This is a genomic window from Acidovorax sp. FW305-C-20-28 (assembly GCF_058783375.1).
The window spans coordinates 1-57,397 of the sequence record NZ_JBYSYM010000039.1 but is presented as its reverse complement, the minus strand read 5'-3'; the positions used below and the strand labels follow the sequence as shown (position 1 = coordinate 57,397).

The window sequence follows — 57,397 nt, the reverse complement described above, 5'->3', positions numbered from 1 at the left end:
CGCGCAGGTCGGCCAGGTCGAAGGTGACCACGGCTCCATCCAGGCGCGATGCCAGCCATTTCAGGTGCGACAGCACTTCGGACACGCCGGCGATGTGCTTCAAGGTCTTGTCGGCTTCGGCCAGCACCGATTCGTCGCCATAGAGCTGCAGCAGCGCCAGCAGGCCCTCGCGCGAAGCGGCGGGGAAATCGCGGGTGAGCGAGGCCAGCTCGCTCGCATCCTTGGCCGCCAGTGCCGCATGGATGCGGCTGAGCAGCGGCGCGTCCACCGCCACGCCGGCCAACAGGCGGCGCACGATGCGCACGTCGGCCAGGTCGATGGTGGTGTCGCGCACCTCGGCCACGCGCAGGCATTCACGCGCCAGCTGCAGGGCTTCGAGGTCGGCCTCCAGCCCGGCATGGCCATAGATCTCGGCGCCGAACTGCAGCGGCTCGCGCGTGGCATGGGGGCGGTCGGGGCGGGTGTGCAGCACCGGGCCGCAGTAGCACAGGCGCGTAACCCCCTTGCGGTTGAGCAGGTGGGCGTCGATGCGCGCCACCTGGGGCGTGGTGTCGGCACGCAGGCCCATGGAGCGGCCCGACAGCTGGTCCACCAGCTTGAAGGTCTGGAGGTCCAGCGCCTCCCCGGTACCGGTCAGCAGGGATTCGAGGTGCTCCAGCAACGGCGGCATGACCAGCTCATAGCCATAGCAGCGCGCCGTGTCGAGCAGCCCGCGACGCAATTCTTCGATGTGCCGCGCTTCGGACGGCAAGACATCGGCAATGTGATCCGGCAGGACCCAAGCAGACATGGAGAAAAGGGGAGGCTGTTAAAACCGTGATTCTACCGGCACCGGCCAAGCAGCCCAAATCGGGGCCTGCCGCCAGGGAGACTGGGGCGAAAAATCCGAGGGGCCTGCCATGTCCCATGGGACGGGAGCAGCCCCCACAAAAAAGCGGCAATCCCGCTGTGCAGGATTGCCGCCATGTGCCTTGCCAGGCCGGGCGCAAGAGACTTACTTGCGCGCTGCGGGCGGCGCTGTCGGGGCTGGCGCGTTGCCGCGGAAGGCCTTGAAGAAGTCGGACGAGGACGGATCGACCACCACCACATCGCTCTTCTTGTTGAAGCTCGACTTGTAGGCCTCCAGGCTGCGGTAGAACTGCGCGAACTGCGGGTCGCGGCCAAAGGCGTCGGCATAGATGCGTGCGGCTTCCGCATCGCCCTCGCCCTTGATCTTCTGGGCATCGCGGTAGGCATTGGCAATGGCGATTTCACGCTGGCGGTCGGCATCGGCGCGGATCTTTTCGCCCTCGGCGGCTCCGGTGGAGCGCAGCTCGTTGGCCACGCGCTTGCGCTCGGCCTCCATGCGGCGGTACACCGACTCCGTGATGGCCTCGACGTAGTCGACGCGTGTGATGCGCACGTCCACCACGTCCACGCCCCAGGGCTTGGCACCGCGCACGGCCTCCAGCACCTCGCGCTTGACGTCGGCCATGAGCGCCTCGCGCTTGAGCGACAGCAGCTCCTTCACGGTGCGCTTGTTGATCTCTTCCTGGAAGGCATTGCGCACCACGCGGTTGAGCTGCATGGCGCCGGCGCTTTCGTCCAGACCCACGTTGCGGATGTACTGGGTGGGCTCGGAGATGCGCCAGCGCACGTACCAGTCGATCACCACGCGCTGCTTCTCGGCCGTCAGCATGGGTTCGGTATCGGGGCTGTCCAGCGTGAGCAGGCGCTTGTCGATGTAGGTCACGTTCTGGAACGGTGGCGGCAGCTTGAAGTTCAGGCCCGGCTCGGTGATCACTTCCTTGATCTGTCCGAGCGCGTAGAGCACGCCGAACTGGCGCTGGTCCACCACGAAGAGCATGGAGCTCATGAGTGCAAGCACCACCAGGAGGGTGGATGCGATAAATCCGACTCTGTTCACGAGCTGCTCCTAGCGGGATTCACGTTCGCGGGTGCGACTGCTGTCACGCGCCCGGGGGTCATTCGAAAAAGTGGAGGTCGGTGGCAAGGTCGGTGCCACGGTCGATGCGGCGTTGGCCGGCGGCGACTCCAGCGAGGCAGGCGTGTTGCTGCTCACGCTCTGCATGATCTTGTCCAGCGGCAGGTACAGCAGGTTGGAGCCCTGGCGCGAATCGACCAGCACCTTGGTCACGTTGCCGTAGATCTGCTGCATGCTCTCCAGGTACATGCGGTCGCGCGTGACCTGGGGCGCCTTCTGGTACTCGGCCAGCACGGACGAGAAGCGCTGCGCATCACCCTGCGCCTGCGCCACGATGCGGGCCTTGTAGGCCGCAGCCTCTTCGTTCAGGCGCGATGCCGAGCCCGCGGCACGCGGGACCACATCGTTGGCATAGGCCTGGGCATCGTTCTTGGCGCGCTCGCGCTCCTGACCGGCCTTGAGCACGTCGTCGAACGAGGCCTGCACCTGCTCGGGCGGGCGCACGCCGCCCTGCTGCAGGTTGATGCCCACGACCTCGACCCCGACCTTGTAGCGGTCCAGGATGGTCTGCATCAGCGTGCGCACGCGCGGGGCGATCTGGTCGCGCTCCTCGGCCAGGGCCGTGTCCATGCGCATCTTGCCCACCACCTCGCGCACCGCCGTCTCGGCGGCCTGCACCACGGCGTCCGAGGGGTTCTTGCTCTCGAACAGCCAGGCACGCGCATCGCTCAGGCGGTACTGCACGGCGAACTTGATCTCGACGATGTTCTCGTCTTCGGTCAGCATGGCCGACTCGCGCAGGCCCGTGCTCTTGATGATGTTGTCACGGCCCACATCGGCCGAGCGGATCTGCGTCACGAACACCAGCTCATGGCGCTCGATCGGGTACGGCAGGCGCCAGTTGAAGCCCGCGCCCACCGTGCTCTTGTACTTGCCGAACTGGGTGATCACGGCCTGCTGGCCTTCCTGCACGATGAAGAAGCCCGTGCCCATCCAGATCACGAAGACGATGCCGGCGATCAGGCCCACGCCCACGCCTGCGCTCTTCATGTCGGGTGGCTGGAAGCTGCCGTTGCCGGAGCCACCGGCCCCACGTCCGCCGCCGCCCTTGCCACCAAACAGGCCGCCAAGCTTGCGGTTGAGATCGCGCCACAGTTCATCCAGATCCGGCGGCTGGCCATTGCCCTGGCCCTTGTTGTTGGTCTCGCGCCCGCGGTTGCCTGCGGGGGGCTGCGCCGGCTGGCGGTCGTCCGGGCGGGCGCCATCGTCCGACTTGTCCTCGCCACGGCCCCAGCGGGGGTCGTTCAGGTTGAACATGCCCCGGATACGTTCTGGCAGCGAAGCCCAGCGTAGGGTGCGATTTTGGAAATTCATGCGCAAAGTCTCTGGTTCTCTGGTGGCATCGATCAAAACGGCATTGTGCCCAATCAGTCCTCTTGGGCCTGCAATGGGGCAGCTTCAGCTGGGGTCATGTCTTCCTGGGCTTCCAGCACCCGCGCGGACAGCGCGCGGCGCAGGTTGTCGAGCCCCTGTCCGGAGCGTGCGCTCACGAACAGGCGGGGCACCATCTGGCCCTCCACCTCGTACTGGTCCTCGAGCAGCGCGGGCTGCTGCCCGGCATCGAGCGCATCGAGCTTGTTGAACACCAGCAGTTGCGGGATGTCGGCCGCGCCGATCTCGTGCAGCACGCGCTGCACCTGGTCCATCTGCTCGGGGAAGTGGGGGTTGGAGGCATCGACCACATGCAGCAGCAGGTCGGCATCGACCGCCTCCTGCAGCGTGGCCTGGAAGGCATCGACCAGGCCGTGCGGCAGATCGCGGATGAAACCCACGGTATCGGACAGCGACACCGAGCGCCCCGCATCGCCCAGGTAGAGCTGGCGCGTGGTGGTGTCGAGCGTGGCGAACAGCTGGTCGGCCGCATAGGCGCGCGCCTTCACGAGCGCATTGAACAGCGTGGACTTGCCCGCGTTGGTGTAGCCCACCAGCGAGATGGTGAAGGTATCGCGCCGGTCGCGCTGGCGCCGCTGCGTGGAGCGCTGGCGCTTGACCTTGGACAGGCGCTCACGCGTGCGCTTGATGGCCTCGCCGATCATGCGGCGGTCGAGTTCGATCTGCTTTTCGCCCGGGCCGCCGCGCGCGCCGATGCCGCCGGTCTGGCGCTCCAGGTGCGACCAGCGGCGCACCAGGCGCGTGCTCAGGTACTGCAGCCGGGCGAGCTCGACCTGCAGCTTGCCCTCGTGGCTGCGGGCGCGCTGGGCGAAGATTTCGAGAATCAGGAAGGTGCGGTCGGAGACGGGCAACTCCAGGTGCCGCTCCAGATTGCGCTGCTGCGCGGGGCTGAGCGACTGGTCGAACAGCACTTCCACCGCGCCGTGCATCTGCGCCAGGGTGCGGATTTCATCGGCCTTGCCGCTGCCCACGAACAGGGCCGCATCGGGGGCCTTGCGCTTGCAGGTCAGGCGCGCAACGGGGTTGAGCCCCGCCGTCTGTGCGAGCAGGCCCAACTCTTCGAGTTCGCCGTCAAAATGGGGAAGACCGAAGTCCACCCCCACCAGCAGTACCGAAGCGCCCCCCGCGCCAGAAGATGCGGGGGTACTCAAAGCGGATGGCCTCCGCCCATGACCATCAAACCCAGGATTGAATGCTGAACCGGATGCCGCAACTCAGTTGCCGGCGCCGTCTGCATCAGGGGTTTCGGCCGTCGAGAAATTGACCGCGCGGCCCGGCACGATGGTGGAGATGGCATGCTTGTAGACCATCTGCGTGACGGTATTGCGCAGCAAGACCACATACTGGTCGAACGACTCGATCTGCCCTTGCAGCTTGATGCCGTTCACCAGGTAGATGGAAACGGGCACATGCTCCCTGCGCAGTGCGTTCAGGAAAGGATCTTGCAAAAGTTGGCCTTTATTGCTCACGATATTCTCCGTGTTCAAAAATGTTGTTGTAAACCACCACCTTACCACAGCAAAGTCGGAGTTTTGCCGCCTGGTGGCATGGCCTTTCGCCAACCCGGCCTTTCTTCACGCCGGGCCATGCTTATTCGCAGGGAATGCCCCGGGAGCGGGCCCCACAGAGGAAACAGTTGGTTACCTTAAACCACCCGCGGGGCATGCGCCGCCACCCCTGCGCATTCGAAGCCCTCTTACAAGAGCCCGCCGCGGCAGCGGGTCAGCCCTCGTCCTTGTCCACGAAGGGGTTGTGCGAGGACTTGAGTTCGATGCGCAGCGGCGTGCCCACCAGGTCGAACTCCTTGCGGAAGCGCCCTTCGAGGAAGCGCTTGTAGGCATCGGTCACGTGCTCCAGCGAATTGCCATGGATCACGATCACCGGCGGGTTCATGCCGCCCTGGTGCGCATAGCGCAGCTTGGGGCGGAACATGCCCGAGCGCTTGGGCGCCTGGAACTGCACCGCCTCCAGCAGCAGCCGGGTGAGCACAGGGGTGGACATCTTGCAGGTGGCCGCCTTGTGCGCCTGCACGATGGAGGTCCACAGCGGGCCCAGACCCTGGCGCTTCTTGGCCGAAATGAAGTGCATGGACGCGAACTTCAGAAAGGACAGCCGATTTTCGATGGAGCGCTCCAACAGCTCGCGCTGGTACTCGTCCACGGCATCCCACTTGTTCACGGCCAGCACCACGGCGCGGCCGCTTTCCAGGATATAGCCGGCGATGTGCGCGTCCTGGTCGGTCACGCCCTGTGTGGCGTCGAGCAGCAGCAGCACCACGTTGGCCGATTCGATGGCCTGCAGCGTCTTGACCACCGAGAATTTCTCGATGGCTTCGAACACCTTGCCCTTGCGGCGCAGGCCGGCCGTGTCCACCAACTCGAAGCGCTGGCCATTGCGCTCGAAGGGCACGGTGATCGCATCGCGCGTGGTGCCCGGCATGTCGAACGCGACCAGGCGCTCCTCGCCCAGCCAGGTGTTGATCAGCGTGGATTTGCCCACATTGGGACGGCCCGCCACGGCGAGCTTGATCACGCTCTTGTCGCCCGAGGCATCGTCCTCGTCGGGCTCGGGCAGGTTCAGCGGCGCCAGTGCCAGGTCCACCAGGCCACGGATGCCCTGGCCATGCGCGGCCGACACGGGAAGCACCTCACCCAGGCCCAACTCGTAGAACTCGGCCAGCTGGATGCCTTCGACCATGCCCTCGGCCTTGTTGGCCACCAGCACGCAGGGCTTGGACAGGCGGCGCAGGTAGTTGGCGATGTCATGGTCCTGCGCCGAGACACCAGCGCGCGCATCCACGACGAAGATGACCACGTCGGCCTCGGCCACGGCCTGCTGCGTCTGCTTGGCCATCTCGCGGTAGATGCCGCTGGAGGCATCGGGCTCGAAGCCCCCGGTATCGATGACGATGTACTCGTGCTTGCCCTGCTTGCCATTGCCGTAGTGGCGGTCACGCGTGAGCCCGGCGAAGTCCGCCACGATCGCGTCGCGGGACTTCGTCAGGCGGTTGAACAGCGTGGATTTACCGACATTCGGCCGCCCCACGAGGGCGATTACTGGCTTCATTGAATACGATCCATCATTCAGGTCGGTAGCCGAGCACGGCGCCATTGCGCGTGACCACAACCAACGTGTCTGCCGCCGCCACGGGACGGGCGGCGATGCCCGAACCATCGGTGGTCAGGCGGTTGAGCGGCGCACCATCGGCGCGCGAGAGCAGGTGCACCAGACCGGTGTCGTCGCCCACCACCACCGAGCGGCCCAGCAACAGGGGCGAAGTCAGCTTGCGGTGCTTGAGGCGCTCCGTGCCCCACAGGCGCGTGCCGTCGTTGCGGTTCCAGGCCACCATCGAGCCATTGCTCTCGGTGCCGAAAATGGCGTCCTTGTCGCCGTCCACGCCTTCGGCACCGGCTGCGCGCTGGGTCCAGGCCACGGAGCCGCGCGTCGTGTTGACGCAGCCCACGTTGGACTGGAAGGCACGTGCGCAAACCGAGTCCCCCACGCGGCTGGCATTGCCCACCAGGTCCACCAGGCGCTCGACATCGTTGGTGCCGCGCGAGCTGGCCAGCGGGGCCTCCCAGCGCACACTGCCGTTGTCGGGGTTCAGGCCCACCAGGCGGCCGGACAGCCCCACCACGAGGGTGTCCCCCACGGCCAGCAGCACGCCATCCTGGCGCAGCACCAGGGGCTCACCGGGGCGTGGCTGGGTCCACAGGCGCTTGCCCGTGGCCGCATCGAAGGCGATCACGGTGCGGTCGGCCGCCAGCACGAACACGCGGCCACCGGCCACCAGCGGGGCGGTGAAGACCTGCGAGGCCATGGGCTGGCGCCAGCGCTCGCGGCCGGCATCGATGGCGATCAGCGCATTGCTGCGCGCCACCACGGCCGCCAGCTTGCCATCGCTGCCCACACCGGCCGACAGCGGCTCGGCCAGGGCCAGGCGCCACACATCGCCGCCCGTGCGGGCATCGATGGCGGCGACGGTGCCGTCGGCGGAGGCCAGCATCACGGTGGAACCGCTCACCTGGACCGTGAGCGACAGGCCAGCCACCGAGCCGACCTTGCCCGTCCAGGCCTGGCGCACGCCGAGCACGGGCACATTGGCGCCCAGATCGGCTGGCACAGGTTTGGACGGACCGCCCCAGAAAGAACCGCCCGGCATGACCGAGCAACCGGCCAGTGCGGCCGCCAGGGCCAGCACGGTCAGGCCACGGGCCGGGAGCGAGAGCTTGCGCGCGCTCATTTGGCCGCCTCGGCCGCCTTGGCGGCGGCCACAGTTTCGGCTGCGGGGTTGGCACCCAGCGCATTGAGCTTGACCTCGACCAGGCGGCGGTATTCCACGTCTTCGCTCATGGCCTTGTAGGCCTTGGCGTACTGGGCCTGGGCTTCGCTGCGCTTGTCCTGCAGCATCAGGATGTCGCCCCGGTGGTCGGCAGCGACGCCATCGAAGGCCGCGGGCAGCGAGCCCGACAGCTGGGCCAGCGCTTCGTCGTACTTCTTCTGTTCGGTCAGCACGGCCGCCAGGCGCAGCTTGGCCAGGGCCTTGAAGCCGTCGTCGCCGGCGTTCGCAGCCACCCAGGCCAGCACTTCGCGCGCCTCATCGGGCTTGGCAGCCTCCACCAGGCCACGGGCCACCAGGAAACCGGCCTGTGCCGCCTGCGGCGTGCCGGCGTAGTTGGCCTTGAGATCGCCAAAGGCCTGCTCCACGCGCGCCTGGTCCTTGCCCCGGTTGGCCACATCGACCGCATCGAACAGCGCTGCCGCCTTGGTGGCCTGGCGGCTCTGCCAGTACTGGTAACCGTTCCATGCCGCCAGCGAACCGCACACCACGATCAGCACGCAGCTGATGAGGGTGCCCCACTGGTTCCAGAAATGCTTGAGCTGGTCGAGTTGTTCCTGCTCTTCGAGGTCTAATTGATTTGCCATGGAGGGTAGGTAAGGATTAACGGGTGGATTGTAGGGTGGCGGCCCAATCGGCCACCTGGGTGAGCGGCTGCTCCACCTGGGCACCGCCTGCGCCATCGCGCAACGACTTCACGGTGACGGTGCCACGGGCCAGCTCGTCGTCGCCAAACACCAAAGCATACTGCGCGCCGCTGCCGTCGGCCTTCTTGAACTGGGACTTCATGCTGCCCATGCCTTCGCCGGCCGTGGCCGCGCCATGCATCTGCACCTGCACGCCCGCGGCGCGCAGTTGCTCCAGCACACGGATGGCGGTCGGCAGGGCGCTGCGGCTGGGGATGATGGCATAGGCGTCCGGCACCAGCGCCGGCACCTCGGCGCCCTGCTCCTTGACCAGCTCGAGCACACGCTCCACGCCCAGGGCCCAGCCCACGGCAGGCGCCGGCTTGCCGCCGATCTGCTCGATCAGGTAGTCATAGCGGCCGCCACCGCAGATGGTGCCCTGCGAGCCCAGTTGCTCGGTGATGAACTCGAACACCGTGAGGTTGTAGTAGTCCATGCCGCGCACCAGGCGCGGGTTGACCGTCCAGGCCACGCCATTGGCGTCCAGGATGGCCTTGACCGCATCGAAGTGCGCCAGCGACTCGGCGCCCAGGAAGTCGATGAGACGCGGCGCCACGTTCACCAGTGCCTGCATGGCCGGGTTCTTGGTGTCCAGGATGCGCAGCGGGTTGGCGTGCAGGCGGCGGCGCGCCTCCTCGTCGAGCTGGTCGATGTTCTGCTCGAAGTAGGCGATCAGCGCCGCGCGGTGGGCCTTGCGCTCCTCGGGCTGGCCCAGGCTGTTGAGCTCCAGGCGCACGTTGGAGAGGCCGATGTCCTTCCACAGCGCATTGGCCAGCAGGATCAGCTCGGCATCCACCTCGGGCCCGCCAAAGCCCAGGGCTTCGGCGCCGATCTGGTGGAACTGGCGGTAGCGGCCGCGCTGCGGACGCTCGTGGCGGAACATGGGGCCCATGTAGTACAGGCGCTTGCCGCCCTCGTACAGCATGGAATGCTCGACCACGGCGCGCACCACGCCGGCCGTGGCCTCGGGGCGCAGCGTCAGGCGCTCGCCGTTCAAGCGGTCTTCGAAGGAGTACATCTCCTTCTCGACGATGTCGGTCACCTCGCCCAGGCCCCGCACGAACAGCGGCGTGGGCTCGACGATGGGGGTGCGCATGTTGCGGTAGGCATAGCGCGCCATCAGCTGGCGCACCTTGTCCTCCAGCCACTCCCAGCGGGCGGAGTCGGGGGGCAGGATGTCGTTCATGCCCTTGACCGCGACCAGCTTCTCGGGCTTGGCGGCGGCAGCGGCGGATACGTCTTTACTCACGGCAATGGGCTTCCAGTTGGATAGGGATACGGGAGGCGGCTCCAGGGAGGCGCCTCGCTGGGCCGGTCAGGCCCGTCGGGTGCGATTGTCGCAGGGGCGTCGGCCGCCCGGTCAGGCCAGCGCGCCGTCGGGCGTGCTGGCTGCCGCGGCGGCCACCGGATGGGTGCCGCCAAAGCGCTTTTCGATGTAGTTCTCGACCACCTGGTGGAACTCGTTGGCGATGTTCTCGCCGCGCAGGGTCATGGCCTTCTCGCCATCGATGAACACCGGTGCGGCCGGGGCCTCGCCGGTGCCGGGCAGGCTGATGCCGATGTCGGCGTGCTTGCTCTCGCCCGGGCCATTGACGATGCAGCCCATGACCGCAACCTTGAGCTTCTCCACTCCCGGATACTTCACGCGCCAGACCGGCATCTGCGCACGCAGGTAGTCGTCGATCTGCTTGGCCAGTTCCTGGAAGGTGGTGCTGGTCGTGCGGCCGCAGCCGGGGCAGGCCGTGACGCTGGGCACGAAGACGCGCAGGCCCAGCGACTGCAGGATCTCGGAGGCCACCACCACCTCTTGCGTGCGGGCTTCGCCCGGCTGGGGCGTGAGGGACACGCGGATGGTGTCGCCAATGCCCTCCTGCAGCAGGATGGACAGCGCCGTGGCCGAGGCCACCGTGCCCTTGGTGCCCATGCCGGCCTCCGTCAGGCCCAGGTGCAGCGCGTAGTCGCAGCGCTGCGCCAGGGCGCGGTACACCGAGATCAGGTCCTGCACGCCGCTGACCTTGCACGAGAGGATGATCTGATCACCGTTCAGGCCCATTTCTTCGGCGCGGCGCGCCGATTCGATGGCCGAGGTGATCAGCGCCTCGTACATCACCTGGCGTGCCTCCCAGGGCTGGGCGCGGCGGCTGTTGGCATCCATGAGTTGGGCCAGCAGTTCCTGGTCCAGGCTGCCCCAGTTCACGCCGATGCGCACGGCCTTGTCCCAGCGGATGGCAGCCTCGATCATCTGGCCGAACTGGCGGTCGCGCTTGTCGCCCTTGCCCACGTTGCCGGGGTTGATGCGGTACTTGGACAGCGCCTGCGCACAGTCCGGGTAGTCGGTCAGCAGCCGGTGGCCGTTGAAGTGGAAATCACCCACCAACGGCACGGTCTCGCCCATGCGGTCAAGCTGCTCGCGGATGTAGGGCACGGCCTGGGCCGCCTCGGGCGTGTTGACCGTGATGCGCACGAATTCGGAGCCCGCCTGGGCCAGTTCCTTGACCTGGATGGCGGTGCCGATGGCATCCACCGTGTCGGTATTGGTCATGGACTGCACGCGCACCGGCGCATCGCCCCCGACCGTGACCACGCGCGAGCCCCAGACCACACGGGCCTGGCGGGAGCGCCGGGGCGCGGGCTGGGCAATGGCCACGGGGGCCAGGTCGATCAGGGACTTGTCCACTTATTTCACCTCGAAGCGCGCGACATTCTCGCGCGAAACGGTGGTCAGCACGAAAGGCTTGCCACGCACGAACACATCGGTCACATCGGCCCGCCCGACCACCACCGCCAGGGGCAAGACCCCCGAGACCGCCACGGACTCTCCTTGCGCAAGATTCTTCTCCAGCGCAATGGTTCCCTTGGCATCACGCACCTGCACCCACGAGGCGCCGCGCGCGCTCAGGGTCAGCACACTGGACGCCGAGACGGCCACCGCCGCGTCGGAGGCCGTCGCCACAGGCGCGGCCGGGGGCGGGGTTGCGGCACTGGCAGCCGCCGCAGGCGCCGGGACGGCGGGTGCGGGCGCAGCCACCGCGACAGGCGCCGGTGCGGAGGGACTTGCCACACTGGGGGTGGAGGCCGCGACCACTGGGGGCTGCGGCTCCTGGGCCGCAACGGGTGGCGGTGCGGGCGTGTCATCCCCTGCACTGCTGCCGAACGGGTTGCGATCGGCCGGCACGAACATGATGGCCAGCGCCCCCGCCAGCAGGGCCAGCACCACCACGGTGATGGCCCAGGACTTCTTGCCTCCCGACGATGCCGGGGCGAAGGAACCATTGCCGGCGCTGGAGCTGCTGCCCTTGACCGGCGCATTGATGCCGGCGTGGCCGTCGGCCAGCCGCGGGCTCTTGCTCTGTGGCAGCAGTGCCAGGATGGGCGCCGCATCGATCTTGAGGGTGCGGCACACGCTCGAAGCCAGGGCGCGCACGAACACCGTGTCGGGCAGGGCCGCGAAGTTGTCGGCCTCCAGGGCCTCCAGCTTGGCAACCGGCACCTTCAGGGCCACGGCCAGCGCAGCGATGTGCAGCCCCGCCTCCAGCCGCGCCTCGCGCAGCAGTGCCCCTGCCGTCCGCCCCTGGGCGCCCCCTGGTGCCTCTTCTTCGTGCACCGAAACCCCTGCCACCGAATCACTCATTGAAAGCCCCACGCTGATAGGCACCCGTCTCACGCGCCTCCGGGAAACGCCTGCGCAATTGTTCACCCAACTGCCGCAGGGCGACCGTGTCGCCCAGGCCATGCTCCACCTTGATGCCCAGCCACAGCGTTTCTGCGTTCGAGAACTCGCTGTTGTTCAGGCGGCGGATGTAGAACTGCGCCCGCGTGAGCTCGTTGCGGCGCATCAGCAGATTGGACAGGTGGTAGCCCACCACCGGGTTGGAGGCATCGAGCTCATAGGCCTTGAGCAACGATTGCTCGGCTTCGGCCACCTGACCGGCTTCCACCTGGCACAGGCCGCGCGCCATCAGCGTCTTGCCACGCGCGGTATAGGCCGGGTTGGCCAGCGCCGTCACGAAGCTCTGGTCGGCCTCGGCATATTTGCGCTGCTGGCATTGCAGCCAGCCCAGGTTGTGCAGCAGATTGGGGTCATTGGCGCGCAGACCGAGTGCACGGCGAAAGCTCTCTTCCGCCTGGCCGAATTCGTTGAGCCGCAGGTAGATCAGGCCGCGCAGGTTGAAGGCATCGGAATAGGTGGGATCGGCGACCAGGGCCTGCTTGACCTCGTCCAGCGCCACCGCTGTCTGGCCGTTCTCGAAGTAGTTGGTCGCCAGCTCCAGGCGGATGCGCGCGCGGCGGCGCGCCTCGGGCTCGTCGGAGGGGGTGAACACCGCGGCATTGGCCTGGTTGGCCGACGTACCGCCGGCGCTGTTGTTCGCGCAGCCCGAAAGCCCTGCCACGCCGGCCGCCACCCCACAGGCCAAGAGCGCAAAGCGGCCCATGCGCTGCCAGCGTTCAACCAATCCCACCATGTAGAGCCTCCTTCAAGTTTGTTGTGTCAGGTCACCGGTTTGAGTGCGATTGTGCGCTGCTTGGCCATGCGTTCCGCGGCTTTCGTGCGATCTTTCACATCACCGGCCAGTTGACCGCAGGCGGCATCGATGTCGTCACCGCGCGTCTTGCGCACCGTGGTCACGATGCCTGCGTCGCTCAGCAGTTTGCCAAAGGCCTGCACCTGCGCATGTGAAGAACGCAAAAGGCCCGACGCGGGGAACGGGTTGAACGGGATCAGGTTGAACTTGCAGCGCACGCCCTCGCCACGTGCGGGCTTCACGAGGGCTATCAGCTGCTGCGCATGCTCGATCTGGTCGTTGACCCCGTCCAGCATGCAGTATTCGAAAGTGATGAAGTCGCGCGGCGCGTGTTCCAGGTAGCGGTTGCACGCCGCCAGCAGCTCTTCGATCGGGTATTTGCGGTTCAGCGGAACCAGGTTGTCACGCAGCGGATCGTTGGGCGCATGCAACGAAACGGCCAGGGCCACGGGGCAGTCCTGGGCCAGGCGGTCGATCATGGGCACCACACCGGAGGTGGACACCGTCACGCGACGGCGCGACAGCCCATAGGCATGGTCGTCCAGCATCACGCGCAGGGCCGGCACCAGGGCCGAATAATTCTGCAGGGGCTCCCCCATGCCCATCATCACCACATTGGAGATGATGCGCTCGTCCTTGCCCAGGCGCTTGCGCAGCGCATGCTCGGCAAACCACAGCTGGGCCACGATCTCACCGGTGGTGAGGTTGCGGCTGAAACCCTGGTGGCCGGTGGAGCAGAAGCGGCATCCCACGGCGCAGCCGGCCTGGGAGGAGACGCACAGCGTGCCGCGGTCGTCCTCGGGGATGAAGACCGCCTCGACCGCATTGCCATCGCCCACGTCGAACAGCCATTTGACGGTGCCGTCCGCCGAGACATGCTCGGTGATGACTGGCAGGGCCTGCACATGCGCGCAGCCCTTGAGCTTGTCGCGCAGGGCCTTGGCCAGATCGCTCATGGCATCGAAATCGTGCGCGCCGCGCTGGTGGATCCAGCGGAACAGCTGGGTCGCGCGAAAGCGCTTCTCACCCAGCTTTTCGCAGAAGGCGGCCAAGCCGTCGAGATCAAACTCGAGCAGGTTGGTCGTGGTGGCGGTGGTCGCCGCTGCCTTGGTGGCAGGGGCAGAAACCAGCGCAGCAGTCGTTTCTATCGTGGTCGTCATAGCGGCGTCCCTTCGGGTAACCGCTCGCAGTCGTCCCCATGGTGTGGCCGCCCCACCGGGGTGGGCTCAAGCATGGGGACCACCATCTCAGCGGGAGTAGATGTTCAGGCCGGGGAAGAAGAAGGCCACTTCCACGGCAGCCGTTTCGGCAGCGTCCGAGCCGTGCACGGCGTTGGCGTCGATGCTGTCGGCGAAGTCGGCGCGGATGGTGCCGGCGTCAGCCTTCTTGGGGTCGGTGGCGCCCATCAGTTCGCGGTTCTTCAGGATGGCGTTCTCGCCTTCCAGGGCCTGGATCATCACGGGGCCGGAGATCATGAAGTCCACCAGGTCCTTGAAGAAAGGACGGGCCTTGTGCACGCCGTAGAACTGCTCGGCTTCCAGGCGCGACAGGTGCACCATGCGGGCAGCCACGACCTTCAGGCCGGCGGCTTCGAAACGGGCGTAGATCTGGCCGATCACGTTCTTGGCCACTGCGTCAGGCTTGATGATGGAGAGGGTGCGTTCGATTGCCATGGTGATTTCCTGATTGGATTGATATAAACGATGCGGATTCTTTTGCCCACCGGACAAAACCCTCGATTCTAACCGTGCGAGGGTAGCCCTTGTAAATCAACGGCCTCGGCCACCCCGGCGCGAGCCTCCACTGCCGCCGCCCGGGCCGCGCTGGGCCTGGCGATGGCGCGACAGGCTGTCGGAGCCGATATAGCCCACCGAGGTCTTCATCGGATCGGGCTGGGCCGAGCCGCGCGGGCGGTCGTCCCCATTGCCGTTGCCACGGCCGCCCCCACCGCCATCGCGGCGGGGCTTCTGGCCACGCGGACCATTGCCAAAGGCATTGGCACCCGGGGGCTGGTCGCGGCGGCTGCCGTCGCCGCGCGGGCCGCCACGGCCGCGGTTGTTGCCGCGCTGCTTGCCCTGGCCTTGACCACCACCTTCGCCGGCAGCACCTTCGGGGCGACCCTGGCCAGGCTCACGGCCACCGCCTGCGGCCTGCACCAGCGCACGGATGTCGCCTTCGTCGAGCTCCAGCCAGGCGCCGCGCTTGAGGCCGCGTGGCAGCACCATGGCGCCATAGCGGATGCGGATCAGGCGGCTCACCGCGTGGCCCACCGACTCCAGCATGCGGCGCACCTCGCGGTTGCGGCCTTCGGAGATGGTGACACGGTACCAGCAGTTGGCGCCCTCGCCGCCGCCATCCTCGATGGAGCCGAAGGCGGCCATGCCGTCGTCCAGGCGCACGCCTTCGATCAGCTTTTGCTTCTCTTCGTTGCTCAGGGCGCCGAGCACGCGCACGGCGTACTCGCGCTCCAGGCCGAAGCGCGGGTGCATGAGCTTGTTGGCCAGCTCGCCCGAGCTGGTGAACAGCAGCAGGCCTTCGGTGTTCAGGTCCAGCCGGCCCACGGACTGCCACTTGCCCTGGGGCAGGCGCGGCAGCTTGCGGAACACGGTGGGGCGGTTTTGCGGGTCGTCGTGCGAGACCACCTCGCCCACGGGCTTGTGGTAGGCGATCACGCGCGCAGGCGGCGGGTCGATGCGGAAGCGAATGGGCTTGCCATTGACCTTGATCTGGTCGCCGAACTGGATGCGCTGGCCGATGTGGGCCGGCTCGCCGTTGACCGAGATACGCCCTTCCAGAATGAGCTGCTCCATCTCTAGGCGCGAGCCCAGGCCGGCCTGGGCCAGCACCTTGTGCAGCTTGGGGGTTTCCACCTGGGGCAGCAGCACGCGCTTGAGGGGCACCGCCTCGTCGGACTCCTCGTCCGCATCGAACTGGCCGGACACCACGTCCTCGAACTGGTAGCCTGGCACGCCGCCGCGCTGCGGCTTGCCGCCCTTGTTGCCCTGGTGGCCACCCTTGCCGCCAGCGTCCCGGGCGCCTTCCCGCCCGGCGCCCTTGTTGCGGTCCCGCCCGTCCCTGCGTGCCTGGGCCTCGCGTGGCCCGCCCGGCTCCTCGCCGCTGGCAGCCTCTGCCGCCGCGGGGATCTCGGCCGCCGCCGCATCGCCATAGATGCGCGCACCAGGCGCACGGTCGACCAGCACCGCCGGTGCCGTCTGCACCGCAGGCTCCGGCGCCACCACGACAGCCTCGGCCGCCGCCTCTTGCACCGCGACAGGTGCAGCCAGGGGCAATTCGTCCTGCACCGTCAGCTGGGGGGCCGGCACCTGGGGCACCGCATCGGCCACCGGCTCGACCGCCTCGGCCACCGCCTTGGGTTGGCGCGGCTTGCGGGGCTTCTTCACCGCAGCAGGCGGCTCCTCGGCAGGCGGCAGTGCCGCCTCGACCGGGGCCACGGCATTGGCAGCGTCATCGGCCGCAGCAGGCACCGCCTTCTTGCGCGGAGCGCGGCGTGGCTTGGCAGGGGGGGTGGCAGCCTCGGCACCGAGGGTGGCGGGGTCGGGGGTCGTCGAATCGTCGTTCATGAAAGCTTTCCCTGGACGCCCTGTGGGGCATCGTCATCATCGTCGCGGGGCGCATCCTCGCCCCGCTCCGTCTCGTTCAAATTGTCGGCACCCGAAGCAGTGCTTTCCTCGGCCGCCGCGTCGCCAGCCACCAGATGGCTGTCGGGGTCGAGCCGTACCGGCTCCTGCGGTTGCGCAGCCCCCCCATCCGCAGCCCCCTCCGCAGCATCGTCCGGCAGCAAGACCTCGGCCGCCTCCAACGCCCACGCGGCAGCGGCTGCCACCAGCCCATCGTCATCATCGTCGTCGCCGTGGTCATCGGCATCCCCATCCGGCGCCGCCGCCTCCTCCTCCTCCAGACCGGCGAGGGTCTGCTGAACAGGCTCGGGCTCGGCCGCAGTCTCGGCCTCGGCCACAGCGGCGACATCGGCCGGCTCGCCAACGGCTGGCGTCGGGGCATCAGCCCCCGTGGGCTGCTCCGCATCCTCCGCGGCGCCCTCTTCCTCGATCACTCCCTGCCCCTGCGCGGCGGCCGCCATGGCCTCCAGCACATTGGCATGGCCCGAGGCATCCTCCAGCATGGGCAACTGGTCCAGCGAGGCCAGGCCCAGGTCGTCGAGGAATTGGCGCGTGGTGGCAAACAGCGAAGGCCGGCCCACCGTCTCGCGGTGGCCGATCACCTCGACCCAGCCGCGGTCTTCGAGCTGCTTGATGATCAGGCTGTTGACCGTCACCCCGCGGATGTCCTCGATGTCGCCGCGCGTCACCGGCTGGCGGTAGGCGATGATGGCCAGCGTCTCCATCGTGGCACGGGTGTACTTGGGCGGCTTCTCGGGGTGCAGCCGGTCCAGGTACTCGCGCATCTCGGGCCGGCTCTGCAGGCGCCAGCCCGTGGCCACCTGCACCAGTTCCACCCCCTTGTGGGCCCAGTCGCGCTGCAGGTCGAGCAGCAGCAGCTTGAGCGTGTCCGAACCCAGGGCGTCATTGAACAGCACCCGCATCTCGCGCAGCGGCACAGGCTGCTGCGCGCAGATCAGGGCAGTCTCAAGGACCCGTTTGGCATCCACCGTGTTCATGGTTCAGCGATTCCGGGAAAAAAGCGGCACGTGTCGTGACAGGGGCCGCACCAGCAGCAGGGATTCATTCAATCAAGGGGCGCATACTGCGCGGCCGCTGGCGCGACACTGGGGGCCCGGCGGGATTCCGTCTTCGGGTTCGGGGCGCGGTGCGCGCGCCCGGGGCCGGTCAGGCCTGGAAACACAGATACCTGGGTTTCACTGTGCGCCATTGTAGCGCAGGCCCCAGAAAGACAGTGCATCGACCATGTCCTGGGGCACCGGCGCGTGCAGTTCCAGCGGCTGCCCCGTGACCGGGTGCGCGAACGCCAGGCGAAAAGCATGCAGCGCCTGGCGCTGCAAGGCCCCCACCGGCGTGCCGCCATAGAGCACATCGGCCACCAGCGGGTGGCCGATGGACGCCATGTGCACGCGGATCTGGTGCGTGCGGCCGGTGTGCAGCGTGCACTCCACCCAGCAGCCCTCGTCCGCCCCGTCGAGCAGCCGGAAATCCGTGCGCGCCGGCTTGCCCGCATGGCTGGCCAGGTCCACCACAGCCATGCGCAGCCGGTTGCGCGGGTCGCGGCCGATGGGCCGCTCCACCGTGCGCTGGGCAGCGCCGGCCCAGGGCTTGTGGGCCAGGGCCACATACTGGCGGCGCACGGTGCGTGCAGCGATCATGGCCACCAGGGCGTCCATGGTGGCGCGCTCGCGCGCCACGACCATCAGGCCGCTGGTGTCCTTGTCCAGCCGGTGCACTATGCCTGCGCGCGGCACCAGCAGCGCCTTGGCATCACGCGCCAGCAGGCCGTTGAGCAGGGTGCCGCTCCAGTTGCCGGGGGCCGGGTGCACCACCAGGCCCGCTGGCTTGTTGATCACCAGCAGGTGCTCGTCCTCGTACACCACGTCAATGTCCATCGCCTCGGGCCGGAAGGCCTGGCTCTGCTGCGTGGGGCGCATCTCCAGGACCAGGCCGTCCCCGGCCTTGACCTTGAGCGAGGGCTTGGTGGCCGGCTGGCCATTGAGCCGCACCAGCCCCTGGGCCAGCAGTTGCTGCAGGTAGCTGCGCGAGAACTCGGGCACCAGGTCGGCCAGCGCCTTGTCCAGGCGGGCGGCATGCTGCGCCGCACCCACCTGCATCTGGCGCACCTCGACCTCGTCGGGCGCACCCGCCTCCTCCCCGGCCCATTCCTCGTCGGGGCCGCCAGGCTGGCCGGGCCCGGAGGCTGGGGCAGGCGCCACCACGGCGCTCAACGCGCCGACAGGTAGCGCGCGGGATCCACCGGCTTGCCGTTGCGGCGGATCTCGAAATGCAGCTTCACACGGTCGGCATCGGTGCTGCCCATCTCGGCGATCTTCTGGCCCTTGCGCACGGACTGGTCTTCCTTGACCAGCAGCGTCTGGTTGTGCGCATAGGCCGTGAGGAAGGTGTTGTTGTGCTTCAAGATCACCAGGTTGCCGTAGCCGCGCAGGCCGGCACCGGAATAGACCACGCGGCCGTCCGCGGCCGCCAGCACCGCATCGCCGGCCTTGCCGGAAATGTCGTAACCCTTGTTGCGGGCTTCGTCAAAGCCGGCCAGCAGCGAACCCGAGGCGGGCCAGATGAAGTTCAGCTCGTCCTCCCCCGCGCTCGGCGCTGGCGCTGCGGCCACCGCGGGCGCGGGCGTGGCCGGCTTGGCACCGCTGGCGCCGGAGGCGGGTGGCAGCGGGGTGGCCGTCGGTGTCGACGGTGTGATGGTCGTGGAGGTCACCGGGCGCGTGACCACGCCGGTGTCGGCCGCGATCACGGGGGGCGGGGTCGCGCCGGGAGCGATGACGCGCAGCACCTGGCCCACCTCGATCAGGTTGGCGTTCTCCAGGTTGTTCCAGCGGGCGATGTCCTTCCAGGCCTGGCCGTTTTCCAGGCCGATGCGGATCAGGGTATCGCCAGGCTTGACGGTGTAGTAACCGGGTTTGCCGGCATTCTCTGCACCGGGCAGGGGTTTGACGGGCGCGGCCACCACGCCAGGCTGCGCGCCGGAGGGCGGCAGCGTGTTGTTGGCGTACGTGCCCCGGTCTTCCACAGGCGCCTTGGTCATCCGGGTTCCACAGCCCACCAACAGCAACGCCACGGTAAACCCTGCAACAAGACCACGCGATACCAACATAAGCAATTTCCCTTCAGGCAATCCCCGATTTTAGAGGGACAAAGTGAACCGGCTCGAGCACGCTTTGTTTCAACCCGTGTGGGGTCTTGTCAATCACCAGCAGCACCTGCTGGCCGCCGGTGAGCGCCATGGGCGCCACCAGCCGCCCGCCCACCGCCAGTTGGTCGCACCACTCCTGCGGCACGGCCTCACCGCCGGCCGCGGCAATGATGGCCGCATAGGGCGCGCCCTTGGCATAGCCCAGCATGCCGTCGCCCAGCATCAGGTGCACATTGGCCAGGCGAAACGGGCGCAGATTGTCGCGCGCCTTGTCGTGCAGCCCGCGCAGGCGCTCGATGGTGTAGACCTCGCGCGCCAGTTGGCCCAGCACGGCGGCCTGGTAGCCGCAGCCGGTGCCGATCTCCAGCACCCGGGCGAGGCCGCCGCCCGTGCGGGCGCTCTCGGCGGACAGCAGCAACTCGCACATGCGCGCCACCACGCTGGGCTTGGAAATCGTCTGCCCCAGGCCGATGGGCAGGCTGGTGTCTTCATAGGCCTGGTTGACCAGGCCGCTGTCCACGAAGCGGTGGCGCTCCACCGTCGCCATGGCCTGCAGCACGGCGGGCGAGGTGATGCCCCCGGCCGCGAGTTTCTGCACCATGCGGTTGCGCACGGCCGCCGAGTCGAGCCCCACGCCCACGGCCGTGGCCGCGGGCACCCAGGGGCCGGCCCCGCCCCCCGCACCCCGGGGGGTGCTCGACCCTGTGCCGCCCGCGCCAGCCCCCGCGGGGCGCGGCGCGGGCGCCCCGCTCCCCGGAAGCCTGGCGGGAAAGCCCGGACGTCGCTGCATCACATGCCCGCCGCGAGCTTCGAGGCGGTCTGCGCCCAGTAGCCCAGGTTGTCGTGGTCGGTCAGGTCCACCTTGAGGGGGGTGATGGCCACATGCCCCTGCGCCGTGGCGTGGAAATCCGTGCCCTCGGCATCGTCCTTGGCCGCGCCCGCGTTGCCGATCCAGTACATGGCCTCGCCGCGCGGGCTTTCCTGCACGATCACGCGCTCGGCCGCATGCCGGCGCCCCAGGCGGCACAGCCGGATGGGCTTGAGCGCCGCCAGCGGCATGTTGGGGATGTTCACGTTGAGCAGCCAGGGGGTCTCGCCCACCAGGTTCTGCTGGCGCATCTGCTCCACGATCTCGCGCGCCTTGGCCGCCGCCGCCTCGATCTCGCCCCAGCCCTTGTCGACCTGCGAGAACGCGATCGCCGGCACGCCGAACAGGTAGCCCTCCATGGCGGCCCCCACGGTGCCTGAGTAGATGGTGTCATCGCCCATGTTGGCGCCATTGTTGATGCCCGAGACCACCAGGTCGGGCCGGTAGCCCAGCAGCCCTGTGAGCGCGATGTGCACGCAGTCGGCCGGCGTACCGTTCACATAGCGAAAACCGTTGGCCGCCTGGTGCACGGACAGGGGCGAATGCAGGGTCAGCGCGTTCGATTTGGCGCTGTTGTTGTGCTCGGGCGCGACCACTTCCACCTCCACGCCGGGCAAGGTCTTGAGTGCGCCGTGCAGCGCCACGATGCCGGGGGCCTGGAAGCCGTCGTCGTTGGATATCAGGATCTTCATGGAACAGGGATGGTTTGCCCCGGATTGTAGGACGCGGTCGGTGACAGGCCTTCCGGTCGCTCGGGGGACATCACCCATGCAAAAGGCGCGCCTATCATGCGGCGCATCACTGACTGGAGACTTTTCCCATGCACGCTTGGCTCTGCACCAACCCCACCGGCGTCGAGGCCCTGGCCTGGACCGAACTGCCCACGCCCACGCCCAAGGCGGGGGAGGTGCTGATCGAGATCAAGGCCGCCAGCCTGAACTTCCCCGACCTGCTGATCGTGCAGAACAAGTACCAGATGAAGCCGCCGCTGCCCTTCGTGCCCGGTTCGGAGTACGCCGGGGTGGTGCAGGCCGTGGGCGAAGGCGTGACCCACCTGAAGGTGGGGCAGAGCGTGGCCTGCCTGTCGGGCACCGGGGGCTTCGGCACCCATACGATCGCGCCGGCGGCGCTGTGCATGCCGCTGCCGCCCGGCTTTGCGCATGTGGACGCGGCCGCCTTCATCATGATCTACGCCACCTCCTACCACGCGCTGGTGGACCGCGCGCAGCTCAAGGCCGGTGAGACGGTGCTGGTGCTGGGCGCAGCCGGCGGCGTGGGCACGGCGGCCATCCAGATCGCCAAGGCCATGGGCGCGCGCGTGATCGCAGCCGCCTCCAGCGACGAGAAATGCGCGCTGTGCACCTCCATCGGGGCCGATGCCACCATCAACTACGGCAAGGAGAATCTGCGCGAGGCCATCAAGGCGCTGACCGACGGCAAGGGCCCCGATGTGATCTACGACCCCGTGGGCGGCGACCTCGCGGAACCGGCCTTCCGCTCCATCGCCTGGCGCGGGCGCTACCTGGTGGTGGGCTTTGCCTCGGGCCCCATCCCGGCCCTGCCGTTCAACCTGGCGCTGCTCAAGGGCGCCTCCATCGTGGGCGTGTTCTGGGGCGATTTCGCCAAGCGCGAGCCCAAGGCCAATGCTGCCATGATGGGCGAACTGGCCCAGTGGTACGCCCAGGGCAGGATCAAGCCCGTGATCGACCGCACCATGCCCATGGCCGAGCTGCCGGCCGCCTACGCCCACATGGGCTCGCGTGGCGTGATGGGCAAGCTAGTCATGGTCAACTGAGGGGCGCCATCAAAAAACAGACGCGGGGCGCCGCGCCTGTCACGGGAAAGCCGGTGCTGTGTCAAACTCGCGGTTCATCGCAGTCCCCGTCACTGGTGCCCGCCCATGGCCGAACGTCCACCCTACGAAATCGCACGCGAAACGCTCAAGCAGCTCTCGACCCGCCGGCTCCCCCCGACGCCCGAGAACTACCTGGCGATCTACGATGAGATTGCGGGGGTGCGCAGCGCCGCCCCGTTCCCCGAGTCCCAGCTCTCCCACATCCTGCGGCTGATTCCCGGCCAGACCCCGGCCCAGAAGCGCCTGCTTGGCCAGTTCGAGAAGGCCATCGCCAACAAGGACTGGAGCGGCCTGCAAAGCGTGCTCGTGGGCTATGCCAACCTGGGCCTGAGCCCGGCCGCCGCCTCGCCGGTGGAGCTCCCGCCCACCGCGCCGGCCGCCACGCTCCCGGAAGACCTGGCCGAACTGCTGGCCCGCCTGATCGACAACACCCTGCCCGCGCTGGGCGAGGACGACCAGCGCGTGCACGGCATGGCTGCGCAGCTCACCACCTTCCTGCGCGAGCCCACGCCCCTGATCTCCACACTGATGCTGATGCTGGGCAACTTCACCTACCGGCTGTCGTTCGCCACGGAAGACCAGGCAGCCATCCGCACCAGCCTGCTGGAGCTGCTGCACATGGTGTTCGAGAACATCGCCGTGCTCAGCGCCGACGACCGCTGGCTGCAGGGCCAGGCCGAGGCGCTGATGACGGCCTCTACCCCGCCGCTCACGCTGCGCCGGCTTGACGACGTGCAACTGCGCCTGAAGGACGTGATCTTCAAGCAGACCGAGGCCAAGGCACGCTCCATGGAGGCGCAGGAGCAGATGAAGGACCTGCTGGCCACCTTCATCGAACGCCTGGCGCAGATCACCGCATCGAGCACCACCTACCAGGGCACCATGGAGCGTTGCGCCGACCTCATCGGCAAGGCCAGCAGCCTGCAGGAGATCGCGCCCGTGCTGGAAGAGGCGATGACCGCCACGCGCAGCATGGCGCTCGACACCAAGCTCACCCACACCGAACTGCAGGACCTGCGCGAACGCACCGAGGCCAAACGCGCCGAGGTCGCCAAGCTGCAGCAGGAGCTCGACCGCGCCAGCGCCCAGGCGCGGCACGACCCGCTGACCGGCAGCCTCAACCGCAAGGGCCTGGACGAGGCCATGGAGCGCGAGATCGCCCGCTCGCGGCGCATGGGTGCGCCGCTGTGCTTTGCGCTGCTGGACATCGACAACTTCAAGCTCATCAACGACCGCCTGGGCCACAGCGTGGGCGACGCGGCCCTGGTGCACCTGGCCCAGGTCACGCGCGAGGTGATGCGCCCGCAGGACCTGCTGGCCCGCTACGGCGGCGAAGAGTTCGTGCTGCTGCTGCCCGACACCACGGTGGACGCCGGCGTGGCCGCCATGACGCGCCTGCAGCGCGAGCTGACCACGCGCTTCTTCCTGCAGGGCAGCGAGAAGATCCTCATCACCTTCAGCGCCGGCGTGGCCCAGTTGCACGACTCGGAGACCAGCTTCGACGCCATCAAGCGCGCCGACCAGAGCATGTACCTCGCCAAGCGCTCCGGAAAGAACCGGGTGATGGCTGCATGAGCCCCCGCCGGTGAATCCCCAGCAGCGCCGCGCCTTCCTGCTGCGGGCGGCCCAGGGCGCGGCCGCCACCACCCTGCCCCGCTGGGCCTGGAGCCAGCCGCAGCGCCAGCAGAGCAACCCGTTCGCCCTGGGCGTGGCCAGCGGCGACCCGGGTGCCGATGGGGTGGTGCTCTGGACGCGCCTGCTGCCCGAGGCCAGCCACGCCCGCCAGCCCCTCACCGTGCACTGGGAGCTGGCGGACGACGAGGGCTTTCGGCGCATCGTGCAGCGCGGCCAGGCCACGGCCCTGCCGGAGCTCGGCCACAGCGTGCATGTGGAGCTCACCGGCCTGGCGCCGGGCCGCTGGTACCACTACCGCTTCATGCACGGCGACGCAGTCAGCGCCACGGGCCACACACGCACGGCCCCCGCCGCCGACGCCCTGCCTGAACGCCTGCGCCTGGCCTTTGCCTCGTGCCAGCGCTGGGAGCATGGCCACTATGCGGCCTGGCGCCATGTGCGTGCGGATGAGCCCGACCTGGTGCTGTTTCTCGGCGACTACATCTACGAGTACGCCAGCCCCAAGGACAGCTCGGGCCTGGCGCGCGTGCACAGCCTGCGCCTGGCCACCACGCTGGCCGACTACCGCGACCGCTATGCCCTGCACAAGAGCGACCCGGCCCTGCAGGCCGCCCATGCCGCCTGCCCCTGGATGGTGACCTGGGACGACCACGAGGTGCAGAACGACTATGCCGGCGATGCCGGCAAGGGCGACCCGGCCGGCTTTCTGGCCCAGCGCAGCGCGGCCTGGCAGGCCTTCTACGAAAACATGCCCCTGCGGGCTGCCAGCCTGGTGCAGCGCGACTTTTCGGCGCTGCAGGTCTACCGCCGCCTCGCCTGGGGCCGCCTGGCGCATCTGCACCTGCTGGACGCGCGCCAGTACCGCAGCCTGCAGGCCTGCCGCACGGCGGCCAGCAGCGCAGGCGCCGTGCGCCCCAAGGACTGCGCCGAGCTGGCCGAACCGGCGCGCAGCTTCCTGGGCATGGCCCAGGAGCAATGGCTGGACGCCGGCCTGGCGGCCGATGCCCGCGACGGGCGCACGCGCTGGAGCGTGGTCGCGCAGCAGACCCTGTTCTCGCCGCGCCACTACCCCTCGGGCGTGGTCTCCACCGACAGCTGGGACGGCTATCCGGGCGCCCGCGCGCGCCTGCTGCAGACCGTTGCCCAGCATGCGCCGCGCAACACGGTGCTGCTGGGGGGCGACATCCACCAGAACTATGTGTGCCGGGTGCTGGCCGATGCGGCACGGCCCGAGTCCGCCGTGGTCGCCAGCGAGTTCTGCGGCACCTCGATCAGCTCGCGCTCGGGCACCACGCAGGACAAGGTCGACGCGGTCGTGCGCCACAGCCCCCATGTGCTGCTGGCGCGCTGCGAGCAGCGCGGCTATGGCCTGGCCGACATCACCCCCGCGCGCTGGACCACCACCCTGCGCGTGCTGGACGACCCGCTGCGCGAGGACAGCGGGGCCAGCACGCTGGCGCGCTTCGTGGTCGAAGACCGGCGCCCCGGGCCGGTGGCGGCCTGATGGGCCCATCCCGCGCAATACCCCTTCGACGGCTTGTAGCATCCTGTAAATAAAGCGCCCCGCCGCAGGGTGCGGGCCTTACCATGGCCTGTATTCCTTCCAGCCCCTTGGAGAACGAGCGATGCGCAAGACCCCCACCCTGACCTTGCTGGCCGTGGCCGCCCTGCTGGCCGGCTGCGCCAGCAGCCCCCGCTTCGAGTACACCGTGCCCGCGCAGCCCGAGGGCTCCTCGGGCTACACCGAAAAGCCCGGCTGGGCCACCGAGAGGTTTGCCGTGGCGGCCGCCAACCCGCTGGCCACCGATGCGGGCTACCAGATTCTCAAGGCCGGCGGCTCGGCCCTGGATGCGGCGATTGCCGTGCAGATGGTGCTCACGCTGGTCGAGCCGCAATCGAGCGGCATCGGTGGCGGCGCCTTCCTGCTGCACAGCGCCGGCACCAAGGTGGAGGCCTATGACGGCCGCGAGACGGCCCCTGCAGCCGCCGACGAAAAGCTGTTCCTCGGCCCGGACGGCAAGCCCGTGCCTTTCCATGACGGGGTCGTGGGCGGCCGCTCGGTCGGCGTGCCCGGCACGGTGCGCATGCTCGAGATGGCGCACAAGGAGCACGGCAAGCTGCCCTGGGCCACGCTGTTCCAGCCGGCCATCACCCTGGCCGAGGGCGGCTTCAAGGTCAGCGCACGCCTGAACACCCTGGCGGCGGCCGACGCCCACCTCAAGAAGGACCCGGTGGCGGCAGCCTACTTCTACAAGCCCGATGGCGATGCGCGCGACGTAGGCTTCAACCTGCGCAACCCCGAACTGGGTGCCGTGCTGCGCCGCATCGCCGCCGAGGGCAGCAAGGCCCTGCACGAAGGCGAGATCGCCCAGGCCATCGTGGACAAGGTGCAAAAGCACCCCACCAACCCCGGCAAGCTCAGCATGGCCGACCTGGCCGGCTACCAGCCCAAAAAGCGCGAAGCCCTGTGCCACGACTACCAGGTGGCCAGCAAGAATTACCGCATGTGCGGCTTTCCACCGCCGAGCTCGGGCGCGATTGCCATCGCGCAGATCCTGGGCATCCTGAAGAACACCGACGCAGCGTCCATGCCGCTGGAAAACGGCCTGCCCACGGCCGACTGGCTGCACCTGTACACCGATGCCGCGCGCCTGGCGTTCGCCGACCGCGCCCAGTACGTGGCCGACCCCGACTTCGTGCAGCCGCCTGCAGGCAGCTGGGCTAGCCTGATCGCCCCGGCCTACCTGGCCGAGCGCGCCAAGCTCATCGGCACGCAGAGCCTCAAGCTCGCCCAGCCCGGCAAGCCCGGCGCCGTGGCCACGAGCTACGCCCCCATGCCCGACCAGCCCGAGTACGGCACCAGCCACATCAGCATCGTCGATGCCTCGGGCAATGCGGTGGCCATGACCACCACCATCGAAGACCAGTTCGGCGCGCGCCAGATGGTCAAGGGCTTTTTGCTCAACAACGAGCTCACCGACTTCAGCTTCGCCCCGGCCGATGCCCAAGGCCAGCCGATTGCCAACCGCGTGCAGCCGGGCAAGCGCCCGCGCTCGTCGATGTCGCCCACGCTGGTGTTCGACAAGGCCACGGGCGAGCTGCTGATGAGCGGCGGCAGCCCGGGGGGTGCGGCCATCATCCACTACACGGCCAAGACGCTGTACGGCGTGTTCAACTGGGGCTTGATGCCACAGCAGGCGATCAACCTGCCCAATTTCGGTTCGATGAACGGACCCTCGCTGCTGGAGGAAAAGCGTTTCCCCCCGCTCACGGTGGAGACCTTGCGCGCGCGCGGGGCGGAGGTGCGGGAGATGAACATGACCAGCGGCTTGCAGGCCATCACGCGCGGGAATGCGCATGGGAAGAAGATGTGGTTTGGGGGGGCGGATCCGAGGCGTGAGGGTGTTGTGATGGGGGACTGATCTGGTTCGTTGGTCCTTTTTTGGAAGCACGCGATTTGCCTGGATGAAGGGCGGGGGCCGGGATGTGCGCCCGGCGGCGCACCTACTTTCTTTTTGCGCAAAAAGAAAGTAGGCAAAGAAACAGCGCCCCGCAGTCTGCGTCCCTTCGCTTCGCTGCGGGCAACCTGCGATGCTCGGTCCTGGGGTGGTGCCGATGAACTCGCTGCGTTCTTCGAACTCCGCTCAAACAGCATCGGCAAGCCAGACCACGAAGTGCATGTGTCCTTCGGCACATGCACCCACCCCAGCTCCTGCGCTTCTCGGCGCAGCCAGATGGGGTGGGAGCGGGGTCAAAGGCGGCTGCTGCTTTCGCAGCTGCGCCGGGTGTCGGTTCGCGCTGCGCGCTGCCGACACGCGGCACAACCGCCCTGCCCAGGCCAAGCGCAGCGAGGCAGATCGGGCCGAGCGAAGCAATGGCCCGTGTCGGTATCCACCCCCTTCTGACCGTGCCGAGAAGCGCAGGGCCTGGGGTGAGCGCGTGCCGAAGGACACGCGCATCGTTGTCATGCTTGCCGCAGCTGTCTGAGCGGAGTTCGAAGAACGCAGCGAGTTCTGCGGCACACCCCAGGACCGAGCATCGCAGGCTGCCCCCTCGCCCCCGGGCGAGGGGGACACGGGCAGCGGGGTCGCCTTTCTTTTGGGTACTTTTCTTTGGCGAAGCAAAGAACAAGTACCTCGGCCGCCGGGCCGAGACCCGGCTCCCGCCCTCAGCAGAGGCATGCTGTCAAAACAGCCACGCCGGGCGCAGCACATACCGGATCCCGCCCTCAACTAAAGCATGCAGTTCAAAACAGACCGCACACGCATGCAGGGAAATTACTGCTCCGCAATCACATCCACAAAAACCAGCGGCTCCGTACCCGTGTTCGTCAGCCCGTGCGACTCGTTCTTGCGCACAATGGTCACGTCCCCAGCCTTCACCGGCACGTCCTTCCCATCCTTGTCCTTGAAGGTGCCGCGCCCCGAAATGATGATGTAGGTATCTTCATTGGTCGTGTGCTTGTGGTAGCCGATGGAATCGCCGGGCTTCAAGGTCAGCCAGCTGATTTCCTTGATGGCCTGGTCCTTCAGGGCCTTGTCGCGCGTGAAGGCGTATTCACCGATCAGGGTGCCCTTGCCGCCCCCAGCGGCCTCCTTGTTGACCTTGATGAGTTCTTCCTTGGTGAACACATCGGCCAGGGCGGGCGTGGCTGCAAGGGAAAGGACCAGGGCTGCGCCTGCTGCTGCAGCCGATGCAAAGATTGCGTTCTTCATAAGTCTCCAGTGTTGTTGTCACGGCCATGCCTGTTGCATGCCGCTGGAGATATTAGGGCCTTGTGCCGCGTGTGCGTGCAGGCCGTCAGGAATCTGAAGGCAGCCCGTCCGCCCTCTTGCTCATCACAGCACTTTCGGCAGCGCCGAGGCCAGCATCGCCACGCCCGACAGCGTGAGCATGCCCAGCACGATCTGGCGAAAGCGCGCCTCGCTGATGCCATGGTACAGCCGCGCACCCAGCAGCACAGGCACCAGCATGACCGGCAGCGCCACGGCCAGGTAGGGCAGCATGGGCGCGGTGACCATGCCCGTGGCCAGGTACGCCGCCATGGTCACGAGCAGCATGGCCAGGTTGAAGTTCTGGATCACGGCGCGCTGGGCGTCCTTGTCCCAGCCGCGCAGCGTGCACCACAGCGTGGGCAGCACGCCGGTGAAGCCGCCGATGCCGCCCATCACCCCGCCCGCCATGCCCACCACCGCATCGGCCAGCCGGCCGCCGCGCGTGAGGCGCGGCAGCTGTTTGGCCAGCAGCATGGCCGGGCACCACAGCACGAGCAGCGTACCGAGCACGAGCTTGAAGGCCTCCATGTCCAGCCGCGGCAGCAGCGCCACGCCGATGGGAATGCCGGCGAGGCCGCCCAGCACGAAGGGCAGCAGCCGTACCTTGTCGAAGCCCCGGCGCACCGAGAACGCCGCGAGCACCTGGCCCGTGAGCGAGCCCGCGACCACCAGCACCGCGGCCAGGCGCGGCTCCAGCGTCCAGGCCCAGAGCGACATGGCCGTCAGGCCGAAGCCAAAGCCCGACAGGCCCTGCACAAAGCCTGCCGCCGCCGCACCCAGCGCCACGATCACGAACACCGACGAATCCATTGCCTGCCCCTGCTGTTGTTGCTGTTGTGGTTGCTGCTGCCTGGCATCCGCCCCGTACGGCGCCCGCATGCAGGAATCGATTGTGGCCGTCTCATATAAGCAAACCATCAGCAATTACTATTCATCCATGCGATTTTTTGCATAGCCTTTCGAGACCCCCATGCCACCCCACGACATCGACGCCGCGCAGGCGATGCAGGCCCGCCTGGCCTCGCGCCTGAAAATGCGCCATCTGGTGCTGCTGCAGCAGATCGAGGCCCACGGCACGCTCACCCGCGTGGCGCACCACATGGCCACCAGCCAGCCGGCCATCACGCATGCGCTGGCCGAGGTCGAGTCGATATTCGGTGCGCCGCTGTTCGAGCGCCAGCCGCGCGGCATGGTGCCCACGGCCCTGGGCCACCTGGCGCTCGCGCGTGCACGCACCATGCTGCAGGACCTCAGCCACTGGGCACTCGATGTGGAAGCCGCCAGCGTGGGCCGCGCCGCGCACCTGCAGATCGGCGTGATCCCCTTCGTGCCCGGCCGCCTGCTGGCTGCCGCCATCGGCCAGACCCGGCCACGCGGGCTGCGCGCCACGGTCAGCATCCACGAGGGCACCAGCGACCACCTGCTGCAACGCCTGCGTGCGCACGAGCTCGATTGCGTGGTCGGCCGCGCCTCGGCCGTGCTCGACATGCAGGGGCTGGTGCACGAAGTGCTCTACCACCAGGAGCCCCGGCTCATCGCCCACCGCCGGCTCTCGGCACGGCTGGCGCGGCGCCCGCTGTCCTGGCCCGAGCTGGCCGAACTCGACTGGGTGCTGGGAGCCCGCCAGACGCCCATGCGCGAGCAGATCACCGACTTTTTTCTGCGCGCGGGCGTGGCCCCGCCGCAGGCCTATGTGGAAAGCCTGTCGTCCAAGATCATCGGCGAGCTGATCGCGGCCAGCGAGCGCGCCGTGTCCATCGTGCCGGCCGACATCGCACAGGAACTGGTGCGCATTGCCGGCGTGGCCATCGTGCCGCACCGCTTTGGCTGGACGCTGCCGCCCATCACCCTGTTCCAGCGCTCCGAAGGGGCGCAGTACGCCGAGGTGGCGCTGCTGGCGCAGGCCCTGCGCGACGCAGCCGCGGGGTTCGCAGCAGAGGCGGCATGAGTTCCACCGCCCGCGGAACCTTCGGCGCGCCACGCCACTCCATACGGCCCAGGAACCGGGAAACACCTGCCATGCAACGAAGAATGCTTGTCATTGCCGCCGCCAGCAGCCTGGCGGCAGGCTGCACTGCGCGACCACCGCTGGCGGATGCCGCCCCCACCGCCGACCCGGCCTCGGATGCGCCGGAGCCGGGCCATGCCACCACGGCTCTGGCCGATGCACCGGCCTCGTACGCCGAAGCCCTGCAACGCTGGAGGGGCGCGGCCGAGATCAATGCCTGGATCGGTGCGCGCTTCGATTACGACCTGCAGCGCGCCCTGCTGCTGTCCGAAACCCAGCGCAGCCGCACCGGCCGCATGCCCATCCACGAGCCGGCGGCGTTCTTTGCCGAGCCGCGGGGCGTGTGCGTGGACCTGGCGCGCTTCGCCGTGGAGACGCTGCGCGCCGTGGACCCGGCCTCGCGCCCAGCCTACGTGATGATCGAATTCAACCCGGTCGCCATCCGTGGCAACACCCTGCGCCGCCACTGGGTGGCCTCGTTCCAGCGCGATGGCCACACCTGGTTCTTTGCCGACTCCAAGCGGCCCGGCCATGTCGCCGGCCCCTACGCCGACACGCAGGCCTTCATGGCCGAGTATGCGAAGTACCGCGGGCGCGAGATCGTTGCATTCAAGGAGATGGATGGCTATGAGCGCAAACTGCGCTCGGCCACCTCCGCGAGGGAGCGCGATCCCCCCGTCCTGCAATAGCGCAGGTTCAGAACGCCGCGGTCAGCGGGTTGGGCCCGATGCGCCCCTCGGCCTGGTCCAGCCTGGCGATGGCCGCCATGTCCTGCGCATCCAGCACGAAGTCGAACACGCCCGCGTTCTCGGCAATGCGCCCCGCATTCACCGACTTCGGAATCACCACATGCCCCATCTCGATGTGCCAGCGCACGACCACCTGGGCGGCGGTCTTGCCGTGCTTGCTGGCAATGGCCTGGATGCCCGCATCCTCCAGCAACTGGCCCTGGCCCAGCGGGCTCCAGGCCTGCGTGGCGATGCCGTGGGTGGCGTGGTAGCCGCGCAGCCGATGCTGTTGAAAGCGCGGGTGCAGCTCGATCTGGTTGAGCGCGGGCTTGACGCCAGTCTCCTGCACGATGCGGTCCAGGTGCTCGGGCTCGAAATTCGAGACCCCGATGGAACGCACGCGCCCTTCCTCGCGCAGCCGGATGAAGGCGCGCCAGGTGTCCACGTACAGCTCGCGCGAGGGGCAAGGCCAGTGGATCAGGTACAGGTCGAGCACGTCGAGGCCCAGCAACTTCAGGCTGGCATCGAACGCGCGCAGCGTGCTGTCGAAGCCCTGCTCCGCATTCCACAACTTGGTGGTGATGTACACCTGGTCACGCGCCACGCCGCTGGCGCGCAGGCCCTCGCCCACCCCGGCCTCGTTGCCATAGATGGCCGCCGTATCGATGTGCCGGTAGCCCGAGGCCAGCGCAGCCTGCACCGCCTGCGCGGTGGCATCGGCCGGGGTGCGCCAGACGCCCAGGCCGAGTTGGGGGATGGAGCGGCCGTCGTTGAGCGGCAGGGAAGGATGCGACTGGGTCATTGCGGGGTTCCTGGAGTCTGGCGGTGGAGAGGTTCGATCCGCTGCATGCGGCTTGCCAGGCATCTTCGCACGCATGCCAATTGGCTGCTCATGCCCGCCCAACAGCGCCAGCCCATCTCTTGAAACTGCACCGGCTTGAACGAAGAGACTGCATGCGGCCACCTGCCATCAACTCGATGGGCCACCAAACTAAATATTTCCGCGGCGCCCATCAAAGTGCATCCATATGCAACTGCCCCAAAACAGGGAGAATCCATAGGCCAAGCCACGCCCCGATGGAGGTGGCCCGTCAATGCGCTCTTGCCCGATACGTTTGCACACGTTTGGCAATTAATTAATGCAAATTAACTGAGGCGCCCACGCAACTGCGACAGGCGGCGCAATGGCCTGCATGCCTATGATTTGCCCACAACAAACGCACACGGATGCGGGGTGGGAACAGCATGCAGCACACGATGAAAAAGGGCGCGCACCGCGGTGCGCGATGGGGCGCCTTGAGCGCATTGGCACTGGGCCTGGTCGCCTGCGGCGGCGGAGGCAGCAGTTCGGACAGCAACGGCAGCGGCCAGGGGGCTTCGCAGTCCTCGTCCGAAGTGGTGTACGTCCAGCACAAGTCCGCCTACGAGGTGGCTGCCGCGGCGCCCACCCAGCCGGGCGTGGCCATCAAGCCGGTGAAGGCCACCTCCTCCGCCGTGGAAAACCCCGGCATGTCGGCCAGCGCCGCCATCGATGGCAACCCGAACAGCCGCTGGGGCAGCACCTTCGTCGACGATGCCTGGATCCAGTTCGACTTCGGCGCCAAGGTCGATGTGGGCTACATGAAGCTGGTCTGGGAGCGCTCTTACGGCAAGGAATACGCGCTGCAGGTCTCGCAGGACGGCGAGACCTGGACGCAGATCCGCTACGTCACCAACGGCAAGGGCGGCACCGAGGAATTCCTGAACCTGGGCATGAGCGCACGCTACCTGCGCCTGCAGGGCGTGGCGCGGGCCGGCGGCTACGGCTACTCGCTGTTCGAGGTCGAGTTCAAGACCCCGGGCACCGACAACACACAGGGCGTGGGCAGCACCTCGGCCTGGCGTTACCCCGCCAATGGCCAGGGCCTGGCGCCCCTGCCCGCCGCCGCGGAACCCGCCGAAATGACCCAGTTCCGCCTCGCCGACGGCACGCTGGTGACGCGCTTCGGCGCGCGCGCCCTGGGCCGCCATGGCCGCGAGCGCGGCGAGGAGTGGAACGAGATCGGCTTCGGCCCCAATGACACGGTGGACCCGGTCACAGGTGCCCCGGTGGACAAGGGCCCCGGCGCCCACCTGACCTTCGTGACCCAGTACTTCCAGAACCGCACCTGGGGCATGGAGATCATCGACAACAGCCGCGTGGCCGGCGTCACCAAGCCCATGCTGGTGGTCAACCGCTACACCACGGTGGACTTCCTGCCGGGCGACACGGCCTTCTTCCGCGCTTTCGACCGCCCCGGCGTCACGGGCTACGGCTGGATGAACCCGGGCGAGCTGGTGGACCGCAACGTCAAGGTCTGTGCGCCCACGCCCTACCCGGCCAACGGCCGCCTGGCCAGCCCCGATGGCATCAACGGCCCCTGCACGCTGCGCATCAAGGAGTACCCGGGCCACGGCGGCCTGGGTGCCGACGGCCTGCCCAATGGCACCAACGTGCCCTCGCGCGCCCTCGTGGTGGGCGATGCCATCGAAGTTTCTCCCGCCATGTTCAGCACCCGCGAGTCCATGGCCGCCAAGGGCGACAACGGCGGCATCCGCTACTACTCGGCCGAGTGGCTCTACGTCATGGGCACAGGCCTGGTGCCCTGGTACGGCGTGCAGCCGCGCCTGAACTCGGCCCCCTTGCCCGTGGCCACGCTGTCGGGTGGCACGGGCTCGGTCTCGTACAACTACTCGGACAACGGCGCCTCGATGTTCCAGCAGCCGTTCAACAACGTGGGCATGCAGAACATGCAGCGCTTCGTCGAGGGGCGCCGGCTGATTCACACCAGCTTCGACACCGGTGCCCACAGTGAGGCAGGCAACGACCCCTATCTGCCCGCCGCCAAGCTGCAGGGCACGCACTTCAACCAGTCGGCCTGCGTGGCCTGCCACATCAACAACGGCCGCAGCCCGGCCCCCATGCAGATCAACCAGCGCCTGGACAGCATGTCGCTGCAGACCGCCAGCCTGGGCGATGGTGGCCAGCAACAGCCGCACCCACGCTACGGCAGCGTGCTGCAGATGAACGCCCGCGCCGCCACCGGCGAGGCGCAGGACTGGGGCAACAGCGTGCGCGTGGCCAAGTTCGAGACGCGCAATGTGCGCCTGGCCGACGGCACCACGGTGGAGCTGCGCAAGCCCGTGCTCGGCTTCGACGGCCCGGTGCCGGCCGTGCATTCGCTGCGCGCCGCACCGCCCATGATCGGCATGGGACTGCTCGAAGCGGTGCCCGAGGCCGACATTCTGGCCCGCGCCCGCAGCGTGCCCGATGCCGATGGCGTCAAGGGCGTGCCCAACTACGTGTACGACCCCGAGAGCGGCGCCGTGCGCCTGGGCCGCTTCGGCTGGAAGGCCTCCAAGGCCACGCTGCGCCAGCAGGCGTCCACGGCGCTGCTGCAGGACATGTCGGTCACCTCCACCGTCTACCCCTCGCGCGACTGCAACTATGGCCCGACCGCTTGCGCCAATGGCGTGCGCAAGGCAGGCATCAGCGAGGCCGACCTGGCCTCGATCTCCAACTACCTGGCCCTGGTCGCCGTGCCCGCCCAGCGCAGCCTGGAGAGCGGCTTCCCCCGCGGCGTGGCACCGCTCGATGAGCACCGCGTGAACCCGCAACAGGTCGCCCTGGGCGCCAGGCTGTTCGACAGCCTGCGCTGCGTGGCCTGCCACACGGCCGAGATGAAAACCGGCTCGGGCCACCTGTTCGCCGAACTGCGCAACCAGACCATCAAGCCCTACTCCGACCTGCTGCTGCACGACATGGGCGCCGAGCTGGCCGACAACTTCGCCCAGGGCCAGGCCACGGGCGCGCTGTGGCGCACCGCACCGCTGTGGGGCATCGGCTACACCGAGAAGGTGATGGGCGCAGGCCAGGCCGCCAAGGTGGGCTACCTGCACGATGGCCGCGCGCGCTCGCTGACCGAGGCCGTGCTCTGGCACGGCGGCGAGGCCGATGCGGCACGCCGCCGCTTCGAGGCCCTGCCCACGGCAGACCGCGAAGCGCTGCTGGCCTTTCTGCGTTCGCTGTGATCCCGGGAGCGGGCCCCCTGCCCGCTCCTCCTCGCACTCAATACAGGGTGGTGCGCTGCCGCTCTGGCAGCGCCTGGTCATAGGCCACGCCGTCGAAGCTCTGGCTGATGGCCGAGAGAATGGCGCCCGGTGTGGGCACGGGCCGCTGCGCCTCAGGGTCCACCGGCTCCCACAGCCGCGAGCGCAGGATGGCGCGCGCGCACTGGAAGTACACCGACTCCACCGCAATGCGTACCACGCACTTGGGCGGCTGGCCGCTGACCACGAAACGCTCCATCAGCTCCGGCGCCGTGGTGACGCTTGCGCGGCCATTGACCCGCAGCGTCTCGCCCACGCCGGGGATCAGGAACAGGAGCGCCACGCGCGGGTCGGCCACGATGTTGCGCAGGCTGTCCACGCGGTTGTTGCCGCGCCGCTCGGGCAGCAGCAGGGTGCGCTCGTCCAGCACCTGCACAAAGCCCGGCGCATCGCCGCGCGGCGACGCATCGAGCCCGCCCGGGCCCGAGGTGGCCAGCACGGCGAAGGGCGATGCCTCGATCATGGCGCGGTAAGAGGGCTGCACGTACGGCACCTCCTTGGACAGCGAGGCCTCGCCTGGCGTACCGAACAGGGCTTCGAGCTGGGCGATGCTTTCGATGGAGTGGGCGGTCTCGGCGACAGTGGCAGCGGTCAAGGCGGGCTCCGAAGAAGGGATGGGAAGTGCGGTGGGCATGCCGCCATGTTGCAGCGCCGCACCGCCAACGACAAACGAGTTTACGGCCTGCCATGCGTGAGAAAATCACACGCATGACCGCCCGCCTGCCCCCGCTCAATGCCGTGCGCGCCTTTGCGGCTGCGGCACGCCACCAGAGCTTCACGCAGGCAGCGGCCGAGCTGTTCGTGACGCACGGTGCCATCAGCCGGAAGGTCAAGGCGCTGGAGGAATTCCTTGGAGTGGTCTTGTTCGAGCGGCGCGTACGGCAGGTCTCGCTCACGCCCGAGGGGCAGCGCTTCTTTGCCGAGGTGGCCCCAGCGCTGGAACAGATCGGCGCCGCGGCACGGGCGCTGATGGCGGAAGAAGAAAACGCCCCGGCACGCACGGTGAGCATCAATGTGCGGCCCTCGTTCGCCGTGCGCTGGGTGATTCCCCGCCTGCCGGACTTCGTGGCGCAGTTCCCCGGCATCGCCCCCCGGGTGGTCACCAGCACGGTCTCGCCCGACCAGGCCAGCGAGCCCTTCGACGTGGCGATCCGCCGCGGCCGCAGCGCGGGCTGGCCCCCGTCCATCGCGGTCCAGCCCTTCCTGCAGGACGAGGCATTGGTCGTGGGCACGCCCGCCCTGTTCGCCACCGCCCCCGTGGCAGAGCCGCGCGGCCTGGCAGCCCATGTGCTGCTGTGGTCGCGCTCGCGCCCGGACGACTGGGACCACTGGAAGCGCCAGGTGGGCGCACCCCGCCTGCGGCCCGCAGGCCAGTTGCAGTTCGACCACCTGCACTTCGTGCTGCAGGCGGCCATCGACGGCCTGGGCTTTGCGCTGGCCCCGGCTTCGCTGGTGTCCCACGACCTGGCCGCCGGCCGCCTGGTCTGCCCCCTGCCTGCGCTGCGCCTGCCGCTCACGCGCCACTACTACGGCCTGGCGCCCGACGCAGCGCCCGAGGCGCAGTGCTTTGCGCAGTGGCTGCAGGCGCAGCTGCCGCCCCTGGACTGAGTGCCTGGGCAGCCGGCGCAGGTCAGTCCTGCGCCATCACATGGCGGAAGAAGCCGTTGCATTCACGTTCGCGTTCGACGTCGGCCAGCACCTCGGCATCGCCCGCCGCCTGCGCAGCAGCCACAGCGGCTTTCAGGGTGGGCAGCAGCGACCGGGCCGCGGCCACCATGGCGTTCGCATCCACGGTGTTGGCATAGGAATGTGCCGCTGCGTAGGTGCCCTCGAAGCGCTTCCAGTGGGCGAGAGGATGCAGGTAGGGGTGATCGCGGTAGGCCAGGTAGAAATCGCCCTGGTTGGGTGCGTTGCGGGCATAGGACCTGGAGGCCGTCCCCTCCACGAGGTGGTGGTTCAGGTAGCGTGTGAAGACCTGCCGCAGCTTGTTGTCGCACACCGGGTCCTGCACTTCGGCCCCTGGCGCGAACGAAGTGCCCAGCGCCAGCCGGCGCAGGAATCCCCCCAGCGACCGGGTGCCGTGCTGCCCGTCGATGGGCGGCAGTTCCAGGATGGAATCGATCAGTTGCGGCGACACCCGAGGTGTGGAGGCCTGCCGTGCCTGCTCTGCCATGGCCTGGAAGTCGGGGTGCTGGTGCAGCGCCGACAGATCCGGGTCCTGCCAGAGCTTGTCGAGGTGCGGAAGCGATAGACCATGGCCCGGCGCACCTCCTCCAGCGCTTCTTCCACGCGGCCCAGGGCGGCGTAGCTGCAGGCGGTGTGGTGAAAGAGGTGGGGATTGAACCAGGCCGTGGCCTGGATGCGCGGATAAAAAGCAATCACCTCGGCCGGCCGGCCCAGCTGGAACAGCGCATAAAAGTAGTTGTTGACATCGCGGTACAGCGAGCCACCGGCATCCAGCCGATCGCGCGCATATTCAGCATCGAAGTGCTCACTGGCCCAACGCGCAAAAAGGTCTGCATAGGCGCCCAGGGCAACCCGGTCATCCGGGCTTGCCGGGTGGGGCATCGAAGGGCGTCCTTGCCCAGGTTGATTGCGATCATGGTAGACCTGACCCCGCTGCGCCAGCAGCACCTGCGCAGCCGCCAGGTCCGCCACGGGCGTGAGTCGCACGCCGCCGAATCGTCCGGTCGGCAAATGCTCGCGATCCAGCAGGTAGCGCCCGCTGGCATCACCGACCACATAGGCGTTGACGAATGCGATGCCTGTGCCCTCCACCGGCAGATCGTTCTCCAGCCGGAAGCTCGCGGCATCGAGCGGCAGGCGGTCCGCGCCCAGGTACACGGCATGCTCGCCCACAAGCAGCTTGAGGTCATGGAAGTAGCCAGCGGGCTCGACCCGGCAGGTGCCGATGTCGGCACGCGGCACCACCTTGCCGCGAAAGTAGAAGTGGTGCGTGTCCTCGGCCAGGAAGTCGCCCCTGAGCTTGAAGCTGGGCGCGTCGGCCTGGGGCATGCGCCGCAGTTGCCGGGGCCATTGCGCCTCGCCATGGAAGTCGGTGGAGAACACCTGCGCCTGGTCCTTGTAGAACTCCGTTTCTCCCTTTTGCAGCATCCGGAAGCTGGCAGCATCCACCTGCAGGACCTGCCTTGCGACAACGGCGTGCCGCGCATCGGTGCCGCCCCATGCGGCAGGGCGGAAACTCGCGGCATCGATCTCGGGCAGCGGCGTGATGTCGCCGGCCTTGTGGTAGACGCACTGCCCGTTGAAGAAGTAGTCGCCGAAGAGGTGCATCGGCTGCACGAAGCTCGCCTCGTGCAGCCTGTCGGCCAGGCGCTCGATGCGCTGCGCCTCGACGCGCGCCAGGCTGCGCTTGGCAATGGACTTGTCCACGATGCGGCCCTTGGGCAGCTGCAGCGCGAAGTGGACTTCGGTGGCACGATAGAAGTGCTTCTTGCATTCCTTGAGGAATGCCGGCTGGTCCAGCCCCTGGACCTGCGCCAGCGGTGTTTCCATGCAGCGCCCGTCCACCACCTGGTAGGCGGCAACGGTGTCGTCGAACAGATTCAGCGCGTCCAGGCTGTGCAGCACGAAGCCACCCGGCCCGGTGGCATGCGCCGCCAGCTGCTGCAAGGCCTGCCATTCGCGGGATTCCCGCAGGAACCCGGCGTTGCCGTGGTTGAAATAGAAAAACGCGAACAGCGCCTGCTCCGGCTTGAGGTAGCGGAACACCGGGTAGGCGTTGGAAGGCTGCATCAGCTCGTCGGCAATGCAGTCGGCCAGCAGGCCGGCGGCCTTGCTGCGCAGGAATTTCTTGAAGGCCGCTTCGGTCAGCGGGATGCGGGCGATGAGGGCGACAGGTTGGGACATGGAGGACCGGGTCGGTTCAGCAAGGCGCAGCGCGGGCTTGCCATGCAGGCAAAGGACCGGTCGATTACAGCGCACCCGCAGCACCGGCCTGCAGCACTGCACGGCGAGGATGAGAGAAAATGCACGAATGCCCGCGGTTTCCATGGCCCGGCAGCCACCCGACGCGCCCTTGCCAGGGTGTGGACATGAACAACATTCGCCCCAGCCTTCTCAAGACCTTCCTGGCCGTCGCGCACAGCCGCAACATCACGCGCGCGGCCACCGCGGTCCATCTCGCCCAATCCAGCGTGAGCGACCAGATCCAGCACCTGGAGAGCGAGCTCGGCGCCCCCCTGTTCATCCGTGCCAAGAAGGGCCTGGACCTGACACCGGCCGGCGAGGTCTTGCGGCCGTACGCCGAAGAAATCCTGGCGCTGATGGACGAGGCACGGCTTGCCGTGGACATGGCGGCAGGCCAGCCGGCCAGGCGCCTGGCCATCGGTGCACTGGAGACCATCGCCGCGGCCCGCGTGCCGCAATGGCTGACCACCTTCCAGGCCAGCCACCCGGGTGTCGCGGTGCAGCTGAAGGTGGCGGGCTCGGGCGAGCTGCTGCGGCTTCTGGAGAGTGGCGCGATCGACATTGCGCTGTGCTTCGACAAGGGCGAGCGCGATGCACGCCTTGCACAGCGCTCCCTGTCCACGGAGGCCCTGGTGCTCGTGGCCGCGCCGGGCGCGCAGGCCGCCAGGCACTTCGTGGCGACCGAGAAGGGTTGCATCTACCGCCACCTGCTCGACCAGAGCTTTGCCGACGCAGGCCTGGCCCGGCCGCAGCTGGCGGCCGAGGTGGACAGCATCCGCGCGATCACCCGCCTGGTGGCGGCCGGCGCCGGCTTGGCGCTGCTGCCGCGCCTCGCGGTGGCCGACGAACTGGCCGCCGGCACCCTGGTGGAGCTGCCGTGGCCGGGCCCGGCCCAGGCCACGGTGTCGCTGGTCGCCCTGTGGCGGCGGCGCCGTGTGCAGCCCGAGGCGCTGCAGGCCTTCCTGGCACTGGCCGGTTCTGCCAGTTCAGCCGGCACGCCACTCACACCAGGCGGTGCCCTCCTTCCACATGGAGCACCGTCCCGGTCGTGAAGCGGTTGTGCAGCAGGAAACCGATGGCATCGGCAATGTCGTCCGGCTGGCCCACGCGCCCCACGGGCAGCCGCTGGGCCATGGCGGCCAGCACCTCGTCCTTGCGCTCGCCCGCCACATCCGCCCAGATGGAGGTGTCGACCCAGCCCGGGGACACCGCATTGACCCGCAGCGGCGCCAGCTCCACCGCGAGGGCACGCACCAGCCCTTCCAGCCCGGCGTTGATGGCTGCGACCACCGAGCCGCGGGCGGCCGGCCGGTAGGCGGCGATGCCGGAAACGAAGGTGATGGAGCCGCCCGCCGACAGCCGGGGTGCCCCATACTTGGCGAGCAGCAACGGGCCATAGAACTTGCTGTCCACCACGCGCTGCGCGGCCTTCAGGTCCAGCGATGGGAGCAGTTCGTAGGCGCCGGCGATGTCCGCGGCCGTGCTGACGATGTGGTCGACCGGGCCGATCTGCTCGAACAGCCCGGCCACCTGTTCTTCGCATGCGATATCGACCGCGATCGCCTGCAACTGCGATGCGGGCCGCTGCAGTTGTGCGCATGCACGCTGGAGCTTGTCCTGGCTGCGCCCGGCGATCACCACCTGGGCGCCTTCGTCCAGGCAGCGTTTGGCGAGTGCAAGCCCCATGCCGGAGCCGCCGCCCACGATGAGGATCTTGGTCGATTGGGGGGTGGGGTTCGTCTGTTCCATGTGCTTTCCGTCTGGCTTTCCAAAAGTGAAGCACCGGAGTGTTCCCAGTCCCGGCACCGATGGAAAACGGAAAGAAACGATGGTCCTATCGGAGTTTCCGAATGCCCGCCCGGCAACCCTCAGACGTCGATGGCACTCGCAGACCCGGCCTGCTTGCGCAGTTCGAATTTCTGGATCTTGCCGGTGCTGGTCTTGGGCAACTCGCCAAACACCACGGCGCGCGGCACCTTGAAGCCCGCCAGGTGCTGCTTGCAATGGGCCACGATGTCCTCGGGCGTGAGCGTGGCCCCGGCCTTGAGCTCGACGAAGGCGCAAGGCGTCTCGCCCCACTTGGGGTCGGGCCGTGCGACCACGGCGGCGGCGAGCACGGCGGGGTGGCGGTAGAGCACGTCTTCCACCTCGATGGAGGAGATGTTCTCGCCGCCCGAGATGATGATGTCCTTGCTGCGGTCCTTGATCTTGATGTAGCCGTCGGGGTACTGCACGGCCAGGTCGCCGCTGTGGAACCAGCCACCGGCAAAGGCCTCGTCCGTGGCCTGGGGGTTCTTGAGGTAGCCCTTCATCACGATGTTGCCCTTGAACATGATCTCGCCCATGGTCTCGCCGTCCTGCGGCACGGGCTGCATGGTCTCGGGGTCAAGCACGCGCACATCGCGCTCCAGGTGGTAGCGCACGCCCTGGCGGGCGTTGAGGCGGGCACGCTCGCCAATGTCCAGGTCGTCCCAGGCCCCGTGTTTCGCGCACACGGTGGCGGGGCCATAGACTTCGGTGAGGCCATAGACATGGGTGAGATCGAAGCCCATTTTCTCCATGCCCTCGATCATCGAGGCCGGCGGCGCGGCGCCGGCCACCATGGCCTGGATGCCCGCCGGCACGCCGGCCTTCATCGCATCGGGCGCATTCACCAGCATGCCGTGCACGATGGGCGCGCCGCAGTAGTGCGTGACGCCCTGCTCGCGCATGGCGTCGAAGATGGCCTGCGCCTCCACCCGGCGCAGGCAAACGTTGACGCCTGCGCGCGCCGCCACCGTCCACGGAAAGCACCAGCCGTTGCAATGGAACATGGGCAGCGTCCAGAGGTAGACGGCGTGCTTGGGCATGTCCCACTCCAGCACGTTGCTGATGGCATTGGTGGCCGCGCCCCGGTGGTGGTAGACCACACCCTTGGGGTTGCCGGTGGTGCCGCTGGTGTAGTTCAAGGCAATCGCGTCCCACTCGTCGGCGGGCAGCTCCCAGGCGTGCTGCGCATCGCCTTGGGCCACGAAGGCGTCGTAGTCCGTGCCACCCAGATCCTGGACGGCCGGGCCGTACACAGCATCCTGCACGGTGAGCACCAAGAGCGGCGCCTGGGACTTGCGCCATGCCAGGGCCTTGGCCAGGGTGCCGGTGAATTCGGGGTCGACGATGATGGCGCGCGCCTCGCCATGGTCGAGCATGAAGGCGATGGTCTCGGGGTCCAACCGGGTGTTGATGGCGTTGAGCACCGCGCCCGCCATGGGCACGCCGAAATGCGCCTCCACCATGGGCGGGGTGTTGGGCAGCAGTGTGGCCACGGTGTCGTTCTTGCCGATGCCGACGCGGTTCAGGCTGCTGGCCAGTTGGCGGCAGCGCGCATAGGTCTGGCCCCAGGTCTGGCGCAGGCTGCCGTGCACGATGGCCAGGCGGTCGGGGTAGACCTCGGCCGTGCGCTCGATGAAGGACAGGGGCGACAGGGGCGCGAAGTTGGCGCTGTTGCGGTCCAGGTGCTGGTCGAACATGTGGGGCATGGCGGGTTTCCTTGCAGCGGCAGGCGATCAGGCCATTAGACCAAAGGGCCGGGCCGCCGGATGCAGGGCCAACCCGCGGGCCGTCCGTCCTTTCTGGTGGCTCACTCCTTGCGGTTGAGCAGCGCGTACAGCAGGATGGCACCGAAGGTGGCCGTGCCGATGCCGCCCAGCGCGAACTGGCCGAACTTGAGCGTGAAGTCGCCCGTGCCCAGGATGAGCGTGATGGCGGCCACGATGAGGTTCTTGTTCTGCGAGAAGTCCACCTTGTTGTCCACCCAGATCTTGGCGCCGGCCACTGCGATCAGGCCGAACACCACGATCGACACCCCGCCCATCACCGGCAGCGGAATGGTCTGGATCAGGGCGCCGAACTTGGGAGAAAAGCCCAGCACCAGCGCGAACACGCCCGCCAGCAGGAACACCGCTGTGGAGTAGATCTTGGTGGCGGCCATCACGCCAATGTTCTCTGCATAGGTGGTCACGCCCGTGCCGCCCACACCGCCGCTCACCATGGTGGCCACGCCATCGCCGATGAACGCGCGGCCCATGTAGCGGTCCAGGTCGCGGCCGGTCATGGCCGTCACGGCCTTGATGTGGCCCAGGTTCTCGGCCACCAGAATGATGGCCACCGGGGCGATGAGCAGCATGGCGTTGCCGCTGAACACGGGTGCGGCAAAGTTGGGCATGCCCACCCACGCGGCGTTCGCCAGGATGGAGAGGTCGATCGGCTTGCCCAGGCCCATGCCGTTGGTGAGCACCGCGTAGATGATGCTGGCCACGATCAGACCCACCAGGATCAGCAGGCGCTGCACCATGCCGCGTGTGAGCACGGCCACCAGGCCCACGCTCACGAAGGTCACGAGCTGCATCCAGCTGTCGAAGTTGCTGGCTGCCATGTTCTTGATGGGGATGCCCGCCAGGTTCAGGCCGATCACGGCCACCACGGCACCGGTGACCACGGGCGGCATGAAGCGCTCGATCCAGCCCGTGCCGATGGCCTGCACCAGCACACCGATCAGCGTGTAGAGCAGGCCGCACGCGATGATGCCGCCCAGCGCCACGCCGATGTTGGCGTTGGGGCCGCTGCCCGCGTGGCCCGTGGCCGCAAGCACCACGCCGATGAAGGCGAAGCTCGAACCCAGGTAGCTGGGCACCTTGCCACCGGTGACGATGAAGAAGATCAGCGTGCCCACGCCGCTCATCAAGATGGCAACGTTGGGGTCGAACCCCATCAGGATGGGCGCCAGCACTGTGGCGCCGAACATGGCGATCACGTGTTGCACACCCATGGCCGCTGTCTGCGGCCAGGGCAGCCGCTCATCCGGCGCAATCACGCCCCCCTGCTGCAGCACGTCTGCACTCTTTTCCCGCCAGTTCATGAATCCCATGATGTGTTGTTCCTTGTGGTTTGAGGCGCGAATGCTAGTGGATGAATAGTGGCCCAGTGCGCTGACTCGGAACGTTTCGTCTTTCAGGGGCCATCGGGCCGCCGGATTCAGGGTCCGCCCGCGGGCATTGCGGATAGAGGAAAATGCCCGGGTGTCCATCCCCCAGTCATTCATCCAGGAGCTGCTGGCCCGCACCGACGTGGTCGAGATCGTGGGCCGCTACGTCCAGCTCAAGAAGGGCGGGGCCAATTTCATGGGGCTGTGCCCCTTCCACGGGGAAAAGTCGCCATCCTTCAGCGTCAGCCCGTCCAAGCAGTTCTACCACTGCTTTGGCTGCGGCAAGAACGGCAATGCCATCGGCTTCCTCATGGACCATGCGGGCATGGGCTTTGTCGAGGCGGTGCAGGACCTGGCCCAGCAGGTGGGCCTGCAGGTGCCGGACGACGATGTTTCGCCCCAGGAGCGCGAGCGCGCCGCCGCGGCCCGCCAGAAGCAGGCCACGCTGACCGACGTGCTGGAGAAGGCCGGCGACGCCTACCGCCGCCAGCTGCGCGAATCGCAGCGCGCCATCGCCTACTTCAAGGGCCGGGGCGTCTCGGGCGCCGTGGCCAAGCGCTATGGCCTGGGCTATGCGCCCGAGGGCTGGCGCAGCCTGGCCAGCGTGTTCCCGCGCTACGACGACCCGCTGCTGGAGGAAAGCGGCCTGGTCATCGTGGGCGAGGAGGGCCAGGACAAGCGCTACGACCGTTTCCGCGACCGGGTGATGTTTCCCATCCGCAACGTCAAGGGTGAATGCATCGGCTTTGGCGGGCGCGTGCTGGGCGACGACAAGCCCAAATACCTCAACTCGCCAGAAACCCCGGTCTTCCACAAGGGGCGCGAGCTGTACGGCCTGTTCGAGGCGCGCACCGCCATCCGCGAACAGGGCTACGCCCTGGTGACCGAGGGCTACATGGACGTGGTGGCCCTGGCGCAGCTCGGCTTTCCGAACGCGGTGGCCACGCTGGGCACGGCCTGCACGCCCGAACATGTGCACAAGTTGCTGCGCTTCACCGATGCGGTGGTGTTCAGCTTCGACGGCGATGGCGCCGGCCGGCGCGCCGCGCGCAAGGCGCTCGACGGCGCCCTGCCCCACGCCACGGACACGCGCAGCATCAAGTTCTTGTTCCTGCCGGCCGAGCACGACCCGGACAGCTTCATCCGCGAGAACGGCACCGATGCCTTTGCCAGGCACGTGGGCGATGCCGTGCCGCTGAGCCGCTTCCTGGTCGAATCGGCCAGCGAGGGCTGCGACCTGGCCACTGCCGAGGGCCGGGCCCACATGGCCAGCAACGCCCGCCCGCTGTGGACGGCGCTGCCCGACGGCGTGCTCAAGCGCCAGTTGCTGGGCGAACTGGCCGAACTCACCCAGCTCAACGCGCGCGACCTGTCGGAGCTGTGGAACCCCGGCGGCAGCCGCGAGCCCGCCCGCGCGCCCGCCCCGCCCCCCCGCGCCCAGCCCCCCGCCGCCAGCCCCTATGCCGACGAGCCCCCCTGGGGCGAAGCCGCGCCCGACCTCGATGGTTGGCAACCCCACCACGGGCCCGACTATGTGGGCGGAGGCGGCTCGCCCGGCGGCTACGAGGACTATCCGGGCGGCGGCCATGGCGGAGGTGGCGGCAAGCCCCCGTTCCGCAAAAACGGTGGAGGCGACTGGAAAAAAGGTGGTGGCAGCGGCAAATGGAGCAAACGCGACAAGGACGCGCCCTGGCCGCCCCAGCCCCGCCTGCCGCGCACGCCCGCCATGGGCCGGGCCGACCATGCGGCGCGGCTGCTGCTGTCGCACATGGGTTTCCTCGAAGAGCTCACCCACGACGACCACACGGCCCTGTGCGCCCAGCCGGCGCCCCACGGGCCGCTGTTCACCTGGCTGGAAGCGCAATTCCACGAACACGGCCCGCTGGCCTGGGCCGTGCTGCGCGAAAGCCTGCGCGACCATGAGTGCGAGGAGCTGGCCGTCAAGGTGATGACCGGCGCCCATGCCCAGACCGAGGGGGAACTGGCGGAACTCCGGCTGGAATTGCGGGATCTACTGAACCGCATGCTCATCGAAGGCATCCAGGAAGAGCAGAAACTGCTGGTCCTGCAGGCCGCCAAGGACCCCACGGCCTTGGAGCGTTACCGCGTTCTGGAGCAAAAACGCGTTGTTTTATTGGGCACAGGCCCCAAAGCGGCTTGAAATCGGCCCAAATGGTATAATGTAGGGTTAGGCAAGAGCGACAGCAGCACCTCCGAGCCGGGCCACCGTGACAAACGCGCACAACCGCCCACCCATCGCAAGGACTGCACACCAAATGTTCGCCCAGACATCTTGCCCCTGAGGGATGCCCCTCGAACTGCAAAAGCACGGCTTTTGCAGTGCCACCCGCGCCGGGATCTGTGGCGCTTGCGTTTTCTTTGTGTCCGTTTTTGATTCTGAGGTTGTTCATGCCCGCTCAAAAGTCCGCGAAGCCATCCAAGTCCGCTCCAGCCCCCGCCGCGAAGGCCGTCTCCAAAACTGCGGCCAAGGCTCCGGCCAAGGCCGTGGCCTCCAAAGCCGCCGCTGCGCCCGCCCCTGCCGCCAAGAAAGTGAAACCAGTGCCTGTGAACAAGTCTGCCGAGAAGACGGAAGCCCCCGAAGAACTCAAGAAAACCCGCGCCAAGGCCGTCGAGGCAGACGGCGAAGAAGCGCCCAAGAAGCGCCCCGGCCGCCCCGCCAAGGCCGCAGGTGCCGCCACGGCCGAGGCCAAGGTGCCCGCCAAGCGCGGCCGCAAGCCCAAGGCAGCCGCAGGCGGCGCCGAGGAAAGCGGCGATGACGCCGACCTGTCGGACATCGAATCCGACCTGGAAGGCGAAGTCGAGGCCGAAGCCGAGAGCGCGCCCACGGCCGAGAAGGTCAAGCCGCTGCGCATGAAGATCAGCAAGGCCAAGGAACGCGCCTTGATGAAGGAATTCGGCCTGGACGAGACCGTCCTGTCCGAGGAAGACCTGGCCAAGCGCCGCTCGCGCCTGAAAACCCTGATCAAGCTGGGCAAGACGCGCGGCTACCTCACGCACGTCGAAATCTCCGACCACCTGCCCGACAAGCTGGTCGATGCCGAAACGCTCGAAGCCGTCATCACCACGCTGAACGACCTGGGCGTGGCCGTGTACGAGCAGACGCCCGATGCCGAAGCGCTGATCATCACCGACAACGCCCCCACGGGCGCCAGTGAAGAAGAAGCCGAAGAAGCCGCCGAAGCCGCCCTGTCCACCGTGGACAGCGAATTCGGCCGCACCACCGACCCCGTGCGCATGTACATGCGCGAAATGGGCACGGTGGAACTGCTCACGCGCGAAGGCGAAATCGAAATCGCCAAGCGCATCGAAGGCGGCCTGATGGCCATGATGGAGGCGATCAGCGCATCGCCCGCCACCATCGCCGAGATCCTCAACATGGGTGAGGAGATCCGCGAGGGCAAGGTCGTCATCTCCACCATCGTGGACGGCTTCTCCAACCCCAACGAGGCCGACGACTACGTGGCCGAAGAAGACTTCGACGAGTTCGACGAAGCCGACGACGACGACGGCAAGGGCGGCTCCAAGGCCCTGACCAAGAAGCTCGAAGAGCTCAAGAAGCAGGCGCTGGAGCGCTTCGACAAGCTGCGCGACCTGTTCGAGAAGGTCCACAAGATCTACGACAAGGAAGGCTACGGCACGCCGGCCTACGTGAAGGCGCAACACGCCCTGTCGGAAGAGCTGATGACCATCCGCTTCACCGCCAAGACCATCGAGAAGCTGTGCGACATGGTGCGCGGCCAGGTGGACGACGTGCGCAAGAAGGAGCGCGAGCTGCGCCGCATCATCGTGGACAAGTGCGGCATGCCGCAGGAAACCTTCATCAAGGACTTCCCGCCCAACCTGCTGAACCTGCAGTGGGTGGAAAAGCAGGCCGCTGCCGGCAAGCCCTGGAGCACGGTGATGGCGCGCAACATCCCGCCCGTGCAGGAACTGCAGCAAAAGCTGATGGACCTGCAGGCCCGCGTGGTGGTGCCGCTGACCGAGCTCAAGGACATCAACAAGCGCATGAACGAAGGCGAAGCCACCTCGCGCGACGCCAAGAAGGAAATGATCGAGGCCAACCTGCGCCTCGTGATCTCCATCGCCAAGAAGTACACGAACCGCGGCCTGCAGTTCCTGGACCTGATCCAGGAAGGCAACATCGGCCTGATGAAGGCCGTGGACAAGTTCGAATACCGCCGCGGCTACAAGTTCTCGACCTACGCCACGTGGTGGATCCGCCAGGCCATCACGCGCTCGATCGCCGACCAGGCGCGCACCATCCGCATCCCGGTGCACATGATCGAGACCATCAACAAGATGAACCGCATCAGCCGCCAGCATTTGCAGGAGTTCGGCTTCGAGCCCGATGCGTCCATCCTGGCCGCGAAGATGGAGATCCCGGAAGAGAAGATCCGCAAGATCATGAAGATCGCCAAGGAGCCGATCTCGATGGAAACCCCCATCGGCGACGACGACGACAGCCACCTGGGCGACTTCATCGAGGACGGTGCCAACACCGCCCCGATCGATGCCGCTATGCAGGCCGGCCTGCGCGACGTGGTCAAGGACATCCTGGACGGCCTCACCCCGCGCGAAGCCAAGGTGCTGCGCATGCGCTTCGGTATCGAGATGTCCACCGACCACACGCTGGAAGAAGTGGGCAAGCAGTTCGACGTGACGCGCGAGCGCATCCGCCAGATCGAGGCCAAGGCGCTGCGCAAGCTCAAGCACCCCAGCCGCTCGGACAAGCTGCGCAGCTTCATCGACTCGCTGTAAGCGGTTCTGGCGAACGTCCCCCTGAAGGGACCTTCCCCACCCCCGACGCCCTGCCCCGCACCCGCGGCGCAGGGCGTTTTTCATGGTGGCGTGGCGGCCACAGATGTCACCCGCTTCGGCGTATACCCTGATACCCTGGACAGCCAAATGACAGTTTCAGCGCCCACCATGGCGACTGGATACATCCGCTTACCGAGGGAATGCCATGACCGCCACCACCCCAGAGAACACGCAGCGCCGCAAGCTGCTGGCCCGTGCCGCCGCGTTTGCCGCCCTGGCAGCCCCCTGGGGCAGCACCGCGCTGGCCCAGGCCCGCCCGCCTGCCAAGGTGGCCAAGCTGGCCGGCACACTGCGCATCGTGATCCCCGCCAACGCAGGCGGCGGCTGGGACCAGACCGGCCGCGCCCTGGGCGCCGCCCTGGTGGGGGCCGGCGCCGTGGACCAGGTGGAGTACGAGAACGTGGGCGGCAAGGGCGGCACCATCGGCCTGGCGCGCTATGCCGAGAAGTACGCGGGCGACCCCAACACGCTGCTCATGGGCGGCATGGTGATGGTGGGCGCCGTGGCGCTGCAAAAGCCGGCCGTGGACCTCACGCAGATCCAGCCCATTGCGCGCCTGACCAGCGACTACTTGGTGGCCGCCGTGCCGGCGTCCTCGTCCATCCGCAGCGCCAAGGACCTGGTCGCCGCGATGAAGGCCGACCTGCCCGCCCTGCCCGTGGCCGGTGGCTCCGCCGGCGGGGTGGACCATATCTATGCGGGCGTGCTGGCCCGCGCCGCCAAGGCCAACCCCGAAACCCTGGTCTACCGCCCTTTTGCCGGCGGCAACGAGGTGGTGGACGCCCTGGTCACCGGCAAGGCCGCCCTGGGCCTGTCGGGTTACAGCGAGTTCAGCGAAGCGATTGCGGCCGGCAAGCTGCGCGCCATCGGCGTGTCGGCCCGGCGCAGCGTGTTCGGCCTGCCCGCATTCCGGGAGCAGGGGATCGACGCCGTCATGGCCAACTGGCGCGGTGTGTTCACGGGCAAGGGGGTCTCCGCCGCCCGCCTGGCCGAGATGGTGGCGGCCGTGGAGGCCGCGACCGCCCACGAGTCCTGGGTGCGCACGCTGAAAACCAACAAGTGGGAGGCATCCTGGCTCACGGGCAAGGACCTGACCGAGTTCATGGAGCTGGACCTGACCACCGCGCGCGTGATGGTCTACCTGCTCAAGCTCAAGGCATGAGGCCTGCCGCCAACGCGCGCACCGCAAGGACTTTCTGATGAACATGTCCCGCTATTCGATTGGCACCCGCATGGCGGGCGCACTGGGCCTGGTGCTCGCGCTGATGCTGGGCGCCGCGCTCTTCGGCATTGCGGCGCTGTACGGCACCCTGGGTACCTACGATGCCACGGTGCTGCAGCGCGTGGCCCAGGAGCGCGCCGTCTCGCGCATGGAAAGCGAGTTCAAGACCCAGGTGATGGAGTGGAAGAACACGCTGCTGCGCGGCGAGGATTCGCGCAAGCGCGAGCTGCACTGGAACGCCTTCCAGGCCAGCGAAAAGCGCGTGGCCGATGCCGCCAAGGCACTGGCGCCCCAACTGGTGGACGCCAGCGAGCGCGCCGCCCTGCAGAAGTTCGTGGACGCCCACACCCAGATGGCCCAGGGCTACCGCAAGGGCTTCGAGGCCTTCCAGTCGCTGGGCTTCGTGGCATCGGCCGGGGACGCCGACGTGGCCGACATCGACCAGGGCCCTGCCAAGCTGCTCGGGGAACTGAGCCGCCAGGTGGCCGACAGCAGCGCCGCCATTGCCCAGCAGGCCGCGCAGGCTGCGCGCCGCGCCCTGGTCAGCAGCCTGGTGGCGCTGGCCCTGGTCACGGCCCTGGGCGCCTTCGCGGGCTGGGTGATCACCCGCTCGGTGGTGCGCCCGCTGCGCGTGGCCGTGTCGCTGGCCAACAAGGTGGCCGCAGGCGACCTGACCACGGCCATCACCATCGACGGCAACGACGAACCCGCGCGCTTGCTGCAGGCCCTGGCGGCCATGCAGGAGAACCTGGAGCGCGTGGTCTCGGGTGTGCGCACCAATGCCGAGGGCGTGGCCAGCGCCAGTGCCGAGATCGCCCAGGGCAATACCGACCTGAGCATGCGCACCGAGGACCAGGCCTCGTCGCTGGACGAGACCTCTTCGTCCATGCAGCAGCTGCAGGAGACGGTGCAGCACAACGCATCAAGCGCCCAGCGCGCCAACGAGCTGGCCAAGAGCGGCGCCTCGGTGGCCGAGCGCGGCGGCCAGGTCGTGGGGCAGATGGTGGAGGTGGTGCAGGGCATCCAGGACAGCTCGCGCAAGATCGCCGACATCATCGGCGTCATCGATGGCATCGCCTTCCAGACCAACATCCTGGCGCTCAATGCCGCCGTGGAGGCGGCACGCGCTGGCGAGCAGGGCCGCGGCTTCGCCGTGGTGGCCAGCGAGGTGCGCAACCTCGCCACGCGCAGCGCCAGCGCGGCGCGCGAGATCAAGGCGCTGATCCAGGCCAGCGTGGAGCGCGTGCAGGCCGGCTCCGACCTGGCGCGCAATGCCGGCAGCACCATGGACGAGGTGGTCGCCTCCATCCGCGGCGTGAGCGCGCTGGTCGAAGAGATCAGCCAGGCCAGCGCCGAACAGACGCGCGACATGCAGCGCGTGACCCAGGCCATCGTGCGCATGGACGATGCCACGCAGCAGAACGCCGCGCTGGTGGAGCAGAGTGCCGCGGCCGCGGGCAGCCTGAGTGGCCAGGCCCACCAGCTGGTGGAAGCCGTGGCCGTGTTCCGTTTGCGCTGAGCCTTACGAGGCCAGTGCCCGCATCTCGGCGATCAGGTCGGATTTACCTTCGAAGCCGATGCCTGGCAGCGGCGGCAGCGTGACGTAGCCGTTGTCCACCTTCACACCATCAGGGAAGCCACCATAGGGCTGGAACAGGTCGGGGTAGCTCTCGTTACCGCCCAGGCCCAGACCCGCGGCAATGGCCAGCGACATCTGGTGGCCGCCGTGGGGGATGCAGCGGCTTGGCGACCAGCCGTATTCCTTGAGCATGTCGAGCGTGCGCAGGTATTCCACCAGGCCGTAGCTCAGCGCGCAGTCGAACTGCAGCCAGTCGCGGTCGGGGCGCATGCCGCCGTGGCGGATCAGGTTGCGCGCGTCCTGCATGGAGAACAGGTTCTCGCCCGTGGCCATGGGGCCGGCATAGACCTCGCCCAGCTTGGCCTGCAGCTCGTAATCGAGCGGATCGCCGGCCTCCTCGTACCAGAACAGCGGGTACTGAGAGAGCGCCTTGCCGTAGGCAATGGCGGTGGGCAGGTCGAAGCGGCCGTTGGCATCCACCGCCAGCTGCTGGCCCGGGCCCAGAATCTTGAGCACCGACTCGATGCGCTCGCAGTCGTCGGCCAGCGAGGCGCCGCCGATCTTCATCTTGACCACCGAGTAGCCGCGCGCCAGGTAGCTCTCCATTTCCTTGCGCAGGCCGTCCAGGCCCTTGCCGGGGTAGTAGTAGCCGCCCGCAGCGTAGACGAACACGCGCGGGTTGGGCGTGCCCGTGCCATAGCGTTCGGCCAGCAACTGGTACAGGGGCTTGCCGGCGATCTTGGCCACGGCGTCCCACACGGCCATGTCGATGGTGCCCACGGCCACCGAGCGCTCACCATGGCCGCCGGGCTTCTCGTTGATCATCATCTGCGCCCAGACCTTGTGGGCATCGATGTTCTCGCCCGTGGCGTCGAGCAGGCTGGCGGGGTCGGCCTCCAGAATGCGCGGGCGGAAGCGGTCGCGGATCAAGCCGCCCTGGCCGTAGCGGCCGTTGGAGTTGAAGCCGTAGCCGATCACGGGCTTGCCGTCGCGGATGACATCGGTGACCACAGCCACCAGGCTCAGGGTCATCTTGGAGAAGTCGATGTAGGCGTTGCGGATGTCGGACTTGATGGGACGGGTGGATTCGGCGATGTCGACGATTTTCATGGTGGTCGCTGGTGGGTTGGGAAACAAGAGAGAAGAGGCAGGAGAAAATTCGTCAGCGCGGCAGCGAGGAGCCCCCGCAGATGGCGATGTCCTGCCCGGTGATGGCTGCCGCCGGCGGCGACAGCAGGTAGCCCACGAGGGCGGCGATCTCGGCGGGTTCGATCAGGCGGCCGATGGGTGGCAGGCGCGGTGCGCTGCCCGCGCGCGCAGGGTCCTGCAGCATGCCGGTGGCCGTGGCGGCGGGCGATATCACGTTCACCGTGACGCCCTGGCCCGCGACCTCGGCGGCCCAGCTGCGCGCCAGCGCGACCACCGCCGCCTTGGTGGCCGCGTACTGCCCGCGCCCGGGCATGCCCTGCGCCACCCGGCTGCCGATGAAAACCACCCGCCCCTGCCCGCGCGCCGCCATGCCGGGCACGATGGCATCGGCCAGCCGCGTGGCCGCGTCCACATGCAGGCGCCACATCAGCTCGCCGCCCGCATGGTCGAGCTGGCCCAGCGGCCCCACACGCAGCACGCCGGCCGCATGCACCAGGGCATCCACGGCTGGCAAGGCCAGCGCGGCCCGCGCGATATCGGCGCCCTGCGAAAGATCCACCGGCACCGCGGTGAACCCGGGGTGCACGATTCCGGCCTGGGCCACATCGAGCCCGCTCACGCGCCAGCCCGCATCGAGCAGCGCCTGCGCGATGGCACGGCCGATGCCGCTGCTGCTGCCGGTGACCACGGCATGCCTGGCGCCGGCCGTCATGCCTGCACCCCGCGCTCGCCGGTGGGCGCATTCAGATGGAAGAGGTCATTCCACACGGATATTCCCCTCCGTGACGATCTTCTGCGAGCGCTCCATGTCGCTGCGCTGGAATTTGGCGAAGTCCTCCACGCTGCCGGGCGTGAGCAGCAGGCCCTGCTCGCGCAGCTTGTCCTTCATGTCGCCGGCCAGGGCCTTGTTGACTTCGGTGTTCAGGCGCTGGGTGATCTCGGCGGGCAGCCTGGCCGGGCCCCACAGGCCGTACCAGCTGTAGAACTCGTAGCCCGGGATGGTCTCGGCCACGGTGGGCACGTCGGGCAGGCTGGTGGCACGCTGGGCCGAGGTCACGGCCACCACGCGCAGCATGCCGCTCTTGTGGTACTGCAGCGAACCCAGGATGGGGTCGATGAAACCGTCGATCTGCCCGCCGATCAGGTCCTGGAACGCCGGGGCCGTGCCCTTGTAGGGGACGACCAGGTAGTCGATCTGGCCGGCGCGCTTGAGCAGCTCGGTCGACAGGTGGCCGGCCGAGCCGATAGAGCCGACCGCAAAGGTCATCTTGCCGGGGTGGGCCTTGCCATAGGCGATGAGCGACTTGATGTCGGTGATGGGCAGGTTCTTGTTGATGGCAACCGACAGCGGCGCCTTGGCCACCAGCGCAATCGGCGCGAAGTCCTTCTGCACCGCATAGGGCACGGACTTCATGGTCATGGGCGCCGTGGTGAAGGTCGAGGCATTGAACAGCAGCGTGTAGCCGTCGGCCGGCGCCTTGGCAACCACGTCGCCGCCGATCACGCCGTTGCCGCCGGGCTTGTTCTCCACCACGAAGCTCTGGCCCATCTGCTCACCGAGCTTCTGCGCGAGCAGCCGGCCCACGGTGTCCAGCGTGCCGCCGGGAGGAAAGGGAATCACCATCCGGATCGGCTTGTTGGGATAGCCTTGCGCGAGGGCGCTGCCGGCCACGGCCACCAGCCCGATGGCGGCCAGGGTGGCGCGGACGAAATGCGTGCGTTGCATGGTGCTTGTCTCCTGTCTTGGTCTTTTTTGGAAGGTCGTCGTCGCAGTGCATGGAGCGGAGCTGCACGCCCCGCTCCAGGGAATCAGCGCTTGAGAAGCCCGGCCTGCGCCACGGCAGCGCGCAGGGCCTCCATCTCCTTGGCGTTGGGGGCCTCGGTGGGTGGGCGCACGGTGGCGTCATCGATCACGCCGGCCAGGTACATGCCACCCTTCATGCGCGCATGGGCCTCGCCCGTGGGTTCGCCGCCGCCGTACACGGCATCCTTGAGCGGGGTGATGACGGCCTGCACGGCCATGGCTTTCTTCAGGTCGCCGGCCTTCACGGCATCCCACAGGTCGATGATCAGTTGGGGGATGAAGGTCGCAAAGCCCACCAGGGCACCATCGACGCCCTGCACCATCGAGGCCAGCAGGTACTCGTCGTGGCAGGTCAGGATGGCCTTGGACGGGTCGGCCTCGCGAATCGCCTGGATGTCCCGCGCATACTTGTTCATGTCACGCTGGCCCACCTTGAAGGCCTGCAGGTAGGGCAGCCGCGCCAGGTCGGCCAGCAGCTGCGAGGAGTAGGAGGCACGCGTCCAGGCCGGATAGACGTGGCAGACCAGGTCCAGGCCGGGGGCGGCCTTGTGGATGGCCTCGAAGTACTGCAGCGCATGGCCCGGCGTGAAGCCAAAGCGCAGCCAGTGGTGGGGCGGCATCACGTCCAGCGCCACGGCACCGGCGGCCTGGGCCGCACGGGCGTGCTCGGCCGCCTCGGCCAGGCCCTCGCAGACGATGGAGGAGATCACCGGCATGCGGCCCTTGAGCTCGTCGGCCACGATGCGCGTGACCTCAGCGCGCTCGGCGGGGGTAAGGGAGAACACCTCGCCCGTGTGGCCGTTGGTCATGATGGCCACCACGCCATCGTGCCCCGCCAGCCAGGAGGCCAGCTTGCGCAACGCGGGCTCGTCGATGCGGTGGTCGGGCGTGAAGGGGCAGGAAATGGCGGGGATGATCCCGCGATAATTCGCGATGGAAGGCATGCTGTCTTGTCTCCGGTAGGAATACTGGGGTTGCGTGTGAAGGGGTACGGGATGGATCATTCCCGGGCCGGCGTCGACCGTCCAATACCCGAATCGCATACAACTATCTGCAGCAACCATCAGCCACCCGCAACCCACCTACCGAGCGCACACGACCATGGGACCTGGCAACCGCCCCCTCGACCTGGAATGGCTGGAAGACTTTCTGGCCCTGGCCGAGACCGGCAACTTCTCGCGCGCGGCAGAGGCCCGCGCCATCGCCCAGCCGGCCTTCAGCCGCCATATCCGCGCACTGGAGGACTGGGTGGGCGTGGAGCTGTTCGACCGCAGCGCCCACCCCGCCGCGCTCACGCCCGCGGGCCAGCGCTTTCTGCCGCTGCTCGAAACCGTGCTGGCCAACCTGGAGGCCGCGCGCATCAAGGCCCGCGCCGCGCACGACATTGCGGCCGCCAGCCTGCGCTTTGCGGCCACGCATGTGCTGTCACTGACCTTTTTTCCGCGCTGGCTGGCGGGCGTGGAGGCACGGCTGCGCCTGGGGCCGATCCAGACCATGTCCGACAGCTCACACGCCTGCGAGGACCTGATGCTGCAGCGCCGCGTGCAGTTCGTGCTGTGCCATGGCCACGCCGAGGTGCCCGGCCGCCTGGACGAGGCGCAGTACCCGATGCACCAGATCTCGGACGACGTGCTGCTGCCCGTGAGCGCGCCCGACCCGGCCCAGCCGCAGCAGCCCTTGCACGCCATGGGCCAGGCGGCTGCCGTGCCCGTGCTGGCCTACAGCGAGGCCTCGGGCCTGGGGCGCATCATGCGCTCGCGCATGCGCAGCGTGTTCTCGGACACGCCCGACGCCAGCGCCGCCCTCCCCGGCGGCGTGGCCGTGGTGTTCACGGCGCACCATGCGGTGCTGCTCAAGACCATGGCGCAGGAGGGGCGTGGCGTGGCCTGGTTGCCTCGGAGCCTGATCGCCGAGGAGTTGCGTGCGGGATCACTGGTGGTGGCCGGTGGCGAAGAGTGGAATGTGCCGGTGGAGATTCGCTTGTATCGGCAGAGGGCGGAGATGGCGCCTGTGGCGGAGGGGTTGTGGGAGTTGTCTGGGGCGGCTGCGGGGCGGGTTTTATAGCCTTTTGCCTGTTAGTTGGCAGCATGCCTTGATCAAGGGCGGGAGCCGGGGTGTGCGCCCGGCGGCGCAGTAACTTTCTCTTGGGCCGCCAAGAGAAAGTCACCAAAGAGAAGGCGGCCCCGCTGCCC

Annotated in this window: 47 protein-coding genes (1 of these 47 cut by a window edge); 14 read left to right on the top strand and 33 right to left on the bottom strand. The window is 68.1% G+C overall.

What is annotated here, in order from left to right:
• The 20 genes from AC3WOH_RS30380 to surE form a co-directional block, all read right to left on the bottom strand.
• A protein-coding gene (locus AC3WOH_RS30380; RefSeq protein ID WP_492233032.1) for an ATP phosphoribosyltransferase regulatory subunit crosses the window boundary here: on the bottom strand, positions 1-790 show its 5' portion. The gene continues 359 nt to the left of window position 1, outside the view; 790 of the gene's 1,149 nt are visible here — the first part of the coding sequence; the start codon lies at positions 788-790; its stop codon lies off the left edge, out of view.
• Between the two features lie 204 nt (positions 791-994).
• A complete protein-coding gene (gene hflC, locus AC3WOH_RS30375; protein WP_492233031.1) occupies positions 995-1,906 on the bottom strand; it encodes a protease modulator HflC in 912 nt (303 codons plus the stop codon).
• 9 nt (positions 1,907-1,915) lie between these two features.
• Positions 1,916-3,298: an FtsH protease activity modulator HflK gene (hflK, locus tag AC3WOH_RS30370; RefSeq protein WP_492233030.1), complete on the bottom strand. Its 1,383-nt coding sequence runs from the start codon at positions 3,296-3,298 to the stop codon at positions 1,916-1,918.
• A gap of 53 nt (positions 3,299-3,351) precedes the next feature.
• Positions 3,352-4,527, bottom strand: coding sequence for a GTPase HflX (gene hflX / locus AC3WOH_RS30365; protein ID WP_184865971.1), 1,176 nt, complete (start codon positions 4,525-4,527; stop codon positions 3,352-3,354).
• A gap of 63 nt (positions 4,528-4,590) precedes the next feature.
• Positions 4,591-4,845, bottom strand: coding sequence for an RNA chaperone Hfq (hfq, locus tag AC3WOH_RS30360; RefSeq protein WP_007848873.1), 255 nt, complete (start codon positions 4,843-4,845; stop codon positions 4,591-4,593).
• Between the two features lie 253 nt (positions 4,846-5,098).
• Complete coding sequence (gene der / locus AC3WOH_RS30355; RefSeq protein WP_492233029.1) at positions 5,099-6,442, bottom strand: ribosome biogenesis GTPase Der; 1,344 nt, start codon at positions 6,440-6,442, stop codon at positions 5,099-5,101.
• 13 nt (positions 6,443-6,455) lie between these two features.
• Positions 6,456-7,619 carry an outer membrane protein assembly factor BamB gene (bamB, locus tag AC3WOH_RS30350; protein WP_492233028.1) on the bottom strand — a complete coding sequence of 388 codons (1,164 nt, stop codon included), beginning with the start codon at positions 7,617-7,619 and terminating at the stop codon, positions 6,456-6,458.
• Positions 7,616-8,302, bottom strand: a complete 687-nt coding sequence (locus AC3WOH_RS30345; RefSeq protein ID WP_492233027.1) for a YfgM family protein — start codon at positions 8,300-8,302, stop codon at positions 7,616-7,618. Before AC3WOH_RS30345 ends, bamB begins: the two co-directional genes overlap by 4 nt.
• 16 nt (positions 8,303-8,318) lie before the next feature.
• Entirely contained in the window at positions 8,319-9,587 is a 1,269-nt protein-coding gene (gene hisS, locus AC3WOH_RS30340) for a histidine--tRNA ligase (protein ID WP_492233034.1), read from the bottom strand.
• A 174-nt stretch (positions 9,588-9,761) separates the two neighbouring features.
• Entirely contained in the window at positions 9,762-11,078 is a 1,317-nt protein-coding gene (gene ispG / locus AC3WOH_RS30335) for a flavodoxin-dependent (E)-4-hydroxy-3-methylbut-2-enyl-diphosphate synthase (RefSeq protein WP_492233026.1), read from the bottom strand.
• Positions 11,079-12,032 carry a helix-turn-helix domain-containing protein gene (locus tag AC3WOH_RS30330; RefSeq protein ID WP_492233025.1) on the bottom strand — a complete coding sequence of 318 codons (954 nt, stop codon included), beginning with the start codon at positions 12,030-12,032 and terminating at the stop codon, positions 11,079-11,081.
• Positions 12,025-12,864, bottom strand: a complete 840-nt coding sequence (pilW, locus tag AC3WOH_RS30325) for a type IV pilus biogenesis/stability protein PilW (protein WP_492233024.1) — start codon at positions 12,862-12,864, stop codon at positions 12,025-12,027. The genes AC3WOH_RS30330 and pilW overlap by 8 nt, the downstream gene beginning before the upstream one ends.
• A gap of 26 nt (positions 12,865-12,890) precedes the next feature.
• On the bottom strand, positions 12,891-14,084 hold the full coding sequence (gene rlmN, locus AC3WOH_RS30320) for a dual-specificity RNA methyltransferase RlmN (RefSeq protein ID WP_492233023.1): 1,194 nt from the start codon (positions 14,082-14,084) through the stop codon (positions 12,891-12,893).
• A gap of 87 nt (positions 14,085-14,171) precedes the next feature.
• A complete protein-coding gene (gene ndk, locus AC3WOH_RS30315) occupies positions 14,172-14,597 on the bottom strand; it encodes a nucleoside-diphosphate kinase (protein ID WP_184865985.1) in 426 nt (141 codons plus the stop codon).
• Positions 14,598-14,693: 96 nt separating this feature from the next.
• A complete protein-coding gene (locus tag AC3WOH_RS30310) occupies positions 14,694-16,505 on the bottom strand; it encodes a pseudouridine synthase (RefSeq protein ID WP_492233022.1) in 1,812 nt (603 codons plus the stop codon).
• Positions 16,502-17,560: an SMC-Scp complex subunit ScpB gene (scpB, locus tag AC3WOH_RS30305; protein WP_492233021.1), complete on the bottom strand. Its 1,059-nt coding sequence runs from the start codon at positions 17,558-17,560 to the stop codon at positions 16,502-16,504. Before scpB ends, AC3WOH_RS30310 begins: the two co-directional genes overlap by 4 nt.
• A gap of 198 nt (positions 17,561-17,758) precedes the next feature.
• Positions 17,759-18,781 carry an RluA family pseudouridine synthase gene (locus AC3WOH_RS30300; RefSeq protein WP_492233020.1) on the bottom strand — a complete coding sequence of 341 codons (1,023 nt, stop codon included), beginning with the start codon at positions 18,779-18,781 and terminating at the stop codon, positions 17,759-17,761.
• Positions 18,782-18,789: 8 nt separating this feature from the next.
• Positions 18,790-19,686, bottom strand: coding sequence for a peptidoglycan DD-metalloendopeptidase family protein (locus AC3WOH_RS30295; protein WP_492233019.1), 897 nt, complete (start codon positions 19,684-19,686; stop codon positions 18,790-18,792).
• A gap of 13 nt (positions 19,687-19,699) precedes the next feature.
• On the bottom strand, positions 19,700-20,515 hold the full coding sequence (locus AC3WOH_RS30290) for a protein-L-isoaspartate(D-aspartate) O-methyltransferase (RefSeq protein ID WP_492233018.1): 816 nt from the start codon (positions 20,513-20,515) through the stop codon (positions 19,700-19,702).
• Complete coding sequence (gene surE / locus AC3WOH_RS30285; RefSeq protein WP_492233017.1) at positions 20,515-21,285, bottom strand: 5'/3'-nucleotidase SurE; 771 nt, start codon at positions 21,283-21,285, stop codon at positions 20,515-20,517. Before surE ends, AC3WOH_RS30290 begins: the two co-directional genes overlap by 1 nt.
• A gap of 128 nt (positions 21,286-21,413) precedes the next feature.
• Here surE and AC3WOH_RS30280 point away from each other — a divergent pair, with 128 nt between their 5' ends.
• The 4 genes from AC3WOH_RS30280 to AC3WOH_RS30265 all read left to right on the top strand — a co-directional run bounded on the left by AC3WOH_RS30280 (position 21,414) and on the right by AC3WOH_RS30265 (position 27,505).
• Entirely contained in the window at positions 21,414-22,388 is a 975-nt protein-coding gene (locus AC3WOH_RS30280) for an NADPH:quinone oxidoreductase family protein (RefSeq protein ID WP_492233016.1), read from the top strand.
• 105 nt (positions 22,389-22,493) lie between these two features.
• Complete coding sequence (locus AC3WOH_RS30275) at positions 22,494-24,023, top strand: GGDEF domain-containing protein (RefSeq protein ID WP_492233015.1); 1,530 nt, start codon at positions 22,494-22,496, stop codon at positions 24,021-24,023.
• A 10-nt stretch (positions 24,024-24,033) separates the two neighbouring features.
• Positions 24,034-25,587 carry an alkaline phosphatase D family protein gene (locus AC3WOH_RS30270; protein WP_492233014.1) on the top strand — a complete coding sequence of 518 codons (1,554 nt, stop codon included), beginning with the start codon at positions 24,034-24,036 and terminating at the stop codon, positions 25,585-25,587.
• Between the two features lie 121 nt (positions 25,588-25,708).
• Positions 25,709-27,505, top strand: coding sequence for a gamma-glutamyltransferase family protein (locus AC3WOH_RS30265; RefSeq protein ID WP_492233013.1), 1,797 nt, complete (start codon positions 25,709-25,711; stop codon positions 27,503-27,505).
• Between the two features lie 855 nt (positions 27,506-28,360).
• Here the strand turns inward: AC3WOH_RS30265 and AC3WOH_RS30260 are convergent.
• Both AC3WOH_RS30260 and AC3WOH_RS30255 read right to left on the bottom strand, forming a co-directional pair.
• The gene (locus tag AC3WOH_RS30260; RefSeq protein WP_492233011.1) at positions 28,361-28,798 is read right to left on the bottom strand and encodes a cupin domain-containing protein; all 438 of its coding nucleotides are present in this window, start codon (positions 28,796-28,798) and stop codon (positions 28,361-28,363) included.
• A 123-nt stretch (positions 28,799-28,921) separates the two neighbouring features.
• The gene (locus AC3WOH_RS30255; RefSeq protein WP_492233010.1) at positions 28,922-29,668 is read right to left on the bottom strand and encodes a sulfite exporter TauE/SafE family protein; all 747 of its coding nucleotides are present in this window, start codon (positions 29,666-29,668) and stop codon (positions 28,922-28,924) included.
• Between the two features lie 160 nt (positions 29,669-29,828).
• On the opposite strand from AC3WOH_RS30255, the gene AC3WOH_RS30250 reads away from it, so the two are divergent.
• Positions 29,829-30,806: a LysR substrate-binding domain-containing protein gene (locus AC3WOH_RS30250; protein ID WP_492233009.1), complete on the top strand. Its 978-nt coding sequence runs from the start codon at positions 29,829-29,831 to the stop codon at positions 30,804-30,806.
• Between the two features lie 71 nt (positions 30,807-30,877).
• Positions 30,878-31,555 (top strand): transglutaminase-like domain-containing protein, encoded by a 678-nt coding sequence (locus AC3WOH_RS30245; protein WP_492233007.1) that lies wholly within the window; start codon positions 30,878-30,880, stop codon positions 31,553-31,555.
• A 7-nt stretch (positions 31,556-31,562) separates the two neighbouring features.
• On the opposite strand, the gene AC3WOH_RS30240 is transcribed toward AC3WOH_RS30245, so the two are convergent.
• Complete coding sequence (locus AC3WOH_RS30240; protein WP_492233006.1) at positions 31,563-32,396, bottom strand: aldo/keto reductase; 834 nt, start codon at positions 32,394-32,396, stop codon at positions 31,563-31,565.
• Positions 32,397-32,839: 443 nt separating this feature from the next.
• Between AC3WOH_RS30240 and AC3WOH_RS30235 the strand changes: the two genes are divergently transcribed.
• A complete protein-coding gene (locus AC3WOH_RS30235) occupies positions 32,840-35,644 on the top strand; it encodes a di-heme oxidoredictase family protein (protein ID WP_492233005.1) in 2,805 nt (934 codons plus the stop codon).
• Between the two features lie 37 nt (positions 35,645-35,681).
• Here AC3WOH_RS30235 and AC3WOH_RS30230 read toward each other — a convergent pair whose 3' ends face one another.
• Positions 35,682-36,356, bottom strand: coding sequence for a pyridoxamine 5'-phosphate oxidase family protein (locus AC3WOH_RS30230; RefSeq protein WP_492233004.1), 675 nt, complete (start codon positions 36,354-36,356; stop codon positions 35,682-35,684).
• A gap of 74 nt (positions 36,357-36,430) precedes the next feature.
• Here AC3WOH_RS30230 and AC3WOH_RS30225 point away from each other — a divergent pair, with 74 nt between their 5' ends.
• The gene (locus tag AC3WOH_RS30225) at positions 36,431-37,330 is read left to right on the top strand and encodes a LysR substrate-binding domain-containing protein (protein ID WP_492233003.1); all 900 of its coding nucleotides are present in this window, start codon (positions 36,431-36,433) and stop codon (positions 37,328-37,330) included.
• 22 nt (positions 37,331-37,352) lie between these two features.
• On the opposite strand, the gene AC3WOH_RS30220 is transcribed toward AC3WOH_RS30225, so the two are convergent.
• Complete coding sequence (locus AC3WOH_RS30220) at positions 37,353-37,895, bottom strand: hypothetical protein (protein ID WP_492233002.1); 543 nt, start codon at positions 37,893-37,895, stop codon at positions 37,353-37,355.
• Positions 37,844-39,736 carry a hypothetical protein gene (locus tag AC3WOH_RS30215; protein WP_492233001.1) on the bottom strand — a complete coding sequence of 631 codons (1,893 nt, stop codon included), beginning with the start codon at positions 39,734-39,736 and terminating at the stop codon, positions 37,844-37,846. Before AC3WOH_RS30215 ends, AC3WOH_RS30220 begins: the two co-directional genes overlap by 52 nt.
• A 41-nt stretch (positions 39,737-39,777) precedes the next feature.
• Here AC3WOH_RS30215 and AC3WOH_RS30210 point away from each other — a divergent pair, with 41 nt between their 5' ends.
• Entirely contained in the window at positions 39,778-40,704 is a 927-nt protein-coding gene (locus AC3WOH_RS30210; RefSeq protein ID WP_492233000.1) for a LysR family transcriptional regulator, read from the top strand.
• Here AC3WOH_RS30210 and AC3WOH_RS30205 read toward each other — a convergent pair.
• From AC3WOH_RS30205 to AC3WOH_RS30195, 3 genes are all read right to left on the bottom strand, one after another.
• The gene (locus AC3WOH_RS30205; RefSeq protein ID WP_492232999.1) at positions 40,655-41,401 is read right to left on the bottom strand and encodes an SDR family oxidoreductase; all 747 of its coding nucleotides are present in this window, start codon (positions 41,399-41,401) and stop codon (positions 40,655-40,657) included. The genes AC3WOH_RS30210 and AC3WOH_RS30205 overlap by 50 nt on opposite strands.
• Before the next feature lie 119 nt (positions 41,402-41,520).
• The gene (locus AC3WOH_RS30200) at positions 41,521-43,167 is read right to left on the bottom strand and encodes an acyl-CoA synthetase (RefSeq protein ID WP_492232998.1); all 1,647 of its coding nucleotides are present in this window, start codon (positions 43,165-43,167) and stop codon (positions 41,521-41,523) included.
• 101 nt (positions 43,168-43,268) lie between these two features.
• Complete coding sequence (locus AC3WOH_RS30195; protein ID WP_492232997.1) at positions 43,269-44,555, bottom strand: solute carrier family 23 protein; 1,287 nt, start codon at positions 44,553-44,555, stop codon at positions 43,269-43,271.
• A 151-nt stretch (positions 44,556-44,706) separates the two neighbouring features.
• Between AC3WOH_RS30195 and dnaG the strand changes: the two genes are divergently transcribed.
• The 4 genes from dnaG (at position 44,707) to AC3WOH_RS30175 (ending at position 52,192) form a co-directional block, all read left to right on the top strand.
• On the top strand, positions 44,707-46,773 hold the full coding sequence (gene dnaG, locus AC3WOH_RS30190) for a DNA primase (RefSeq protein ID WP_492232996.1): 2,067 nt from the start codon (positions 44,707-44,709) through the stop codon (positions 46,771-46,773).
• A gap of 248 nt (positions 46,774-47,021) precedes the next feature.
• Positions 47,022-49,391 carry an RNA polymerase sigma factor RpoD gene (gene rpoD / locus AC3WOH_RS30185; protein WP_492232995.1) on the top strand — a complete coding sequence of 790 codons (2,370 nt, stop codon included), beginning with the start codon at positions 47,022-47,024 and terminating at the stop codon, positions 49,389-49,391.
• Positions 49,392-49,596: 205 nt separating this feature from the next.
• Positions 49,597-50,613 (top strand): Bug family tripartite tricarboxylate transporter substrate binding protein, encoded by a 1,017-nt coding sequence (locus AC3WOH_RS30180; RefSeq protein WP_492232994.1) that lies wholly within the window; start codon positions 49,597-49,599, stop codon positions 50,611-50,613.
• Positions 50,614-50,650: 37 nt separating this feature from the next.
• Complete coding sequence (locus tag AC3WOH_RS30175; protein ID WP_492232993.1) at positions 50,651-52,192, top strand: methyl-accepting chemotaxis protein; 1,542 nt, start codon at positions 50,651-50,653, stop codon at positions 52,190-52,192.
• A gap of 3 nt (positions 52,193-52,195) precedes the next feature.
• Here AC3WOH_RS30175 and AC3WOH_RS30170 read toward each other — a convergent pair whose 3' ends face one another.
• From AC3WOH_RS30170 to AC3WOH_RS30155, 4 genes are all read right to left on the bottom strand, one after another.
• Positions 52,196-53,362 carry a mandelate racemase/muconate lactonizing enzyme family protein gene (locus AC3WOH_RS30170; protein ID WP_492232992.1) on the bottom strand — a complete coding sequence of 389 codons (1,167 nt, stop codon included), beginning with the start codon at positions 53,360-53,362 and terminating at the stop codon, positions 52,196-52,198.
• 52 nt (positions 53,363-53,414) lie between these two features.
• Complete coding sequence (locus AC3WOH_RS30165) at positions 53,415-54,113, bottom strand: SDR family NAD(P)-dependent oxidoreductase (protein ID WP_492232991.1); 699 nt, start codon at positions 54,111-54,113, stop codon at positions 53,415-53,417.
• Positions 54,114-54,158: 45 nt separating this feature from the next.
• Positions 54,159-55,127, bottom strand: a complete 969-nt coding sequence (locus AC3WOH_RS30160) for a Bug family tripartite tricarboxylate transporter substrate binding protein (RefSeq protein WP_492232990.1) — start codon at positions 55,125-55,127, stop codon at positions 54,159-54,161.
• 83 nt (positions 55,128-55,210) lie between these two features.
• Positions 55,211-56,149 carry a dihydrodipicolinate synthase family protein gene (locus AC3WOH_RS30155; protein ID WP_492232989.1) on the bottom strand — a complete coding sequence of 313 codons (939 nt, stop codon included), beginning with the start codon at positions 56,147-56,149 and terminating at the stop codon, positions 55,211-55,213.
• 157 nt (positions 56,150-56,306) lie between these two features.
• Between AC3WOH_RS30155 and AC3WOH_RS30150 the strand changes: the two genes are divergently transcribed.
• Positions 56,307-57,269: a LysR family transcriptional regulator gene (locus tag AC3WOH_RS30150; RefSeq protein ID WP_492232987.1), complete on the top strand. Its 963-nt coding sequence runs from the start codon at positions 56,307-56,309 to the stop codon at positions 57,267-57,269.
• Positions 57,270-57,397: the final 128 nt, after the last annotated feature.

Bases quoted from the DNA above. Each gene is read 5' to 3' on its own strand.
- hflK (WP_492233030.1), bottom strand. From the start codon at position 3,298: ATGAATTTCCAAAATCGCACCCTACGCTGGGCTTCGCTGCCAGAACGT.
- der (WP_492233029.1), bottom strand. From the start codon at position 6,442: ATGAAGCCAGTAATCGCCCTCGTGGGGCGGCCGAATGTCGGTAAATCC.
- bamB (WP_492233028.1), bottom strand. From the start codon at position 7,619: ATGAGCGCGCGCAAGCTCTCGCTCCCGGCCCGTGGCCTGACCGTGCTG.
- AC3WOH_RS30345 (WP_492233027.1), bottom strand. From the start codon at position 8,302: ATGGCAAATCAATTAGACCTCGAAGAGCAGGAACAACTCGACCAGCTC.
- hisS (WP_492233034.1), bottom strand. From the start codon at position 9,587: ATGAACGACATCCTGCCCCCCGACTCCGCCCGCTGGGAGTGGCTGGAG.
- AC3WOH_RS30330 (WP_492233025.1), bottom strand. From the start codon at position 12,032: ATGAGTGATTCGGTGGCAGGGGTTTCGGTGCACGAAGAAGAGGCACCA.
- pilW (WP_492233024.1), bottom strand. From the start codon at position 12,864: ATGGTGGGATTGGTTGAACGCTGGCAGCGCATGGGCCGCTTTGCGCTC.
- rlmN (WP_492233023.1), bottom strand. From the start codon at position 14,084: ATGACGACCACGATAGAAACGACTGCTGCGCTGGTTTCTGCCCCTGCC.
- ndk (WP_184865985.1), bottom strand. From the start codon at position 14,597: ATGGCAATCGAACGCACCCTCTCCATCATCAAGCCTGACGCAGTGGCC.
- AC3WOH_RS30310 (WP_492233022.1), bottom strand. From the start codon at position 16,505: ATGAACGACGATTCGACGACCCCCGACCCCGCCACCCTCGGTGCCGAG.
- scpB (WP_492233021.1), bottom strand. From the start codon at position 17,560: ATGAACACGGTGGATGCCAAACGGGTCCTTGAGACTGCCCTGATCTGC.
- AC3WOH_RS30295 (WP_492233019.1), bottom strand. From the start codon at position 19,686: ATGTTGGTATCGCGTGGTCTTGTTGCAGGGTTTACCGTGGCGTTGCTG.
- AC3WOH_RS30290 (WP_492233018.1), bottom strand. From the start codon at position 20,515: ATGCAGCGACGTCCGGGCTTTCCCGCCAGGCTTCCGGGGAGCGGGGCG.
- surE (WP_492233017.1), bottom strand. From the start codon at position 21,285: ATGAAGATCCTGATATCCAACGACGACGGCTTCCAGGCCCCCGGCATC.
- AC3WOH_RS30280 (WP_492233016.1), top strand. From the start codon at position 21,414: ATGCACGCTTGGCTCTGCACCAACCCCACCGGCGTCGAGGCCCTGGCC.
- AC3WOH_RS30275 (WP_492233015.1), top strand. From the start codon at position 22,494: ATGGCCGAACGTCCACCCTACGAAATCGCACGCGAAACGCTCAAGCAG.
- AC3WOH_RS30265 (WP_492233013.1), top strand. From the start codon at position 25,709: ATGCGCAAGACCCCCACCCTGACCTTGCTGGCCGTGGCCGCCCTGCTG.
- AC3WOH_RS30260 (WP_492233011.1), bottom strand. From the start codon at position 28,798: ATGAAGAACGCAATCTTTGCATCGGCTGCAGCAGCAGGCGCAGCCCTG.
- AC3WOH_RS30255 (WP_492233010.1), bottom strand. From the start codon at position 29,668: ATGGATTCGTCGGTGTTCGTGATCGTGGCGCTGGGTGCGGCGGCGGCA.
- AC3WOH_RS30250 (WP_492233009.1), top strand. From the start codon at position 29,829: ATGCCACCCCACGACATCGACGCCGCGCAGGCGATGCAGGCCCGCCTG.
- AC3WOH_RS30245 (WP_492233007.1), top strand. From the start codon at position 30,878: ATGCAACGAAGAATGCTTGTCATTGCCGCCGCCAGCAGCCTGGCGGCA.
- AC3WOH_RS30240 (WP_492233006.1), bottom strand. From the start codon at position 32,396: ATGACCCAGTCGCATCCTTCCCTGCCGCTCAACGACGGCCGCTCCATC.
- AC3WOH_RS30235 (WP_492233005.1), top strand. From the start codon at position 32,840: ATGCAGCACACGATGAAAAAGGGCGCGCACCGCGGTGCGCGATGGGGC.
- AC3WOH_RS30230 (WP_492233004.1), bottom strand. From the start codon at position 36,356: ATGCCCACCGCACTTCCCATCCCTTCTTCGGAGCCCGCCTTGACCGCT.
- AC3WOH_RS30225 (WP_492233003.1), top strand. From the start codon at position 36,431: ATGACCGCCCGCCTGCCCCCGCTCAATGCCGTGCGCGCCTTTGCGGCT.
- AC3WOH_RS30220 (WP_492233002.1), bottom strand. From the start codon at position 37,895: ATGGCAGAGCAGGCACGGCAGGCCTCCACACCTCGGGTGTCGCCGCAA.
- AC3WOH_RS30215 (WP_492233001.1), bottom strand. From the start codon at position 39,736: ATGGAAACCGCGGGCATTCGTGCATTTTCTCTCATCCTCGCCGTGCAG.
- AC3WOH_RS30210 (WP_492233000.1), top strand. From the start codon at position 39,778: ATGAACAACATTCGCCCCAGCCTTCTCAAGACCTTCCTGGCCGTCGCG.
- AC3WOH_RS30205 (WP_492232999.1), bottom strand. From the start codon at position 41,401: ATGGAACAGACGAACCCCACCCCCCAATCGACCAAGATCCTCATCGTG.
- AC3WOH_RS30200 (WP_492232998.1), bottom strand. From the start codon at position 43,167: ATGCCCCACATGTTCGACCAGCACCTGGACCGCAACAGCGCCAACTTC.
- AC3WOH_RS30195 (WP_492232997.1), bottom strand. From the start codon at position 44,555: ATGGGATTCATGAACTGGCGGGAAAAGAGTGCAGACGTGCTGCAGCAG.
- rpoD (WP_492232995.1), top strand. From the start codon at position 47,022: ATGCCCGCTCAAAAGTCCGCGAAGCCATCCAAGTCCGCTCCAGCCCCC.
- AC3WOH_RS30180 (WP_492232994.1), top strand. From the start codon at position 49,597: ATGACCGCCACCACCCCAGAGAACACGCAGCGCCGCAAGCTGCTGGCC.
- AC3WOH_RS30175 (WP_492232993.1), top strand. From the start codon at position 50,651: ATGAACATGTCCCGCTATTCGATTGGCACCCGCATGGCGGGCGCACTG.
- AC3WOH_RS30170 (WP_492232992.1), bottom strand. From the start codon at position 53,362: ATGAAAATCGTCGACATCGCCGAATCCACCCGTCCCATCAAGTCCGAC.
- AC3WOH_RS30165 (WP_492232991.1), bottom strand. From the start codon at position 54,113: ATGACGGCCGGCGCCAGGCATGCCGTGGTCACCGGCAGCAGCAGCGGC.
- AC3WOH_RS30160 (WP_492232990.1), bottom strand. From the start codon at position 55,127: ATGCAACGCACGCATTTCGTCCGCGCCACCCTGGCCGCCATCGGGCTG.
- AC3WOH_RS30155 (WP_492232989.1), bottom strand. From the start codon at position 56,149: ATGCCTTCCATCGCGAATTATCGCGGGATCATCCCCGCCATTTCCTGC.
- AC3WOH_RS30150 (WP_492232987.1), top strand. From the start codon at position 56,307: ATGGGACCTGGCAACCGCCCCCTCGACCTGGAATGGCTGGAAGACTTT.